Consider the following 46428-nt stretch of genomic DNA (forward strand, 5'->3'; position numbering starts at 1 on the left):
CCAGGCTTTTCCTCCCCGCCCCCAACACACCACCCGCCACCCCCACCCACCCCCCACCCCCCCCCCCCCCGCGCCCCCCCCCCCCCTCCCCCCCCCCCCCCCCCCCCCCCCCGAGCCAGCCGATGGTGGTGTACTCCAGGAGCAGCCTTTGCCCGCGTGCGCTGTCCTCCGGTTCCCTTCTCTGGCCACGGCGGCGGGCGACTCCCGCGTCCGGTCCGGGACGTCGACCCACGTCAGTCCGCTTCGGCCTGGCGTTCGATGTCCTCGATGCCGCTCGGGCTGCCGGCCCGGACCCAGCGCAGGTAGAGGCCGCCGCCGATCAGGACGGTTGCGACGAGGGAGAGCATCGGCCAGCCGCGCAGTAGGTTCACCACCAGGGTGAAGGCGACGGCCGCGGCGGCGAGGGCATTGATCGCGGCGACCAGCGGCTTGCGCTCGGTGCTGGCGAAGCGGGTCATGGCGAGCAGGCCGACGAGGAAGCTGACGAAGACGGAGACGGCGTAGAACAGCACCAGTTCCTGTTCCTGGCCCGCTGCGGCGAGGATGATCACGGCGGCGGCCGCGAGGTAGACGACGACAGACCAGTACGGGGTGTGGTGCTTGTTTGTCCTGCCGAGCACGTGCGGCAGGACGCCCGGGTTGGCGGCCGTTCCGGCCAGGGCCTTCAGCAGGCCCGGTCCGGCCTGGAAGGAGGAGCTGGCGGCGGCGAGCAGGAGCAGGGAGCTGGTCAGCTGGAAGGCGCTGTAGAGCCAGCCGGGGCCGGCGGCGGCGTGGGCGATGTCGGCGATCTGGGTGGAGTCGGTGCCGGGCAGGCCGATGTGCAGCTTCACGGCGAGGGCGCGTCAGGGCGAGGGTCAGCCCGCCGACAATGACGACCAGCAGGGCGAGGGTGCCGCGTCCGAAGCGGCGGCGGTGGGTGTCGTCGAGCTGGCCGAGCTGGGCGATCGCGGTGGACGGAGCTTCCACGCCGGTCGCCAGCGCCATCGCGACCGGGAAGGCCATCACGACGGCGAGCGCGGCCGAGCGTCCCGGGTCGGTGTGGGCGGCGGCGGTTCCGGTGGCGTGCGGGGCGGCGAAGCCCAGGACGAGCACCGCGACGGCCACCACGACGAACACCGCGGTCATCGCGGCGAACAGCAGGCGGCCGCCGTGCCCGAACCAGGTCAGGCCCGCCACGACCACCAGCAGCACCAGGGCCAACGGAATCCGCACCGGGGCCAGGGCCGGGAACAGGGCGATCACCGCGCTGGCGGCGGCGGCGATGGAGATGCCGATCGTCAGGACGAAGTCGACGACCAGGGCACCGATCGGCAGGAACGTCCACCGAGGCCCGAACGCGCGCCCGGCGGCGGCCGCCCCGCCGCCCTTCGGAAAACGCCGCACCAGCTGCCAGTAGTTGGCGGTGACGACGACGACCAGGCCGACGACCAGGGCCATGGTCGGCAGCAGGAGCGCGAGGTCACCATGCAGGGCGTGCAGCGCGGCCTCGATCGCGTAGGCGACGGAGGACACGGGGTCCGCGATGACGGCGAACGCGAACGCGAAGAAGAGCACCGATCGGCGGGGCCCGCCACCGGCTATGGCGGGTGCGGGCGCGGTGGAGGTGGAAGTTGGCACGGCTGCAAGCCCCTTCGCAGGAGGGTACGGCGGATCACTGTGCCGACCAGACTTCCCGGCTCCGCACCGTGCAGCTGTACATGGGGAACGTGCGCCCGCTGTTCTACACCGACCGCCTGGACGACGGCGTCATGTTCCCCACCGAGCGAGGCGAGATGATCTCGGAACGCGCGGTGAACCAGCGGTTCCAGTACTGGCGTGAGTTGGGCAAACTGCCCGCCCAGCTCGGCCCGCACTGCACAAGGCACACGTACGTAACCAGGCTCATCGAGGCCGGCTACGACGGCTAGTTCGTCACCGACCAGGTCGGTCACTCGCACGCCGTGACCACCGCGATCTACACCGCGCTCAGCAACGACTTTAAGAACCTCAAGGTCCGCGAAAGCCTCGACGCGGCGGAGGAAGCGGCCCTGGCCCGTGCCTTCGCGATGGCCGACGCCGAGGCGGACATGGACGACGACTTCAGCGACCAGACGACACAACCCCGCTCCGGCGGTTCGAGGAGGACCCGGTGAAAGCAGTACCGCACGGCGACGAACCGCAGGCCAGGAGCGCCCTCGAAGCCCTCCAGCCCCGCTACGAGTGGCGGCTGCGCGAGCTGATGGCGCTTCGCCGGAACTGGTACACCACCACCAAGCTCGCACCGGAACTGAGGAAGTACGGCTTCGACCTGGACCGCAGCAACATCTACCGGCTGGTGAAGGCCGACCGCCCGCCCAAGATGCCCGTCGAGCTCATCCTGGCGCTCTGCAAGATCCTCAAGTGCACGTTCGAGGACCTCGTCGTCGAGATCGAGCCCGACGCCGCCGCCGCGGAACCCGCCGCGCGAGGGCCCCGGCCTGTGGTCCCGGACATGCCGCTGCTGTCCGGCGACTTTTTCGACGCCGAAGGCTGACGGACCGCCATGACCAAGACCGTCACCTGCCTCCAGTGCGGCCGGGATAAGGCCATCAGGAGCAGGGGCCTGTGCCACGCCTGCCACCGGGCGGCCGGCCCCAACGAGACCTGCTCCCTTTGCGCCCGGCCCGGAACCGTAGCCGAGCGCCGCGCCGGCCAGCCGGTCTGCCACCGGTGCTGGCAGCGCGAGCGTCGTAAGCCGCAGCTCTGCCACACCTGCGGGACAGGCCAGGATCGCCGTCAGGAAGACCCCCGCTGGCGCCGTCATCTGCACCGGCTGCCACCGCAAGACCCTGCCCCAAGAGCCCTGCTGGGCCTGCGGCAAGCTGGTCATCCCAGCCGCCCGCACCCCTGAGGGCCCCTGGTGCACGCGCTGCCGCCAGCACCACCTCGCCGAGCCGTGCTCGGGCTGCGGCCTCACCAAGCCGGTCGGCCTGCGACAGGACGACGGCAGCGCCGTCTGCCGAGCCTGCTACCAGCGCGTTCACCCCCGCCTGCTGCACACTTGCGTGGACTGTGGCGACCCCAGCCCGGCCAGCCGCATCAGCGCGGACGGACCGCTGTGCGAAAAGTGCGACGACCGCCGGGCGCCGATCGTCCTGTGCCCGCAGTGCGGCCGGACCAGAAAGGTCGGCATCCTCCGTACCGGCGTCTGCCGCGCCTGCGCCCGCCAGGCCACGCCACGCCACGCCACGCCATCCTTGCGTCAACTGCGGGCGCCTCCAACTCGCCGTCTACCGCGACGAGGACGGGCGGCCGTGGTGCGACGGCTGCCGGCGCGCGGACCAGGCACAGCCCTGCACCGGATGCGGACGCCGCGCCGTGGTCACCGCCCGCGACGAGCGCGGCCCCTGGTGCGGACGCTGCTGGGATAGCGTGCGACCCGGGCCGCTCTGTGGCGACTGCGGCACTGGCCCTCGGCCCCCGTGACGACCGGGGACGGGACACCGCGCTGCGTGCCGTGTTACTCCGCCGCCGTCGTGCCCTGCGCACGCTGCGCAACGCCGGCCCGGGCAGAGCGCCGCTGGCCGGAAGCACCCGTCTACCTCGCCTGCGTCGACGCGGTCCGTCTCACCCACGAGCAGTGCCACCGCTGCGGACAGCTCGGTGGAGTGTTCGGCCGCGAGGACGGCGGGCCGCTGTGTCCCGAGTGCGCCGGCGTCACCTTCTCCTACCGCTGCCCGACCTGCGCAGGGATGGGCCGCCTCCTCCAGGGGCAGTGCCTGCCCTGCCGGGGCTGACTCGTCCTCGCCGAGGCGTTCACCGACGCGGACGGACGCAGGTGCGAACGGCTCGCCCCGCTGGCGGAACTGCTGGAGAGGTACGACAACCTCTACTCGATGATCCTCTACCTGCGCCGGCCCGGCGGCCAGCTCATCCGCGACATGGTCAACGGAAGGCTCCCATGCACCCACGAAGCCCGCGACGCACTGCGCCAGACCACCTCCGTCCAGCAGCTGAGGGGCCTGCTCGTCCTGGCCGAGGTCCTCGAACCACGAGACGAGCAACTCGCCCAACTGAAAAGAGACTTCGCCCACGGCCTTGAAGAGTGCGCCACCACGGCGGACCGGGTGCCCCTCGCGCGCCAGCACGTCAGCCGCAGCGGCTTCACCCGCTTCCAGCGTGAGCACCTGCGTCGTCAGCTGAACGCCGCCCGGCTCTTCCTCGGCCACCTCCGCAGCCGCGGGCGCACGCTCGACAGCATCACACAGCACCTCATCGACCGGTGGCTCATCGCCAACCCGACCCTCCAGCACTACGCCCGGCCATTCCTCCTCTGGGCCGCGACCTGCGGCCTCGCACCCGCGGACGTCGCCATCGCCACCTCCAGCAGGCACGGCGAACGCGCCATCATGAATGACACCGACCGCGTGCTCACCGCGCTCAGGCTGGAAACCGACGAGAGCCTGCCGCTCGCGGACCGCGTCGCCGGCTGCCTCGTCCTGCAGTACGGCCAGAGCACCGACCGCATCGTCAACATCACCCTCGCCCAGGTCCACATCCACCCCGATGAACCCGGGGTCCTGGGCCTCCAGCTCGGCCGCGAAACACTCTGGCTCCGCCCGCGCCTATCAGCCCTACTCCAGCAACTCGTCCACGAACGCCGCCCTCTGTCCGCACCCCTCAAAGACCAGGAGACCCCCTATCTCTTCCCCGGCCTTCGTCCCTCCCGTCCGCTCAGCTCGAACACGCTGCAACGACGCCTCCAGCGCCTCGGTGTCCCCAGCGCTGGCAAGGCACGCAACGGTGCCTGGCTGGCACTCGTCGGCGCGGTCCACTGGAAGATGCTCGCCGACCTCCTGGGCGCCGCAGACGGCACCGCCCACCACTGGCACAAATGGAATGGAGGGGACCGAGCAAGCTACGTAGCCAGCCGCCTCCGAGCAGCACAAGCCCCAACGGGCCCAGAGTGAGCTGTTCCCGGCACCGCCCCGGGAACCGGCGAAGGCGACATCACGGATGTGTTTCAGCTGCGGATGCCGGGCGGACCAGACGAGCGTCGTAGGCGGCGATGTCGAGTTGGGCCCGGTCGCGGGCACCGAGTTTCATGAGCAGGCGTCCGACGTGGGTCTTGGCGGTGGACAGGGTGACGTGCAGGCGGGCGGCGATCTCGGTGTTCGATAGGCCGAGGCCGACCAGGGTCAGGACTTCCCGCTCCCGTTCAGTTGTCTCCACCAGCGCGGCGGAGGCCGACTGGGGGCTCCGGGGCGGCGGGTGAACTCCTCGATGAGGCGGCGGGTGACGCCCGGGGCGAGGAGGGCGTCGCTGGCCGCGATGACACGGATCGCGGCCAGCAGGTCGGTCGGCCGGGTGTTCTTGAGCAGGAAGCCGCTCGCGCCTGCGTGAAGGGCGGCGAAGACGTACTCGTCGATGTCGAAGGTCTCAGGATCAGCACTCTGACACCCGAGGCCGTCGGGTCGGCGGTGATCCGCCGGGTCGCCTCGATGCCGTCCAGGCCCGGCATCCTGATGTCCATCAAGACGACGTCGGGCCTCTCGCGTCGGGCGAGTTCGACAGCCGCCTTACCCGACTCGGCCTCGCCCACGGTCAGCGGGCCGTCCTCACCGCGCATACCGCGATCACCCCGTGTCAGTGCCAGCGATCACGAAACCCATGAGTACCGCTCACTGACCCACGCTCCTAGCAGGGCAGGACCGGCTGCCCGTGGGCCTATCTTCCGCACGATCTGCCGCCAAAGAGCGCTACGTACTTCGTCGGTCATGGCACTGGAGTAATTCTCTGTTCTATGCACAACATCCTTGCCAGTGAGATACGTTCACATCATCCGGCGGCCGCAGGGTCGGCTCGCCCTGCCACGGTCCGAGAGGCTCCAGGGGGATGCATGGCGTATCTGGTGGAATTGCCAGTCGGTGCGGCGGAGGGCTCGCTCGACGTCGTGAAGATCGAGATTGACCAGGCCGAGGACGGCCTGGTCAAGGTCGCCCGGCCGGGCCAGGTCGTAGCGCGCGCCACGCGCTCGCTGAGCGACATGTTGTCGGGGATCCGGCCGGTTGCCCAGAACTTCGTCGACGGCTTCCGCGACATGGCCCATGCCCCCGACGAGATCAGCGTGGAGTTCGGACTGTCGCTGTCCGCCGAAGCCGATGTGGTGATCTCCAGCACCTCGGCGGAGGCCAACTTCAAGGTCTCACTAACCTGGCACCGGACCCCACCCTCTGAGGACCACGCGACACCGTCCGCTTCATGACACCGGCAACGTCGACAGCTCCCGCGGGCGGCGGTCCACGAGCGCTGGACGCGGCGCTCCTCCGGATCCACGACAGCCACGGCAATCCGATCGGCGCGGGCTTTCTGGTCGCAGACGGGCTCGCCGTCACCTGCGCGCACGTGGTCTCCGCCGCACTCGGCACACCCGCGGACATGGCGCCGGCCGCCGGCTCCACCGTCCGCGTGGACCTGCCGTTGCTGCGCAGCTCACCCACCATCGAGGCGACCGTCGAGAGCTGGTTCCCGCCGCAAGGGTCCGGCGCCGGGGATGTGGCGGTCCTGCGGCTCGGCACCGCGCTGCCGGGCGCCGCGCCCATCCGGCTGATCGACGCGCAGGAGGTGTGGGACCATTCCGCTCGGGCTTTCGGCTTCCCCGTCGGGCGCCCGGGCGGTGTCTGGCACCGCGGAGAGCTGCGGGGCCGACAGGCCGACGGCTGGGTGCAGACCGACCTGGTGGGCGAGGGCTACCGGGTCTCCGGCGGGTTCAGCGGCAGCCCCGTGTGGGACGACGACCTCGTTGGTGTGGTCGGCATGATCGCGGTGGCCGAGTCCGGCGATCCGCCGGTGAGCTACCTGATACCCACGGACGGCCTGGTGTCCGCCTGGCCACAGCTGCGCGATCTCGCACTGCCGCCCTCGCCGTTCCGCGGCCTGCTGGCGTTCCAGGAGGCCGACACGGCGATCTTCCACGGCAGGGCAGCCGAAAGCGAGAAGGTCGCCTCACTGGTGGCACGCGAGCGGTGGACCACCGTCGTCGGGCCCTCCGGCTCGGGCAAGTCCTCGCTCGCGCTGGCCGGCGTGGTGCCGCGCCGACGGGCGGCCGGAGACCTGGCAGTGGTCGTGCGGCCCGCATCCGGCAGCAGCCCGCTGGCCGCCTTCGCCGCGGCCCTGCTGCGACTGCTGGAACCGGATTTGTCCGGCACCGAGCGACTCGACAAGCTGAACACCCTGACCGGCGACCTGACCCGACCGGGGACGTTCGCGGACCTCACGGCGGAGCTGTTGGAGGTCCACGGGAGCACCCGACTCCTCGTCGTGGTCGACCAGTTGGAAGAGCTGCTGACGACCGCCGCGGCGGGTGGCGACGCGTTCGCCGACGTCCTGTTCAGCGACACGCTGCCGCCCGCCGTCCATGTGCTGACCACCCTCCGCGCCGATTTCCTGGAGTCGGCCCTCACACACCCCAGCCTCGGTCCCCTCCTCAACCGGAACCTCTACGCGCTCGGACCGATGGGCCCGGAACAGCTTCGCGAGGTCATCACCGCACCGGTGGACGCCATCCCGGGCGTGCGCTACCAGGCGGGCCTGGTCGAGCGGATCCTGCGGGACACCGACGCCGAGCCCGGCGTCCTTCCGCTGCTCGGCCTCAGCCTCGACCTGCTCTGGCGGCGGCAGAGCGGCGGCGAGCTGAGTCTGCTCGCGTACGAGGAACTCGGCGGCGTCGCGGGAGCGCTCGGCGACCACGCTGACCAGGTCTGGGAAGATCATGTGGGTCCGGAGGACGAGCCGGTGGCCCGTCGGCTGTTCACCCGGCTCATCCGGCTACCGGCGGGGACGGCGGCCGCGATCCGCAGGACCGCACTGCGTACCGAGCTCGACGAGGACGAGTGGCGGATCGCCCAGCGGCTCATCGCAACCCGGCTGCTGGTCGCCGGCAGCAGCGCCGAGGGTACCGAAACCGTGGAGCTGGCACACGACGCACTGATCAACAACTGGAACAGGCTCGCAACCTGGGTGTCAACCGACCGGAAGTTCCTCGTCTGGCGAGAGAGCCTGCGGCACGACCTGGAGCGCTGGCAGGCCGCGCAACGACCCCCGGAGTTGCTGCCGACCACTCTCGCGCTGGCCTCCGCAGAGGAATGGCTGGACGAGCGGGGCGCCGATCTGAGCGAGGCCGAGCGCGACTACCTGGCGCAGGGACGCGCGTACCACCGCTCGCGGAGACGATGGCGACGCATCCTCACCTCGGGGCTGGCGATCGTCATCACGGCGTCGCTGGTCTTCGGCGGGCTCTTCCTGAACGCCCAGCGGCAGAGCCGGGAACGGTCCGCGCTCGCCAACTCACGCGCCCTGACCCAGGCATCGCAGGACGAGGAGGGCTTCGACTCGGTCAAGTCGGTGATGCTGGCACTGGCGGCGTACCAGACCTCGCCGACCCGGGAAGCGCGCAATCAACTGCTGCGGCAGTACCTGACGTACTCCACCTCAGCCCGTAATCTGTCCGGTTTGCCGGGGACGGTCACGGAATTCCGGACCAGTGCGGACGGTAACGTGGTGATGGCCCGTTCCGGCCTCGGCCGGGCCATGCTCTGGGTGCACGCTGCCACCGGCCGGGTGCGCGCCGAGTCGGTTCCCGTGGACGACTACGTCTTGCGCCCCCTGGTCTCTGCGGACGGCAAACGCGCCGGGTTCGAGGCCGAGGACGGTACCGTCGCCTGGTTCGACGTCGACGTGAACGCCGATGGACCCATCGGTCCGATCCACCGAATACCCCGGGCGGCGGAGTTCGTGAAGGACAAGTCCAGCGGGCTCGGGGCCGCCATGTCGGCGGACGGAAAGATCATCGCCGTCCAGGTGGAGGACATCCTGGTGTGGTGGAACCTGGCCGACGGCTCCATCGCGGGCCGGTCCCCCGTTCCCGACAACATCGACGGCAGGCTGTGGATCGGCCCGGACGACCGGACCCTGCTGGTGGGGACCATGGTGGCGGGCGACAACGGCCATGGTCTGGTCAGCGTCGACATGGCCACGGGCAAAGCCCGGACCGTGGTGACGGCGGTCGACGAGTACGTCCTCTCCGGAGACCGGACAGCAGTCGCGGTCTGCCGCAAGCTGGGTGAGGACCAGAGCGTCCTGAGCCTCCAACGCATCTCCGACGGCGCCGAGCAGGGACAACCGTACAGGGGTGGCTTCTGCGGGACGATGGCGGCCGACACGACGGGGCATCGCGTCGTATTCCCGCACGACAGCGGTGCCGTGGATGTGGTGGACCTGGACCGGGGTGCGCTCGCCTCCCGGGTCCGGGGACTGCCCGACACCGAATCACACCAGGGAGACCTGGTGTCGGCCGACGGCCGACTGTTTCTCGTCGGGAATGACAAGTCGACCATCAGCTACACCGAACTGTCCACCGGACCGGGCACGGAGGACGTCAGCGTCACCGCCCTCACCAACGACGGCAGCCAGATCGTCAGTGTCCTGGACGACGGATCGGCTCTGCTCCTGACGTCCAGCTCCGCGAAGGCCGATCGGGTGCTTGCGCAGGCGCCGCGCGCGAAGCCGTACTGGGTCGACGCCGACGAGCGCATCCAATTCAGCAAGGATGGTCAGCTCTTCGCCGACCGCGAGGGCGTCAACCTGATCTCCGTCCGTGAGGTCTCCACCCTGCGGGAGAGGACTCTGATCACCACCCCCATGCCGCCGCCCGCAGGGTCCAAGCCCGGGGCCGTCCAGTCCTACTTCGACAGCAGCGGGCACGTGGTGACCGTCTCCGGCACCCTGGTGCAGCAGTGGGACGCCACGACCGGCCGTCAGGTCGCACAGTTCGACGCCGAGGTGCTCCACCCCCGGAACGACGTCAACGGTGTACCCGACATCCTCATCGGCAGGTACCCGGCGGACAACCAGGTCGCTGTGCTGCTCGGGGGCGATCCCGTCATCCGAGTGGTCGACGTCACCACCGGCCGGACCACCACCACCACCGTCCAGGTCCCCGACGACACCATCGCCTTCCAGTTCGACCCGAGCGGACGCTACTTCGCGCTGCTCCGGCACGGATCAGTGGTCGAGCTGTGGCGGCGCGATCCGCTACGCAAGGAGATCGGCCCGCTCCGCAGCCTCGCCGAGGACTCCAACACCCGATGGTGGTCCAGCTTCATCGACGGCGACGGGCACTATCTGATCGCGGCCAACAACACCATCCGGATCTATCAGGTCGGTAAGGACGCGTACGTCGACTCCTACGATTTCGGCCATCCGCGCCACCGCATCACGGATAGCCCGTACTCCTTCGCGGACGTCTCCGGAAACGGCAGGACCGTGATCTACATCGAGAGTGAGATCGGCGGCCCGCTCACCCTCGACCCGACGCTCTGGCAACGCGAGCTGTGTGACATCATCGGTCACCGCACGTTCACCCCGGAGGAGCGAGCGGGCCTGCCGGTGACCCTGCCTGCGAGGCCGATCTGCTAGCCATCCGAGCGCAGCAAGCCGGGCCTCGGTTCGGAGCTTCGAGATCATCCCATGGCGACTGGGGACCCAGGTAAAGACCTTCCAACCTGCGCACATCGGACACCCAGTCAACGTGCGACGCGCTGCTGACCAGCCTTGGTCACTCAACGTGTTCTCTCGAGCGCCATTCGACAGAATCGAGTATTGCTCGCCGCCAGCACCCCACGACCGCTCGGTGAGGAGGCGATCGATCAGCGTCCCTGACGCCGTCACCGGACGAGCGACACCGAGGACCGTTTTCGCGCATGGCGGTGGCGTTCGGGAGGCGGGCGGTGCTCCCGGCGTTATGGGCGTCGCTCCCGTCACGGAGCCTGTCCCGCGCGGAGCTCGTGTGGGGCGGAATCCGATCGATGTCCGGGTCGTCTAGGAGCCGGTGGTGGGATCACCGGCAGGTAATCGACGGGATTCTGCACCGGGTGCGGACCGGTGTGCAGTGGCGTGACCTTCCCGAGCGGTTCGGGCCGTGGAAGACGGTCTACGAGCGTCACCGGCTGTGGTCGGCCGATGGGACCTGGGAACGGCTGCTCCAGCAGGTGCAGGCGGAAGCGGACGCGGTCGGCGAGATCGACTGGGACGTCTCGGTCGACTCGACGATCGTGCGGGCCCACCAGCATGCGGCCGGTGCCCGCGCGGACCCGCCGCCGGCGGTGGCCTCAAAGGGGGCTGGGCCGCAAGAACACCAGGGCGAGACGCCGTAGCAGAGCCTCGTCGCCCGCCCGGCGCGGGCGGCAGCGGCAGGATCCTCGGCGTGGCCCGGATCCCAGGCGGAGGGTAGGAAGAGTCTCCAGTCGAGCGGGCAGGACGCCCGGTCGGTCACCGCGTGGACACTCACCCCGATCTGGCAGTTCGCGACCTTGCCGAGGGTGCCGGAGTATTGGCGGGCGACCCCGGGCGAGGCGCTGCCGTCCTTGGGGAAGCCGGTGTCGTCGATCACCCAGGCCCGCGGCGCCAGCGTCTGCACGGCCCGGAAGGCGATGCGGGCACGGACCTCGGCCAGAGGCCAGGTCGAGGTAGTGATGAACTGCTGCAGGCGCTGGTGGTCGATGGCCAGGCGCTCGGCCATCGGCTGCATTGACTTACGCCGCCCGTCCAGCAACAGGCCACGCAGGTAGGTAAGGCCCTTGTCCTGCTGATCCGAGCGTCGCAGCGGAGCGAACACCTCCGCTGCAAACGCCTCCAACTCATCACGTAACACTGACAGTTCGTCCGGAGTCACGCCGACAGCGAACCGCCGAACACCCGATCTGCCCAGACCCCGCGCAACACGTAACAAAGCACTACTAGTGCCGCATCAGACAACCCGTTGTTCGCCGCGGCCCAGGCACAACAGCTCCTGGCTCAACCGCATCGAGGCCCAGTTCGCCGCGCTGCGCTACTTCATCCTCGACGGCACCGACCACGCCAGCCACAAGGAGCAGGGCAGCATGATTCGCCGCTACATCATCTGGTGAAACCGCCACGCCGACGACCAGCGCCTACGCGCGGTCGTCGACCGGGCCAACACTGCCTGATCCGACGCTACACGCCGGTAGTGCCATCGACGCGTTCCCGGACCAGGTCGGCGTGGCCGTTGTGGCGGGCGTACTCCTCGATCATATGGACGTAGATCCAGCGAAGGCTGACATCCTGCTCCATGAAGCGTCCCGTATCGGTCAGAGCACGCTCGGCACAGTTCTCACGGGCGCGGGCGATCTCCGCGTGCCAGGTGGCGAGGGCGTCGCTCAGGGTGGCGCCCTCAGCCACATCGAAACCACCGTCGGGACCATCCGGGTCGGCCTGCGGGTCGTAGATAGGCGGAGCCTGTTCACCGGCGAACACGCGACGGAACCAATTCCGCTCAACCTCCGCCATGTGCTGGACCAGGCCGGTCAACGTGAAGCCGGACGGCGGCACGGACGCCGCGGCGGCCTGCTCATCGTCCAGCCCCTCGCACTTCAGGGCCAGTGTGGTGCGGTGAAAGTCAAGCCAGCTTTCAAGCGTCGTGCGCTCGTCGGCGTTCAGGGGCGGCATAGGGCGATCGATGGCACTCATCGGTTGATTATCGCCAGTATCCGGCCGTCGACAGGCGGGGCCTCACTACAGGGCGAACACCGCCTGATGCGGCACTAGGACTTGTCCGGCCGATCATGTGCGGAGCCAGATGATGAGGGCTGCGGCGGTGACCGTGCCGAGGTAGACGTAGCCGCGTTTGTCGTATCTGGTGGCCACCGCTCTGGCGTGCTTGAGCTTGTTGATGGCCCGTTCGACGGTGTTCCGTTTCTTGTACCGCTCCTCGTCGTCTTCGTCCAACTGCAGCACTGCGGCCGCGCCTCCCACCCGAGCCTGCTCGACGGGCAGGCGCTCGTAGCCCCCTCCGCGTTCGCACCTGCCGGCCAGGCCATCACCCGAAGTAGCGCAGCCAGAGGTAGAGGGCGGAGATGGCGATGGTGACGACGGTCACGGGGATGCCGTAGCGGGTGAACGTCCAGAAGCTGATCGACTGGCGGTTGCGTTCGGCGATGCCGAGGACGACGACGTTGGCGGAGGCGCCGATGGCGGTGGCATTGCCGCCGAGGTCGGCACCGAGGGCGAGGGCCCACCACAGGACGTGGCCGTGGGTGTCGCCGACGGAGTGGACGAGGTCGGCGGTGATGGGCGCCATGGTGGCGACGTAGGGGATGTTGTCGACGATCGCCGACAGCAGGCCGGAAGCCCAGAGCAACAGCATGGACGCGCCGAGCGGCGCGCCGCCGGTGGCGTCGGCCAGGAAGTGGGAGACCTCTCCGATGACGCCGGTCTGGATCAGCGCGCCCACCATGATGAACAGTCCGGCGAAGAACGCGAGCGTCGGCCACTCGACCTCCTCGAGGACGTCCTTGACCTCGACCTTGGATATCGCGACCAGCAGGCCGGCCCCGAGCAGGGCGACCACCGAGGGCGCGTAGTGGACGACGGGGTGCAGGACGAACCCCGCGATCACCAGGGCGAGCACCACGAGCCCCTGCGTGAGTAGGCGCGGCTGTCGGATCGCCTCGCGCTCGTTGAGCGCCATCACCTCGGCGGCGCGGTCCTCGTCGTAGACGAAGAACCGGCGGAACAGGAAGCGGCACATCAGGACCAGCACGCCGGTCAGCACGAGGGCGAGCGGGGCCAGGTGGACCAGGAAGTCGTTGAAGGACAGGCCCGCGCGGCTGGCGACGATGATGTTCGGCGGGTCGCCGACCAGCGTCGCGATGCCGCCGATGTTGGAGGCGAACACCTCGGCGATCAGGAACGGCGCGGCCGGCAGGCGCAGCCGGTCGCACACCAGCAGGGTCACCGGGGCGACCAGGAGGACCGTGGTGACGTTGTCCAGGAGGGCGGATGCCACGGCGGTGATCACGACGAGCATGGCCATGACGCGAAACGGCTTGGCGCGGGCGCGTTTGACCGACCAGATCGCCAGGTACTCGAACACGCCGGTGCGCCGCAGCACGCCGACGATCATCATCATGCCCGCGAGCAGGAAGATGACGTTCCAGTCGATCCCGGAGTCGGTGGAGAAGAACGCGGATTCGTCGTTGGTCGCCCTGATCGCGAGCATCGCGCCGGCGCCGCCGAGGGCGGCGGCGACCCGGTGGACCCACTCGGTGATGATCAGGACGTAGGCGGCGGCGAAGACCGCCAGCGACGCCCAGGCTTGCCAGTTGTTCACGTGTTTCCCAGGAGTCGGTGGAGCAGGTGCGAGGCGGTGATCACACCGAGCAGCCGCCCGCCGTCGCCGCCCCGCTGTCCGGCGGGTCGGTGTCCGGCGGGTCGGTGTCCGGCGGGTCGGTGTCCGGCGGGTCGGTGTCCGGCGGGTCGTTCGACCACCGCGACGAGCGGGCTGCGGGTGCCCGCCATGAGGGCGGCGATCTCGACGGCCGTGTCGTCCGCGTCCGCCACCGCCGGCGCGGGGGCGTCCTTGGGCAGGCAGGCGCGCACCTTGACGCCGACCAGTGCCTCGCAGAGCCGGTCCGCGTGTGCCTCGTCGATGACCGCCGCCAGTGCCGGGTCCTCCACCACATAGCCGGGCACGATCAGCCGTACCAGCTGGGAGGCCGGCAGCAGGGCGCGCGGCGCTCCCGCCCCGTCGACGACCAGGACTCCGGGCAGGCGGTGCTCGGCCAGCAGCCGCGCCGCGTCCAGCGCCTGGTCGTCCAGGGAGACGGTCGGGAAGGGCTCGGCGAGGTCACGTGCGCGCATCGGGGTGCTCCTTGGCCGGGGTGTCGGCGCTCGCCTGCGCCGGTATGGCGCCGAGGAATGCGGCGCCGGTGCTGGCGCTGTCGTCCCCATCCTGGGGGCTCTGCGGCCCGGCTGGTTCCTCGACGTCGAACAGCCGGGCCACCGGCACGTCCGAGCTGGAGTGCACGGCGATGGAGACCGCGATGCACACCGCGATCAGCGTGTAGGCCTGCCCGCCCTCGGGGATGCCGGCCTGCAGGACGAGCAGCCCGTAGACGACGGAGGCGAAGCCCTTGGGGCCGAACCAGGCCGCGACCAGTTGTTCGCGCCGGTCGATGCGGGAGCGGATCAGCGAGATCAGCAGCGAGGCCGGGCGGATCAGCAGGATGGCCAGTGCCACCCCGACGTAGCCGCCGATCGAGAGGCCGCCGAACAGTTTCGGGGTGAGCAGGGCGCCGAAGACCAGGAGCGCGGCGAACTTGCTCAGCTCTGACAGTGCCTCGCCCAGCGGCTCGAAGGCCCGCTGCGACTGCGGGGAGACCGAGGCCAGCACCGCACCTGCGGAGAACGCCGCGAGGTAGGGGTTGGCGTGAGTCAGGTGACAGGCGGCGTAGAGGATCACTCCGGTCGCCAGTGGCAGCAGCGGCTGCAGCTTCCCCTCCGCGCCCAGGATGGGAACCCGCACCAGGGCGTGGACCAGGAGCGGCAGCGAGACACCGAGGGCCAGGCCCGCGACCAGTTCGAGGCCGATCGTGGGAAGCGACGCCTCGAAGTTCGGGGAGGTCGGCCCGGCAGCGGCGATCAGCACCAGCACCACCGGCAGGGCCAGGCCGTCGTTGAGACCGGACTCGACGTTCAGCAGCTGGCGCAGCCTCGCGGGGACTTCATTGCGACCGACGATCGCGGAAGCGAACACGGCGTCGGTCGGTGCCAGTACCGCGCCGACCAGGAACGACGTCGTCCAGTCCAGCCCCACGAGGAAGTGGGTGACCAGCGCCATGCCGACGAACGCTAGCGGCATGCCCAGCCCGAGGGCCCGCGCCGGGTTGCGCCAGGCCGCTCGCAGCGAGGGGAAGGCCAGGTGCATGCCATCGCTGAACAGGACCGTGAACAACGCCAGGTCCGCTGTCGCCTCGACGATCGGGCTGTCCGGCGTGACGTGGATCAGACCGAGAAACCCGTCGCTGACCAGCGCACCCGCCGCCAGGAACAGCAACGACGTGGAGAGAACGGAACGGGCCGCCAGGCCCGACAGAAGGACCGCGACAAGCAACGCGGCACCGAAAACGGCAACGAGCACCACAGGAGTCACCCCCGGATCGACGAAGAGAACTGTCCCCTTGTTCGCCGACCAGGCTTCCCGGCACACCGCCCATGACTTTATCTGACTTTTACGCTTCTCTGATAGCGCTTTAACGGCCAGCCGACGGAAGTCATCCGTCGCATTCCCGTCTCGACGGCCCGGAACGGCCGGCGTCCCTTCGCGATCGACCGGGGCATTGCACCAGGGCGCTCAACCGTCCCCGGGCTCTCCGTCGTCCCGGTGCCGCAAGAGGAGCATGGCTGCGTCGTCGCACTGGGGATCAGGAACCCCGGCTGCCGTGCTGGAGGGCCGTGAGGACGGCCCGGCCGATCCGCAACAGGAGAGCTCGCAGGGCGCCCGCCACCACCGCGACCGCTCCGCCGGCAAGGAGAAGCATGGCCACGAACAGGCTGGTGCGTGCCACCATCCAGGCCCCGATGGCAACGCCCCGTAGGTAGGATCCGGTCAACGTTCCCCCACATCCGGAGCCCGGTGAGGCCGGGTCGACCACTCCGCTCGCGAACCTGGCTACCACGGCGAGCACCGTGAGGCCCGACGCGGCCAGAACCAGCTTCCGCAGTGCGGGATTGCGCTTCAGCAATTCGGCCATACCGCTCGGTTCCCTCGGGCGACACAGCGGACCGTTCCGATCCGCGCTCCACACAACCGCGGACCTTCCCGCACCGGTCTTCGCGCATCGCCGGCGGTGTGATCCATTCCCAGCCCGGCCACGCGCCCCGAGGGGCCGGCTCACGCCTGTTCCTCTTCCGCTTCGGCGGCGAGCCGTTCCGCGAGAGCCGCCGTTCGGGCTCCGAGGTCCCGCAGGGCGTCGAGAACGCCGAGCATGGCCTGGGCGTCGCCGTCGGTCACGCGCGCCCGCTGCATGCTGCGGATGAATTCCAACCGGTCGCAGTCGATCGCGCCGCCGGGCCCATCGCCGCCGGACTGTTCCTGCCCTGCAGGATCCGGACGCCGGGAAGGGTCCCCTGACACCTGGACATCCACCTCCGCTCGCCCCACCGGCCGCCGTGGGCGCCGATCCCGCTGTGCGCCGTCGGTCGGCGAGCGGACGTCGGCTTCACGGGCGGCCGGGGAAGGGGACTACGGACCCTCCCCGGCCGCCCGTCCGGACCTGCCCGGCATGGCGCGACCACCACGCCGCTCCTCCGGCGCGCGCAGGCTCCGGTCGCCGAGGAGCCGGCCGCCACGCGAACGCGAGGAGGCTTCGGCAACCGGTCGGAGTACCGGCACACCCTTTGCATTCTGCAAAGAAAACTTGTGGGGCGCCAGCCCCGTGAGGGTGACGTCGGGACAGCGGCGAGGCGGCCGGGCGGAGACGGGAAGATCGATTGAACGTGTGCGCGGGCGCGCCTTGGAGGTAAAAAGGACACATGTCCGACGACCTCACCGTTCCTGCCTCCCGCGACCGGCCCTCCAGCCCGGCCGAGGAGGACCTGGTCACCGCCGTGCTCACCGCCTCCCGGGTCCTGGTGGCCATCTCCGCGCGCTCCCTGGGCGAGGTCGCCGAGGCGCTCACGCTGCCCCAGTTCAGGATGCTCGTCGCACTGCACTCGCGGGGGCCGATGAGCATGTCGCGCCTGGCCGAACTTCTGGCTGTCAACCCGTCGACGGCGATGCGGATGATCGAGCGGCTCGTCGCCTCCGGAGTCGTCGCCCGGGAGGTCAGCCCCGAGGACCGGCGCGAGGTGCGCATCGCCCTGACCGACGCGGGGGCACGGACCGTCGTCGACGCCACCGACCGACGGCGCGAGGAGATCTCCCGGATCGTCGCCGCCATGCCCGCGAAGCAGCGCACCGGACTCGTCCAGGCGCTGCGCGCCTTCGCCGAGGCGGGCGGTGAGCCGTCGGCGCCCGACCGGAACCCGGCGGATCTGCTCGGCTGGTAACGGCTCACCGCGCGCCGCCGTCGCGTCCCAGCAGCAGCCCCAGGCCTTCCCTCGTGGCGGCGACCACGACGAGATCGCCGTCTCCGAGGATTCTCGTGCCCGGCGGGGACCAGAGCAGCTCCGAACCGCTGTGGTAGGGATCGGCCAGGTCCGGGGCCCGCTCGGGCGGGGGCGCCACGTCCACCGCCAGAACCTGCCACCCGCCGGGGCGGCAGGCGTCGCGGACCGTCCGGTCGGCCAGCTGGGGATTTCCGGCGACCTCGACCGCGGCGATCAGCACCACCTCGCGGCCGACGCCGAGTGCGCCGATCACCTGACGGCCCATCATGGCCGACGCGAAGGACGGGGCGGCGAGGAAGGAGACGCTGCGGCTGCGGGTCTCGGCCCCGGGGTAGGAGTCCCGCAGGGCCCGGTAGATGTCGCCGGCGAAATCCTCGTCGAAAAGCCGCAGCACCACCCGGAGGCCCGGATGGCACTCCCGGCCGCAGAGCGCCGCCTCCAGGTTCGTGCTGTCATCGCTCGTCAACGCCATCAGGGCCGACGCCCGGTCGACCTTCGCCGCCTCCAGGACGTCGTCCTGGGTGACATCACCCAGGACGACGGGCACGCCGTAGGAGCGGGCCCGGGCGATGCCGAGGGCGCCCGGATCGCTCTCCACGCACACCACCGATACATCCATCTCCCACAGCCGCTCCAGCACGCGGCTGCCGACCCTGCCCAGGCCCACCAGCACGATGTGACCCGACAGGCCGCGCGGTGGCCGGCGCAACGCGGTGGCCGCCCGGAACGTTCCCAGGGCTTCCAGCACCATGGCGATCAGCAGCGGCATCAGCAGCATGCCGGCCACCGAAGCCAGGATCTGCAGGACCTTGCGCCCCGGCCCCCCGCTGTCAGCGGGATCCGCGATGCCCAGCACGTCGAGCGTGGTCAGCCACGCGGCCGAGAGCGGAGGCTGGCTGGCCACCGCCCAGGTCAGGCCCGCGAACACACCGGTCAGCGCGGCGAGTCCGGCCAGAGCCAAGCGCAACCGCGCCGAGAACAGACTCGGCCACGCCACGGCGAACAGCCCCGGCAGCCCGCGTCGGCGCACCGGACCCGGCACCCGGCCGAGCAGCTCCAGGACGACGCGCCCCTCCCCCTCTCCTAGCGTGGCGGGATCCGGCAGCAGCCCACCCTCCGGTTCCCCCGACGCCGCCCCTCTGGCCATCGCCACCGTCGCCACCTCCCGCCCCTGGGCGCTCTCGCCCGAGGCGAGCACCGACAGGCGCAGCAGACCGCCGTCGACGGGCACGACATGGCTGCGCCCGGCCACGGCCGCCGCTACCAGCGCCGGCGTCGCCGTGCCCGACGCCGACAGGACGGTCGTGGACGCCTCCAACGCCGCGGGCGACAGCTCCGGGTGCCGGGCGGCGACCGCCCGGTCCAGCAGTTGCTCGACCCGTAGCCCGAGCCGACGGTTGTAGATCCGCAGCACCAGCCGCAGCCGGGGGTTGACCCGCCTCGCCCGGAGCCCGGCGGCGTGGATGTTGGCCTGGTCGTCCCCGGAGGTGAGCGCCAGGGCCGCGGCCGACGCCACACCGACGGCACGCAGGGTCCCCTCGTCCAACTGCGTCGCCTCGACCGCCTCTACGGCGACCCGCTCGTCGGCCGCCAGAGCGGCGATCCGCGGACCGTGGTCGTCCTGGAAGGACGGCACCACGACCGTGACGCGCTGCCCGTACAGCGTGGCCAACTCGACGGCCAGCCGGTGAGCCAAGGCGTCACCACTGCACACGACCATGTGACCGGCCCGCGGGTCGGCGCTGCCGGTACGGCCACCAGCGGTCTGCTGCCGGTTACGGGGCAACGGCACGCCGCCGTCCGGCCTGTCAGTGAGAGGTAACGACATCATGCCAGTCTTCCTCGCCGAGCAGTTGCCCCTTCCCCCGCGAAGGTCATCGTTGACGAATCGTCACCGCGCCCCGTAAGCGCGCCGCGTCGGGCGGATCCGCCGGACGAGGACCCGTCCGGTCCCGCGTCTCGACGGTATCCGGGCACCCTTCAGCCGCGCTGCGGTGGTATCGACACGGCATGGTTCGGCTCCGCCTCGCCGGGCCGGCGCGAGGGAGCGGAACCCGTGGGTACCAGCGGACGGGCGTCGGACACCGCTTCCGAGGTCGTGGAAAAGATGTCGAAGGCCCGGCCGATCCCGCACCCGGCGAGCAGGCGGCCCGCGGGAACGGTTCGCGGCGGCGGCACTACCCTGAGCTCGCCCCCGCGCGAGGACAGGTGCCTGCGGGCGGCGGCCAGGACAGCGAACATGCCCGCTTCGCAGGAGTTCAGCCCGCCGAGGTCCACCACCAGATGGCGTTCCCCCCTGCCAGATGAACCGCAGCAGACGCTCGCGGGCCGCGTTCAGCACCGGCAGGTCGAGATCGCCGGCCACGTGCACGATCGTCCAGCCGTGTCTTTCACCGTATGTGACATTCGCTGCGGTCACGAAGGACCTTTCGTCTCAGCCGCCCCGGCCGGCGCGGCAAGGCGTCCGGCCGGGAGCGCGGTCCCGGCCGACCGTTCCAGGGCGGCACCGAAGATGGGATTGGGGCGGGCACGCTGGGGAGTTGCGAATTCCCGGCCGCACGGCCGCCCTTGAGCGGCCCCGCACCCCGTGGCGGGGATTGCACGGACGGGGCTCGCCCAGTCCCGTCAGCACGGGCCGGGCCGGAGGCGGCCCAGGCCGAACAGCACGACGAGGCCTTTGCATTATGCAAAGCATGCTCGCCCGTGGCCAGGACGAACCTCACTCGAATGCCTTAACCCGCGAAACAGGCACGGGGCCTCCATGTGCGCCGACACTTCGACCACACCTGCTCCACCGAACGCACTCCGAGCTCGCTACAGGCGCCCCGCTCGGCCCCTTCCCAACGGGTGACCGATCGCCCGATCGACGGATTCTCGGCCCGTCGGCGCGGGGAGCGCCAGCCACCGCCCTACTCTCTTGCATAGTGCAAAGAACTGGGAACGGGCGGGAGGCTGCCGCCCATGACGACGGAGTCGCGAGCCGATGAGATCTCTGAAGTACCGCTGTTGGTACCGGCCGGCCCTGATGTGCCTCGTTCTCGCATTGTGCAGGTCGGCGGCGTGTTCGCCGCCCCCGGACGGGGTGACTCCCGGATCGAGTGCCGCACCGGGCCCGACGCGCGCGGCAGCCATGACCGACCGAAGCCCATCGGCGACGCAGCCGATCGGAGCACGTCTGCCCGGAATGCCCGAACCACTGGACCCGAACGACCTCTATGCCGCCGACCGTCCCGGCCGACTCTCCGAGACCGTCAAGGGCTTCCCGTCACGCGTCTACGTTCCGAACACCGAATCCGACACCGTCAGCGTGATCGATCCGGCCACGTACCGGGTCATCGACACCCTGCACGTCGGCCGCCAGCCCCAGCACGTCGTGCCGTCGTGGGATCTGAAGACGCTCTGGGTCAACAACGATCTCGGTAACACCCTCACTCCCATCGACCCCGCCACCGGACAGCCGGGCGAACCGGTCGACGTCCACGACCCCTACAACCTCTACTTCACCCCTGACGGGCAGCACGCCGTGGTCATGGCCTCCGCCGACCGCCAACTCGTCTTCCGGGATCCCCACACCATGGGAGTCGTCAAGTCGGTCCCCGCCGACTGCGCGGGCGTCAACCACGCCGACTTCTCCCCGGACGGCCGCTACTTCATCGTCTCCTGCGAGTTCTCCGGCGAACTCCTCAAGGTCGACACCGCCGCCATGACCGTCCTCGCGAAGCAGAAGCTCCCCCAGAACGGATCCATGCCGCAGGACGTCAAGATCTCCCCCGACGGTCGGAGTTGGTACGTCGCGGACATGGTCGCCGGCGGCGTGTGGGCCCTGGACGGCGACGCCTTCACCACGCCCACCCTGATCGCCACCGGCCGGGGCGCACACGGCCTGTACGTCAGCCGGGACTCCAGGAGCCTCTACGTCTCCAACCGCGAGGAAGGCTCCATCTCGGTCCTGGACTTCGCCACCGGCCAGGTCACCGCCACCTGGCACCTACCCGCCGGCGGAAGCCCCGACATGGGCGGAGTCTCCGCCGACGGCAAGGTCCTGTGGCTCAGCGGCCGCTACGACTCCGCCGTTTACGCCATCTCCACCGACGACGGCCACCTCATCTCCAAGATCACGGTCGGCGCAGGCCCCCACGGCCTGTGCGTCTACCCCCAGCCCGGCCGCTACTCCCTCGGACACACCGGCATCTTCCGCTGAACCAGCCGGCCCCGAGCGGGCCGTGGCCGCAGAGCGCGCCCGCCCGCCGACTGTGGCCTTGTCCTTCCCGTCGACTTCCGGAGAACAACCCGATGACCGTCACCGCCCGCATCACCGTCGAGGGCATGAGCTGCGGCTGCTGCGAGAAAGCCATCAGCACCGGCCTGTTGGCCCTATCCGGTGTCACCCAGGTCACCACCGACGCACGGACGGGCCTCGTCACCGTGACCTCCATGCAGCCGCTCGACGACACCGAACTCCGCAACGCCGTCGAAGGCGCGGGCTTCGCCCTCGTGAACCGTTGCGGGTGACCCACACCGCACCGTGCTCCAGCGAATGGACGGCGTTCTCGTTGTGGAGCGGTGTCCGATCCGGCACACGGCGGCGGCCTTGCCCAGTCACCTGCCGTAGTGTCATGACGGCCAGGCAGCCCCTGACACCACGGCAGCCCGCGAGCCGCTGCCTGTGCGGTCTTCCGGCGGTCGGCACGTCGCGCGACCACGCGGCCTGCGGCACATGCTGGTGACGCCACCGCCCCTCGAAAAAACGCCGTACGCGGCCAGAGGGTCACTCCGGCCGCCGGAACCGGCAACCCTGGCCCGCCCATTGACGCCATGACCTGGGCATATGACCGACGGACCGCTGCGGATGAGTCGCGACTTACCTCTTGAGAATTTCCTTTGCCTTGTGCAAACTTTGCTCAATGCAAAGGGCTCCGAGGTCGGGCCGGGACCGCCGGCCCCGGAAAGGGGGGAGCACGGTGGTCATAGACAGGGGTGTGGACCTCGCCGAGTTCACGTGCACCGGCTGCGGCACGCGGTGGAGCCTGCAGTTCGAACTGCGCAGGTGCCAGTCGCCGAGCGGAGCGGTCCTGGAGTACTACCGTCTCGACCGGGCGTGGGTGATGCCGCCCTACGTGCCGGACGGCGCCCGGCGCTGCCCGGGTTGCGGCCGGCCCGCCGTCGGACACCTGCTGGCACGGTCGTTCACGACGCCCCCTTCGGGAACCGCCGTCACCCTCACCCAACAGAGGGGCCGCCGAAGCGGACGAGAAGTCGTGATGGCACCCGGCCCCAGCGCCAGCCCTCTGCGGTCCCGAACCCGCCGCCCCCTGACCCTCTTCGTCCTCCGCATGGTCGATCGGTACAAGACCCGCCCACGCGAATGGCCCTTCCTCCCGCCGCGCCGTGAAACCGCAGAGCCCCTGGCGGCGCCGGCCGTCGTGGGATGCCCGAGCCGTACGCAGTCTCCCAGGCCCGTCGCCCGCCCCGATTCACGCTTGCATCGCCGTCCCGGCAGCACCCGCCCTGCGAGGCGCCGGTCGGGCGACCCTTGCGACCCCATGAACAGCCGGCCACGGGGCGCTGTCGGACTCGCTCCCGCCGCAGCCGTCCGAGTCGCCCAGCGCGCTCCGAGGACCTCCCGCTGTCCGGGCAGCACGAAGCGAGCGCCGCGGGCTTGCGATCCGGGCCGGCGCCCCCCGCTGCCTTCCGCCCTGGAACTGTCGGGCGCTGGCGCCACAGAGGCGCCTGCACACCGGTTTCCGGTTCACGGGACCTGCGGGACGCTCCTGCTCCTCGGGGCGGGCGTCATGCGTGCCGTTCCTCGCCTCGCAGGTGCGACTCCGGAGGCGATCACGTGGTGTACGGCCATCGCGGCAGGCATCACCTCGGCCGCGCTCGCGGTCTTCCTGGCCAGCTTCGTCCGCTACCACCGGGCACGCGGCCCCCGCTCATCCGGGCTCCGGCCGTGACCGCTTCGATCGCACCGCACCGACGCCATGGAAACCAAGCGGCGTCCGTCAGGAAGACAGCCGGGTTCCGGGCACCGTCAGCGCGACGGGTTCCCTCGGCCGGGGCGGCTGGAGTGGGGCAGGCAGAGGAGGTGGCGCCTGCGCACGGTCGCGCAGTGGCGGGCGTTCCCGCAGCACGGCCGTTCCACCTGCGCTCGCGAGGAGGGTGGATGGCGCCGTGAGGCCGTACCGGACGTCAGACCCGCAAGTGGCATGACGGCCAGGAGCAGCAGCGACACGACCGCGACCGCGGCGACGCCGTCCGGCGCGAAGCTCCGTGGACGGACTTGTGCCGCGCCTGCGGCTTCCCGGTGTTTGTCCGAAACCGGCGAAGGCGGCGCGGTCGGCTCCTTGGTCATCGACATGTTCCTGGTTCCAGGGATCGTGGGCGGTCGGTGAGCGGTTGTCCGGCGAGGCCGGGCGGCCTGCTACGTTGCAGCGTGCACCGGCTGCGGCTGGGCCGCGTCCGGCTGAGCGGCGGGCTGGTCGAGGTCGATGCCGCGGCGGCGGAGCTTGGCGGTGTAGACGGTGTCGCGGGACAGCCTGCGGCTGGCGAGTTCGGCCAGCACGATGGCGGCCATCAGCGGCAGGATGATCGTGTACTCGCTGGTGAGCTCGAAGAGGATCACCACCGCGGTGATCGGTGCCCGGGCCGCGCCGGCGAACACCGCGCCCATCCCGACCAGCCCGTACGCGCCGACGGGGCCCGCCAGACCCGGGAGCAGGGCGTGCGCGCTCTGGCCGAAGGCGGATCCGAGCATCGCGCCGATGAACAGGCTCGGGGCGAACACCCCGCCCGAGCCGCCGATGCCGATTGTCAACGACGTGGCGAACATCTTGCCGATCAGGAGGAGCAGCAGGAACCCGATCGCGTACCCGCCGCCGACCGCGTGTTCCAGGACGGGGTAGCCGACGCCGTACATCTGCGGGAGGAGGAGCAGGACCCCGCCGAGCAGCAGTCCGCCGACGGCGGGCCGCAGCCACTCCGGGCCGCGCCACAGCGCGTCGCACGCGTCCTCGATCCGGTAGAGGACCTTGCTGAACACCACGCCGACCGCGCCGCCGAGCAGACCGAGGGCGGCGAACAGGGCGTACTGGGCGAGGTGGTCGACGTGGAAGGCCGGCAGTCGCAGGAAGGGGGTGTCGCCGAGCACCGAGCGGCCGATCACGCTGGCGGTGACGGAGGCGAGCACGAGGGCGCCGAAGCTCTCGGCGGCGAAGTCGAGCAGGATGAGCTCCATCGCGAAGACCACGCCGGCCAGCGGGGCGTTGAACGTCGCCGCGATGCCGCCAGCCGCTCCGCACGCCACCAGCAGGCGCAGCCGCTCGGCCGGGACCCGCAGGGCCGATCCGATCGAGGAGCCGAGCGCGGAGCCGATCTGGACGATCGGCCCTTCCCGGCCCACCGAGCCGCCGCCGCCGATCGTCAGTGCGGAGGCCAGCGCCTTCACCACCGCGACCTGCGGGGCGATCCGCCCCTGCCTGCGGGCGACTGCGTACATCACCTCGGGCACCCCGTGCCCGCGTGCCTCGCGTGCGAAGCGGTACACCAGCGGCCCGTACACCAGCGCGGACAGGACCGGCGCCGCCAGGACGAAGTACCGCCCGAGCCACGGGACGTACGGGTTGGCGGCATGGCTGGCCGCCGCGTAGTCGGCGTGGCCCGACAGCACGCGGGTGAAGGTCATCACCAGCCACCGGAAGACGACCGCTCCGCCGCCCGCGCCCGCGCCCACCACCACCGCCAGCAGCAGCAGACCCCGACGCGAGGACCACATGGCCCGCAGCCGGCCCGACGACGACAATTTTATTGCACTATGCAAAGACCTCATGAGGGCGATTGTAGGGTCATCACCCCAGACCGCACAGAAGCGCCCAGTCGGCGGACAACCACCGTCGGAGCGGGCACGTCAGCGCCCGGAGCGGGAGGCGCACGAGCACCGAACGCAGCACACACACCGGCGCACCGGGGCGCATGCCCCATGGCGGTGCGGAACGGCCGTGACGTCGGCCCCGGGTCAGGCCCGCTGATGTCCCGCCGTGTTCGACGCATGCGGTATTCGCCCGGCACAAGACGGTAAGGGCCTTCGCTCGCCGGCGAAGTCGAACGCGGCCAGTTCGGCCGATGTCCGACGCTCATCGAGGCGGACGCCCATCACCGCGTACAGGAAGAGCAACAGCGCCTTGACGGCGGTGTGCCACAGGTCCGTCGGGTGGCCGACCAACCAGGACGTGCCGGTCTCCGATCCCATCAGTCGACGGTCAGCTTCCGATGGTGGCGAGACCGATGATGCCGATCACGTAGATGACCAGGACAGCGATGCTGTCGACGCCCATACGCAAGTACTGCCGTTTGGGGCGGAAGATCAGCCCGGCGACGTAGACGGCGGTCAGCACGGTGCCCAGCGCGGTGAGGTAGATGTCCGTGTGATGGGCGGCTGGCAGCACCGGGGTGCCGGACAGGACGGTGGCGAGCAGGAACAGCACCGGCAGGAAGGCGTTTCCGCCGAAGATGTCACTGATTGCCAGCTGGTAGTCGCCCAGGCGGGTCGAGGTCAGGCCGGTGCTGACTTCCGGCAGCGAGGTGGCGGCGGCGAGCACGGTGGCGCCGAACAGGATGCCGCTCAGTCCTTGCCGGGCGAAGAACTCCTCACCGCTGCGCTCGATGACCACGCCGGCGACCAGCGTGGCTGCGGCGGAGGCGGCGAAGACGACAGCCGCGCGCGTGGTGGTGACGCCTTTGTCGCTGGCGGCCTTTTCCTTCTTGCCGCGCGAGTGGCCGCGCGGCTCGGACTGGGCATCGGGAGCGTCTCCGCCCTCGCGCCAGGGCAGCCCCTTGTTGGCGCGGTTCAGCAGCAGCAAGCCGACCACCCACAACACGGCGATGGCGAGCGAGGCCGGGGCCAGCCGGGCAAAGGACAGGTCGGCGGACAGCTGGGTGCCCATCACGACCACCGCCAGCAGGACCACCACCAGCACGCCTTCGAGGACGAGCAGCAGGCTGGCCGCCAGCCGGGTCAGCGGTGCCCGCGGGCGCACCCCGGCGGCGTCCAACACCACCAGCACCACCGTCTGGAGGGCGATGCCGCCCAGGATGTTGCCGACCGCTACGTCCAGCTGGCCGGCCAACGCGGCACTCGCGGTGATGGCCAACTCCGGCAGGTTGGTGGCAATCGCCAGGAGGATCAACCCGCCCAGCGCGCTGCCCAGATGCAGCCGTTCGGCCAGCACATCGGTGGAGTCGGACAGCTTGATCCCCGCTGCCCAGATCACCGCCCCACTCGCGAGGAACAACACCAGCAGCAGCGGCGAGCCCAAAGATCCCATGCGGCTCGCGTACCCCGGTCCCTTGCACGGAAGCACCAGGCGGCCGGGTACCACCCGGTCAGCAGACCGTCCGGACTGAGCCCCGACCGGGCTGGACGGAGTGCGGGCGAGTCGCGGAAGCTCACACCGATCGGGTCTCGCCGGCACGATCCGCGTAGGCCTGGTCCACCTGGCCGCCCAGAGCTGCCAGGACGCGGGCGTACAGGTCGTGGACCGGTTCTGCCTCCGCGTCCGACAGGGCAGGGTCCAGTGCGGCACGCACCAGGTCCGCTGCTCGCAGTACATCGGCGGCGTGCTCGCCGTCCCGCAAGACCGTCGCCAGGTCGCGCAGCATCCGTAGGAGCGAGGCCAGGACGGTGGGTTCGCCGGCGGCGACCCGTCGCAGTTACCCACAGGCGAGGTCGAGGTAGTAGCGCATGTCCCGGTCAGGAACCACCGCCCGCACCACGCCTTGTGCATCGCAGTGCGCCGTCGCCCCCATCCGCACGGCCGACAGCTGCACGAGCAGGTCCGCCATGTGGCCAACCGCCGTGCAGGCGGTCACAGGGTCGTTGATGGCCGGCGACATCGCCTTCACTGCGATGTCCTCCAACTGCCGGAAACCGAACGCCACGTCCTGTTCGAGGGTCCTCTCGTACCCGAGCTCGAGAGTGGCCCAGACCCCGTCCGCGACGGATTCCGCGCGGAGTTCTGGCGCAGCGCCGGGGTCCCGTTCCCAGACGGTCGCGACGGGTGTCCCGTTGATCAGGAGGTCACCGCAGCGCACGCCCAGGCGGATCACCGCATCGTGCCTACGTGCCGCCTCCACCAGCCCCGCAGTGTCGATCAGCCGCACGAACCCGCTGTGGCGCGCACGGACCACGCTGCCCCGCGCCTCGTCGAAGTCGAGTTCGTCGGGCGAGCGTGGGCTCGGGGCCTCGCGGGCGGGGTAGAAGAGACGGATGGCTTGCCGGGTCTCTTTGTGGACGGCGAGCATCATGGAGTCCACCCGGATCTCCCGGACGATGTGGGTGAGGTACCCCAACACGGCGGCCAGCGAGGCGAGGCCCAGCAGGACGGCGAGGCACAGGGCGAGCGCCGGAACGTCCCGGCGCCGGTCGAGGAAAGACAGCATCGTTAGAGTGAAGACGAACGTCACGGTGAGCACCGTCAGCACCGTCTTGGTGGCTCGGTCGCGCCCGTACCGCCGCAGCAGCCTGGGCGAGAACTGCTGCGAGGCCAGCTGCAGCGTCACCACCGTCAGACTGAACGTCAGGGTGGTCACCGTCACCGAAGTCGTCGCGACCGCCTGAAGGGCCGTGGCAGCCGAGTCCGCGTCCCCCGGCCACAGGAAGTGAGCGGCCCCCCGTGGCGCAGGCCGCACCCACGACAACACCAGGGCGGTTCCGAACGCAATCGCTCCACCGATCACCGGCCACAGCCACAACGGCGATCGTGACCGCTCAGCACGGTCCTCCCACAGCAGACGTCGCAGTGCCACCTCTCCGTCATACCGGATCACCCTGGCGATCTGGCTGGTCCAGCGGCGACTCGCTGACACCGTCAGCCTTCGGCGCGGTACCCGTACAACTCCTGGCTCCGGCCCGAAGCCACAGCGCAACCGTGCCAGCAACGACGGCCAGACGCCGGGGAAGCACGACTACAACCGGGAGCAACGCCCGGCTGCCAAGAGCCTCCTGCGCCCACCAGGTCACGGACCAGCCTCGGCACGACGACTGTACGCCTAGCCAGGTAACGGCGCGTCGCGGGTTCTCCTAGGTGACCTTCCGCTCAACGGCGGTTAGCTACGTCGCTCCCACGGGTACGCGTCGGTGCCCGAAGCGGCACGGTGGCACTCCGTGACCATGAAGGAGGAGCCATGCCCCATCGCAAAGTCCTGCAGACCATGAGGCGCTCCGGGTGAGCCATGAGGGGGTCGATTGGCGAGCGAAGACGCCGCTTGTCAGGCGGCCTGATCGTCGTGGGGCTTGCACGCCGAGGGCAGCGAGCCTTGACCTTCGGACTCCACGTGCGCAAGTGCCGGCCGAGCAGCCACGGACCGACGCTTCCCTCCTGCCTCCGCCCGTTCGCGCGGAGCGCTGCCGGCCGAAGGACCGAGCACCGCGTACTACTCCTGCGCCCATTCGCCCCTGGCCCCCGCCGGGTACCAGCAACGCCACACTTACCGCGCCGTGCGGCTCTTCAGTCGCAATCGGGTCTCTTGCGGGCCCCAGCCCTGCTCGCGCAGGAATACGACATGAGACAGCGACAGTACGCGCAACCTGTTCAGGCATTCATCCACGCCCTGCTCCTCTAGGGTGCCGGGCCTTCCCCCGGGAAGCGCCCGGTCCACGACCGGGCGACGCGGACTCCTGATCCGACCGACACGATTGCGACATGATCGGAGTGACATGAGCCAGACCGTGGTGATCACCGGGGCCAGTGCCGGCATCGGCCGGGCCACCGCACAGCTGTACGGGCGACGCGGGGACAACGTGGTCCTTCTCGCTCGTGGCCGCGCCGGCCTGGAGGCGGCGGCCCGTGACGTCGAACGGGCCGGGGGCACGGCGCTGGTCGTGCCCACGGACGTGGCCGACCAGGAGGCTGTCTCCTCAGCCGCCGACCTGGCGGAGGAGCGGTTCGGCGCGATCGACGTGTGGATCAACGTCGCCTTCACCTCCGTGTTCGCGCCCTTCGACGAGATCCGGCCGGAGGAGTTCCGGCGGGTCACCGAGGTGGCGTACCTGGGCTTCGTGTACGGCACGATGGCCGCGCTGGAGCGGATGAAGCCGCGCGACCGGGGCACGATCGTCCAGGTCGGCTCGGCGCTGGGGGCCCGCGCGATTCCCCTGCAGTCCGCGTACTGCGGCGCCAAGCACGCCGTCAACGGGTTCACCGAGTCCCTGCGCTGCGAGCTGCTGCACACGGGCAGCAAGGTGCGCGTCACCGTTGTCCAAATGCCGGCCGCCAACACCCCGCAGTTCTCCTGGGTGCTCTCCCGGCTGCCGCGCCATCCCCAGCCGGTGCCGCCCATCTACCAGCCCGAGGTGTGTGCCCGGGCGGTGGCCTTCGCGGCGGACCACCCGGGGCGCAAGCAGTACTGGGTGGGTGGGAGCACGGCCGCCACCATCCTGGCGCAGAAGGCGGCCGCGCCGCTGCTCGACCGCTACCTCGCCCGGACGGGCTATGACTCCCAGCAGACCGGTGACCGCGTCGGACCGGACCGGCCGAACAACCTGTGGGAGCCGGTCGACGGTGACGGCGGCACCGATCACGGGGCGCACGGCGTCTTCGACGAGCAGGGTCACTCCCGGAGCCTCCAGCTCTGGGCCTCCCAGCACGCCAGGGCCCTGTGTGTCCTGACCGGCGCGACGGTCGGTGCGGGCGCCGCGCTGGCCGTGTCCCGGCGGCTTCGGTGACGTTCACCGCCACCCGGTTGTGGCTCCCGGCCGCCCGGGCTCTCTACGGCACGCTCCTGGTATACCGGCCCAGCACCCTGACGTACCTTGTGACCGGCCATCGACCCGACGCGCGGGCCCGCGCAGTGGCCCGAGTGCTCGGCATGCGCCACCTTGCCCAGGCGGCGGTCACCGTCCGCCTCGGCCCGCGCGCGGCACGGCTGGGCGCCGTCATCGACCTCGCCCACGCCCTGTCGATGATCGCCCTTGCCGCCGCGGACCCGAATCGGCGCCGCATCGGCTTCTCCGATGCCACTGTCGCGACTTTGTTCTGCGTCGCCTCGACGGTGCAGGCTCGAACCGCGTGGCAAAGACTATCGGCATCCACGCGCAGCCCAGCTGCCCCCCGACCGCAATCCAGGGTGACCCGGTGGTGCAGTGACTGGAGAGGCACCAAGCGGTGAAGGCGGCTGGCAGGCTCGGCACCGCCCTGTGGCGAGGGTTGGCCTGCGGCGCTTTGCTGGCCGTGGTCGGACTGACGGGGCACGCGCTGGGCTGGGTGCTGCTCACCACCACGCTGGGTCCGACCGCCTACCTGCTGCTGCGCCCGGGGGCGAAGTCGGACGGCCGGATCCGGGACGCGGCGCTTGGCCATGGCGGGGCGGCCCTGTGCGGTCTGGGCTGCCTGGCGGCGTTCGGTCTATGGCACCATCCGTCGGTCGCGGAGAACGGCATCGACTCCTTCGCGCAGATCGGCGCGCAAGCCCTGGGTGTGGCGCTGACCGTGCTGGCGCTCTCGCTGTTCCGGATCAGCCACCCACCCGCCGCGGCGACCACTCTTCTGATCACCTCCGGCATCTCGCGACCAGGCCCTCCGTTGTACGGCATGCTCACCGGGCTGGGGTTCGTCATCGTGGTCGCCGCGGTGATCGACGCACTGCTGAGCGGCGATGGCAATGACACGGAGAAGAAGTGATTTCGCACATCAATGGCTTCCCGCCCTGGCCACATCGAGTTGACCCGGGGCGAAAACCCGCCGGGCCTCTCGGGCGTCCCCAAGCTCGACGGTCTGCCGCTCCCGCTCACCATAAGGACAGCTGGGCCCAGGAAGGTCCAACTCACTGCCACGAGAGTTGACTGGTGTCGCACCTGCCCTCGACGTCGCCCGCCGGGGCGACCGTCTCCTCGGCCTCGACGACCCAATGACCGTCAGCGGCCGCTCGGCCAGCCGCAGCAAGCCCCTCACTCCGGCATCGACGGCTACGGAATCACCCACCCGAGGGCCGCATGGGGGGAGGGCGGTTGAACCCTGCTCAGTCCGGGCAAGCGTCACGGGTCCGTCCCCATGCGAGGTTGTACAGTCCGTCCGGTCGCGCGGGTCCCCGGCGGTTGGGAGTCCTTGCCGTGTTCGCTCCGTTCGTCTGCTGGGGCAGCCCGATCGTGGCGGACGTTCGTCGCCTCCTCGGTGACGTGAGGGCCCGAGGCCGCCGGCACGGCATGGGCTGGTCGAGAGTCCCCGAGCAGACGCGCGCGGGTGCTTTGTGGCGGTGAGGAGGATCAGCGGTCCGCGGTGGATGGTGGCGCTCTGGTGGCTGCTGGGGCTGGTCACGCTCGCCCTGGCAGCGGTCTGGGTGGCGGTTCGGATCGCGCCGGTCCAGTCGGTGTCGGCGGCGGGGCAGACAGTGCAGGTGGGTGCGGCGCCGTTGACCTGGAGCTGGTCCGGGCCGGGACGGCTGGAGCTGTTCGGGCAGACGCTCGCGACGCTGCCGCATTTCGACGGGCCGATCCGTCCACGGCTCAGGCTCTCGCACATCACCCCCAATGCCGAGGTCGCTCAGCTGCTGCAGTCGGGGAACCACGGCGCGCTGACTGTGGTGGGCGATCGGTTGGCCGAAGGGTGGATCCGCTACGGGCTGTGGGAGACCCTGATCGCGGCGGGCCTGGTCGTGCTGGTGCTCGTGGCAGTGACCGGGGCCCGACGGATGCGGGGACGCACGGTGGCGGCCGTCGTGACGGCCGGAGTGGCAACCGTGGTCGCCGCCAACACGCTCGGCTTCTACTTGCTGGCGGCAGGTACACCGGACAGGCTCCGCACCGTGCGCTTGCTGTCGGAGCTGGTCGGATCTGCACCCCTGACGCCGGTGCCGCAGCCGGTCGAGCCCACGTTGAGTGCTGTGCGCGCGGTGGTACTGGGGGACTCCACCGCCGCCGGCGCCGGGAACCGGCCACTGCCGGACGCCGACCCGTTGGACCGGGCCTGTGGGCGCAGCGCCGACTCCTTCGCCCTCCAGTTGGCTGCCGTCAACCGATGGAAGGTGTTGAACCTCGCATGCTCCGGCGCGACCGTCCAGGCCGGCGTGCTCGGAGTGCAGATCACTGGCACGCAGGCGGTGGCGCCGCAGCTGTCCGAGGCCCAGCGGGCCACCACCTCCATCGCGGTGATCGTCAGCATCGGCGCGAATGACATCCACTGGGCGGACCTGACCAGACTGTGTGCCGCCGCTTCCGACTGCGGCGACCGGGCCACCACCGCGTTCTTTCAGGCGCAGCTGGCCCGGTTCGCGGCGGATTACCGGGATCTGCTCACCCAGCTCGCGGCCCTGCCGGGCCACCCACGGGTGATCGTCAACGAGTACTACGATCCGTTCGGCACCGACACCGGCTGCCTGGCTGGGCAGGGCTTGACTACGGCGAAGACCAGGTCGCTGAGGGCCAGGCTGGAGGACCTGAACACGGTTCTGCGCGAGGGGGCTGCAACCGCGGGCTTCGCGGTCGTGCGCGCGGACTTCGCCGGTCACGAACTCTGCAGCAGCCAGCCGTTCGTCCAGGGGGCGGCCGATCAGGCGCCGTTGCACCCCAACGCCGCCGGCGAGGTCGCGATCGCTCTGGCCGACCAGCGGGCCCTCGCCGGTCCGAGTGGGTGAACCCTGTGCGATGCGGAGAATCCCCGGCTCCGATGGGGCACTGATCCGGGCCTCGGAGCCGCAGCCAAGCAGAGAGGAGGTCGTGTGTGGAGTCGACGGCACGGTTCGGCCTCACGGTGGCGGTGGTTGCGCTCGCCGTCAGCGCGGCTGTGCTCTCCAGCCGGTTCAGTGCCCGGGTCCGGATCCCCGCACCGGCCTTCTTCCTAATGGCCGCCGCCGTCGCCTCCGACCTCGTCCCGGGGCTGGCGCGGCTGCCAATCGGCACCGTCCAGCAAACGGTCTCCCTCGCCCTGGTCGTGCTGCTCTTCCACGGCGGCATGGACATCGGCTGGCGCCGCCTGCGCCCGAACGCGGCAGCGGTCACCTGGCTCGGAGTCGCCGGCACGATCGGCACGACCGTACTGCTCGCCGTCGCCGCCCGGCTGACCGGTCTGACCTCGACCGCCGCCCTGCTGCTCGCCACCGCCCTCGCCCCGACCGACCCCGCTGTGGTGTTCTCGGTCCTGGGCCGACGCGAGATGACCGGCCGCACCGGGCTGCTCCTCCAGGGCGAAGCTGGCGCCAACGACCCGGTCTCCATCGCCCTCATGGTCGGACTCCTGGCAGCCGGAGACCCGTTCAGCGCGGGCGGCACCGTCTTGGTGGAATTCACCGAACAGATGACCGTAGGAGCGGCCGTGGGCGTCGCCGGCGGGCTGGGCCTGTCCTGGTTCGTGCGCCGGGTCCCGCTTCCGAGCGAGGGCCTCTACCCCCTACGGGCCCTGGCCGGGGCGTTCGCCCTGTACGGGCTGGCAACAGCCGCCCACGGCTCGGGCTTCCTCGCGGTGTTCATCGCCGGCGTCCTGCTCGGCGACGTCCACGCTCCCTACAAGGGCGAGATCCTGCACTTCCACGCCGCCCTGGCCAGCCTCGCGGAGATCACCGCGTTCACCCTGCTCGGCCTCACCATCCCCGTACGCACCCTGGCCACACAAGGGGCCTGGGAGGTCGGCCTGGTACTGGCGGTGCTCCTCGTGCTCGTGGTGCGGCCCCTGGTGATCCTGGCACTTGCCTGGCCACTGCGCCTGCGAATGGGTGAGCGGGTCTTCCTGGCATTCACCGGCCTCAAGGGCGCGGTGCCGGTGCTGCTGGGCAGCTTCATCCTGACCTCCGGCCGGGCCCAGGCACAGCGACTCTACGACGCGGTGTTCATCGCGGTGGCGTTCTCCGTTGTTGTACAGGGCTCGCTCGTGCCCGCTCTCGCGCGCTGGTGCCGGGTGCCGATGCGGCTCGGGGACTTGGAGCCATGGGCGCTGGGGATCCGGCTGTCAGACCGGCCTGAGAGCGCGCGGCGCGTCACGGTCGAGCCGGGCTCGCCGGCGGACGGGACGGCGGTCGCCGACCTGGGCCTGCCCGAGGGAGCGTGGCTCAGCCTCGTCATCCGCAGGCGAGGGCTGGTCGCGGTGAACGACGCCACCGTGCTACGTGCCGGTGACGAGGTCCTCCTACTGGTGGAAAGCGCGGACGCGCAGGACGCGCTCGGACTGTTTCGGTCAGCGTGACGACCACCGGGCCGCGTTGCACGTGGCCGACCTGAACTCGCACGAGAACGCATCTGATCGACGGGGATCCGCGGTCGACAGCGCTGCGTGTCATGCTCGTGCTGCGGTGCCGCCCAGGGCACCGCAGCACGCGCTGGTAGTTCCCCCTTTCCGTGAGTTGTCCCGTGACCGCTATGCCTGGCAGTAAGACCACCACACCCGCGTCCGGCCTACCGCCTTCATCGCCGGCGGTCGCGTAGCCGGCGCGGCCGGCCACTCAACGTCGGGCGCCGCTGGCTCCCATCGCGGCCTTGGCAAGCGCGAGGACGAGGCACACGCTGCCGACCGCGACGTTGCTGGCGATGACCGCCGTCGTGTCGACCGGTCCGGACACGACCCATGGCGCGATGATCGTCCACACACCGATGCCGAGTGCGCCCCAGCTCATCGCGTGCGTCCGCTCGTAGGCCGAACCGAGGCCCGCCGTCAGCAGAGCGAAGGCGATGCCCACGATGAGGTTGTTCACGGCGATCGTGCGGAGCGTGTCGAACCCGACGATCCAAGCCGACGCGGCCAGGTACAGCCCGGACAGCACGCACAGCCCTTCGACCGCCTGGGCGCCCGGCCTCGAGACGACGGCCTCCGAGTGCGCACGCAGGGCGACGATGTCCGGGTGGTCTTCGATCCGGCGTGATGTGGGCGCAGTCATGGTGAACTCCTCTCATTGGCTGGAACCCTAATAAGGTCCTACCCGGACAAGCCAGCACGATACGTTTGCATAGGGCAAAAATCGGAAGAATTCGCCGCGTTCTCGACATGAGCGCACACTTGTCCGACAGGCCTGTGCGGCCGAGCGCCGCTGTGAAAGGCAACGATCAGGCGCAGGCTCGATGGTGACGCCCATGTGAAGGTGCCTGTGAGAGTGCGGACGGCATCGACGGGTACCTGCCCACCGCCCGCACCGTGCGAGGGGAGAACAGCACCGAACCGATCGCCGAGCAGACCATGGCACCGCTGCTCGACTGCGCGCTGCGCGGGGTCGAGGACTTCGCCGACGACATCCTCGGCGCGAGCGCCGAGCGTGACCTCCTTCAGGCCCGCGCCCGCACTACGACCGGGAGCTTCGAGACCCGCAGGCAGGCGCTGCACGACTACCTCGGCCCGGTCCTCGCCGCCGGCTCGCCGCTGCCCACCCCCATCCGCAAGGGCGCCGTGTGCCTGTCGAGCGCCTATCTGCAGGCCGTCAGCGGCGCCACGGTCATGCAGATCAGGGCCTACGCCGCCGAGCACGGCCTGGCGCGCCTCGCGGTCGAGCGTCCGGGCCCGTGCCCGCTCGCCGCCGAGGTGACCGGACGCGTCGACGGCCGGCCCTGGCGGACGTCGATCGGCTTCCACGAGGCGCCCGTGCTGCGGCGCCACCTCGGCACCGCCTGCTTCATTGTCATCGCCTACCTCACCGGCATGCGTCCGGGCGAGAAAGGGGCGGAGTTGCATCCGATGCAGCACTCTGCAGGGTTCAGGAAACCGCGAATCCGCAGGTGACAGACGTCCGCTCCGCCATCTTCTCGCGCCCCGCAGACGGTCTACCAGCGGCTCTTGCATCCAGCGGAAGTTGTCTCAACAACGTTGTACCTAACGCAACGGAGGCTGGAGTGGCGAAGGCTGCCGATTTGGCGGGTGCGGCTCACCTGATGCTCGTGGACGGGATCTCCTACCTGGACCCCGAGCCCGCGGTGTTCGAGGCGATGCTGGAGGGGTGGACCAAGCAGCAGCGGGCCCGCTTCCTGAACTGGGACGGGACCATCAAGCCGCGGTTGTCGCTGGTCCGCCGGTTCGCCGAGTTCTCCAACCAGTACCCGTGGCAGTGGCAGCCAGCCGAGTTCGAGGCGTTCATCGACCATCTCCGGGCGAAGACGCCGACGTTCACGGTGTCGAGCGGCCGCAACTACCAGAACCACCTGCGGTTGTTCTGCGAGTTCATCACCGATCTGCGGTACGGCTGGATGTCCGTCTGCCAGGAGCGGTTCGGGCAGGTGCCAGTCCAGATCCTCCATGAGTGGAACACCGTCACCCACGTCAGCGAGTACGAGGGCGACCCGAGCCGCCGACCGCTGACCTACGACGAGATCCAGGATCTGTTCGACGCCGCCGACGGACGAGTCGAGGAGATCCGAAAGCGCGGACGCAAGGGCGTGTTGACCGCGATGCGCGACTCCGCCCTGATCAAGACCTACTACGCCTATGGCATGCGGCGCCGGGAGAACGTCGGCCTCGACTTGGCCGACCTCCGGCGAAATCCGAAGGCCCCGCAGTACAGGCGCCACGGGGCGGTGTTCGTGCGCTGGGGCAAGGCCTCCAAGAGCAGCCCACCCAAGCGCCGCACCATCTTCACCGTCCCCGAGATGGACTGGATCGTCGACGACCTCGACCACTACCTGACCGAGGTCAGGCCCCGGTTCAACGCGGGGAGCACCCCGCAATCTGGGTCACCGAACGCTGCGGGCGCCTGTCTCGCCGCTCGGCGAACGAAGCCTTCGGAGCCGCCAAGGAGGCCGCCGGCCTGCCCGAAGAGCTCGAACTGCACTGCCTAAGGCATTCCTATATCACCCATTTGACAGAATTTGACTACCCGGCGCGGTTCATCCAAGACCAGACCGGCCACGGCTACGCGAGCACAACAGCCCTCTACACCGGCGTCTCGGACGAGTACCGAAACCGGCTGCTGCACAAGAAGTTGGGCCAGCGATACCCCGGAATCTGGGAGGACCCGAAGTGATCAAGAAGATGGGCTACCGCTGGAACCTTCGCAAGCTCATGGCCGACCGGGACATGTTCCAGACCAGCGACCTGGTGCCGCTGCTGGCCGAACGAGGCGTCAGCCTCTCACGCGAGCAGGTCTTCCGCCTGGTCACCCAGCCGCCGCAGCGGCTGTCGATGGACACCCTCGCAGCTCTGTGCGACATCCTCGCCTGCCAGCCCAACGACCTCATCGAGATCCAGGTCGTCAATCAGGAGGTACGCAAGACCGCCGGCGGTGAGACGCCCAGCCCGCTGCCGGCCGCGCGCCGGACCGCGATCCGACGGCCGGAGGGCCTGTGACCGCCCCCTCGCCGACCGCCCCGTCGGTCATCGCCCGGCTCGCCGCGCAGGCGGCACGAATGGAAGCCGCCACGAACGCCGCTGTCGGCGAGATCACCAAAGCCCTGCCGGTGCTCGGCACCGCCGACGCGGAGGCGGCCCTGGAAGCGGCGGTGCCGATCCCCGTACGCGGGGCGGCACGGTTCCTGGAAGAACTGGCCGATCACATGGCCGCCCACCCCGACGCACTGACCTCGGGCAGTTCCCTCTGCCCGCCCGTCCTGCTGCGGCTGGCCCAGGTGCTGCACGAAGCCGGCCATCCGGTCGTTCGCCCAGGATGCGCGCACTGCGGAATGATCCGCTCTGACCTGCGACAACTCTGTCCCGAAGGACGACTCTGCGGATCCTGCGCCGCCCGAAGCCGAAACCGCGAAACCTGCGCGCGCTGCCACCGCGACGGCCAGCGAGCCGTCGCCCGGCGCCCCGAGGGCCCGATCTGCAACCGCTGCTACCGCACGGACCCCGCCACGTTCGAGGAGTGCGCCGACTGCGGTGAGCTCCGACACCCCGTGGTGCGACGCGAGGACGGCCGCGGCCTGTGCATCAAGTGCTGGAAACGCCCGATGCACACCTGCGTGAGTTGCGGCAAGAACGCAGCCGCCGCCGTCGTCGACGAGAAAGGCGCGCTCTACCACCTCTGCTACAACCGTCACCGCCGACCACGGCGTCCGTGCGGGCGGTGCGGACAGCTCAAGCGCATCGCCCGCAACGCGCGAGACGGGCAGCCGGACCTCTGCGACGGCTGCTACCAGGGACCCGAGGCGACCTGCTCGATCTGCACCCGTGTCCGCCCTGCGTCAGCCGTGACCAGGAGGGCCGGCCGGTCTGCGGCACCTGTTACCGGCACACCCGCACCGGGGAAACATGCGCCCGTTGCGGCCAGACCAAGCCGGTCAACGCCCGATGGCCCATCGGACCGGTCTGCAGGGTTTGTTACACCGCCGTGCTCCGGTCACCGGTCGAGTGCCCCCGCTGCGGCACGGTCCAGCCGCTGATTGCGCAGGGCGATGACGGCACCGGGGTCTGTGGCCCCTGCGTCGGCTTCGCCGTCGACTACACCTGCCGCCAATGCGGCCGGGCCGGCAACCCCCACAGCCGCGGCAGATGCGCTCACTGCGTCCTCGCCGAGCGGGTCAACGCCCTGCTCGCCGGGCCCGACGGCACCGTCGCTCCGCAGCTGGAACCGCTCGCGGCCGCGCTGGTGGAAGCTCCTTCACCGTTCCGCGCCATCCAGTGGGTCAAGGAGAGCCCGAACACCAAGCTCCTGGCTCAACTGGCGGCCGAGGAGTGCGAACTCACGCACGAGTTGCTGGACGAGCTGCCGCCCAGCCGAAACCAGCGCTATATTCGCCAACTCCTTGTCCACACAGACATCTTGGATGCGCGAAACGAAGACATCGAACGCATCCCCGGGTGGCTGGAGCACGAACTCGCGGGTAGGCCGGCCGCGCATGCCAACCTCGTCCGCCCGTTCCTGCACTGGTTCCTGCTCCGACGCGCCCGCCAACGGGCAGCCACCCGCCACCATCCCGCCTCCGCCGACCGCGACCTGCGACGCCGCATCAGCGTCGCTCTGGACTTCCTGGCCTGGACGGACCAGCGCGGGCTGGCCCTGGCCAACCTCGCCCAGGAGCACGTCGACGACTGGATCGCCGGCGCCACCAGCCAACGGCGCTACCTGGTCCACTACTTCCTGAAATGGACCACGAGCCGCCAGCTGACCCGCGAGCTCACCGTTCCCTCCATCCCACGGCAGGAGCCCCAGGACCTGCTCGACGAGGACGAGCGGTGGCCACTGCTCCAGCGGTGCCTGACCGACGAGGCCCTGCCCGCGGATGTCCGGGCAGCCGGCGCAATCACCCTGCTGTTCGGCCCGTCGACCGAACGCCTCTGTCACCTGACACCCGAGCACCTCAAGGTCGGTGACAAGCACACCCATTTGGTCCTGGGTCGTCACCCCGTGCTGCTGCCTCCGCGTCTCGCCAAGCTCCTGCGACGTCTCGCTGAACAGCCCGAGCTACGGCCACAGCTCTCGCGATCCCACCCAGGCCCTCGGTGGCTCTTTCCCGGTATGGTCCCCGGCAAGCCGATCTCGACGCACGGCATGACCCAGAAGCTGGGCCGGCACGGCATCGCGGTTCGCACGGCCCGCAACGCGGCACTGGCGGCCCTCGCCGCTGATCTTCCCAGCCCGATCCTCGCCGACGTGACCGGGATGCACCGCCACACCGCACGTCGCTGGGTTGCCTATGCCCGGCGCGACTGGCCGAATACCTTGCCGTTCGCGTTGATGAAGAGGGAGAGAATAGACGGTAGTTTCAGCGGCATTCCTGGGCCTGGGCAACCCCTGCTGGAGGTCGCGTTGGCGGTGGCCTGGGCGATGACTGCCCGGCGGACGTCGCACTACTGCGGGCGGGTGCGGGCCAGCAGCGCCAGCTGGCACAATGCAGCCTCGCCGGACGCGACGGCTTCCAGCTTCCAGGTCCTGGAGGAGAAGGTCGCTCAGGACCGTTCATGATCGCGGCTACGGTCAGGCTCCATGGCTCTGGCACACGTCTGATCCGTTACCGAGAGTGATAGAGCGCGCGTCGATATCGACGCGACAGCCGCGGCCCCGAGCTGGCTCGCACCGGAGCGAGATACACCACCGATTGGCACGGGTCGATCGGCAGGGATGTCACTGCTGCGGCGATTCGCGCTGTCACCTTGCTGGACCTTCCCTCTTCCTTCTCCTTGCGCCATTGGTGCCCGGTCAGCCGCCGCGAGAAGTAGGCACAGCTGGTTGCCAGGCAGCAGAGGCAGACCGAGATGCTCATGCTGTCTTCAGCAGTCGCGGGGTCAGCGCCTGAGAAGCGGAAGGCGCCGTTCTCCAACGCCGTCACGAGAGCGCTGGGGTCGTTCGCAGACCCGATGGCAGACATGACAGCAAGACCAGTCCTCGCAAGGCAGCCGGTGCCCTCGCGCCCCCGTGTGACCAAGGCTTCGACGACACTCAAGCTCTTCCTCTTGGTTACCTCGTACACGACATCCGGCACAGCCACTTCATCAGGTGCGGACCGCCGCACGTCGATGCATTCGCGGGCCGATCTGATGAGATCGCGCGGCAGCCCGCCGCTAAGCGAATGGCAATAAAGGACTAGCGGGTCGGGAAATTGGAGTACGCGGTGCTTGAGTAGGTTTCTCGACTCGTCGATGCTGAAGCGCCGCACCGGCGTGATCAGATCGAAGGCCGAGTCGAACGCGTCCCGCAGCGGGACGCCCCGCAAGGCGAAACTCTGTAGGGCGTCCTCGGAGACCGAGACAAGGAAATGGGTGCCGGGGTTACGAAGGAGATCTTTGATCTCATTGATGAACGACAGAGCTTGTGCTGGGTCATCCATCTTGTCTAGCTCGTCAAGCGCCAAAATGATCTCAAGGTCGGACTCCTTGCAGATTTGCGCGGCAAACGACTTGAAAGAGGCAACCCGCTCCGGACGGCTCTTTTCTTTCTCTGCCAGCTCAAGCTGTTCCTGATCCTCGACCTGAATGAAGCTCGCCTTAAGGATATTCTTTGCGGTGCGCTGCTGTTTCGTGGAGAACTCCAGCGAGTCCAGGGCGGTACGGGCCAGGGTGACCACTTTCGGTTCCCTGGAGCGCGACTGAGGAATCAGCATAGATGTGAACGTCGGGATTGCGACGAGCACGCCGACGAAACCGAGCGTCAGGGCGAAGATATCTGAGTCGGATAGCCTCCAGTACGGAGAGAGGCGATTCAGCAGAAAAATGCCAGCACTGCCGTAGAGAAGAATAAGGCTAACAACGGCCCGATTGAACATCGTTCGCCGAAACGGCCGGCCGGTCAGGGTGATGGGCTCGGCGTTGTTGACCCGCAAAACCTCCCGAGCAAGTTCGGCATGGAGTAGACGGACAAAATCCTCAGCCTGGTACCAGACCGGAACCGGCAAGTAGACGCCAAGGTAGTTACGTGGATCACGGACGGTGATGCTCTGCATCACCGTGGTCTTCCCTACTCCGCGCGGACCGCTGAGACCAATGGCCGAGGTTCGGTGCTCATCGATAAATTTCCACACCTGTTCCACTGAGTCGGAAGGTACACCGCTGGTGGAGTCGAGCTCGACCAGTCTCGGTGCCGTGCTGGTTCGCAGGCGTGGGATCTGCCAAGTGGCGTCCTCATGATCGGCGTTTACGATAGCAGAAAGGATAGAGGCGGACTCTGTTTCGAGCCGCACCTTCAGGTCAGTCTCAGCTGCCGCGAACTCCTGCTTGGAACGGTATGACTTTTCCCTCCCTCGAAGTGTTAGCCAGCTGGTCAAAACGGTATTGACCGCGCCCACCACCAGCAGAAGCACAGCACTCCTAGAGAATCCGTGCAGGACAAAAACTGTCACGACTGGCGGGAGGAAGAGCAGCGACAGCAAGAGCAGGATCTTCCTAAACCTATACTCCCGATTCCCAAGATTTGACCCTGCTAGTGATCTTTCCCATTGAATGAGAGGCTCTTTTACTGCAGCGAGAAGATCTGAGCGCTTGGCTTCTATTTGCTGCGAAACTTCCCTCGATTCGAGCAGCGCAGTCTGCAGCTCGCTGTCCTTCTGAGCCTTTTCGAATGCCTCGTCGAGAAGGCTCTTTATCCTGGGGTCAGGATTTTCGATTTCTTGAGCTAGTGGCATCGCGTCGACCATTGGTCCTCCCGAGACGACCGGGCAGTACCGATTGCCGTTGCTTCCAACCTATGGGAATGGCGGTCCGATCGCCATCGCGGAACTTCACCCGCAATCGACGTACCCGTTCAGCCGTGCTGGCCTCGCATGGCAGGGCTGGCTCCGAGCGGTCAACAGCAAGCGCCTGGGCCGCCACACAGGCAGTGGCGCGACGTGGTTCTGGTGGAACGCCGCAGTCCTGCCGTCTCCGGATCATGCTCCCCGGGCGGTGACGGTGGCAACGACGATGCCGTCGAAGGACAGCAGGCCGAGGAGAGAGTCAGCTGCGTTTCTGTTGGGCGTCGATCCGTGTGATCGCCGCCTCGGGTGACGAGTGCGAACTCGCATGCAAGCAGCCGCGCACACCTCGTCCGCCCGTTCCTGCACTGGCTCCTGCTTCGACGCACCCACCCAGGGGCCGCCACCCGCCACCGCCCGAGCTCGTCATCGCCCACCATCCAAGCCGAACATGTCCTCTGGACATTCCGGGACGGCAGCACCCTTCGGCTTCACTTTCCCACCGGAGAGGCCCACTCGCCGCTCGCAGGGTCCAGCCGCGCCGGATCCGAGAGAGGGAATAGTGCACGGTCGGAATAACCCCCTACCGCCAGTAGTCCTCGGTCTGCGCTCGGGCGGCTGCCCCGACCCCCTACCCGGCAGCACCCGGACCGGCCGGGCGCCACCTGATTCGAGGCCACGAGTTCAAGGGCGCCACTGACCCGGACGGCAACTACCTCTCCGGCGGCGCCGAACGCGCCGTCCCCTGGGTCGCGATCGCCCCGGTCGTCCGTGCCATCCGCGTCCTGGAACGGATGGTCCCCGACCGTGCGCTGCTCTTCGACCGCCATGCCCACGACCCCGCCGAGACCGGCACCGTCAAGCTCGGCGCCATGGCGTTGTGCATCGACGGCTTCATCGCCTGGGCCAACGCCGAGCAGGCCCGGCACCACCTCGACGGCGCCCGTATCCCGCCCGACCCCCACGGCCGGGTCATCAGCGCCCGCTTCCGCCGCACCCTCGCCTGGCACATCGCCCGCCGCCCCGGCGGCCTAGTCGCTCTCGCCATCCAGTACGGACACTTGCTCACCCTCGTCTCCGCTGGCTACGCCTCCCGCAGCCGCGACGGCATCCACGACCTGCTCGACATCGAAACCGCCCGCGCCGTCGCCGACACCGCCGCCCGCCTCCACGACGACCTCGCCGCCGGCACCGGCATCTCCGGCCCCGCCGCCCGCCACGCCATCACCACCGCCGCCCATGCCCCCCGCTTCGAAGGCACCACGCTGACCCCCACGGCCGCCCGGCGTCTACTCGCCCTCCCCCACGCCACGCTCCACGACAACCCCCACGCCCTCGTGCTCTGCCACTACAAACCCGCCCAGGCCCTGTGCCACCGCGACCACCGGGCCCAAGCCCCCCTCCTCGACCACTGCCAGCCCACCTGCACCAACATCGCCCGCACCGACCACCACGCCACCCAACTACGCCGACGTGCCGAACTTCTCGACCGCCAGGCCGACCACGCACCCGCCCCCGTCGCCGAGCGCCTACGCGCCAACGCGCGACGGCTGAACGCCCACGCCGACCACCACGACCGCACCCGCACCATCCACCAGGACCCGGCGTGAGCCCCGCACCCGACGAACGCGCTCGCATCCGCGCCGCCATGGAGCGCATCCTCGCCGGCACCGCCGAGCACTCCACCGGCGCGCTGACCATCGTCGCCCTCGCCCAGGAAGCCGACGTCCCCCGCAACGCCCTCACCCAACGCCACCCGGACCTGAAGAACGAGTTCTACACCCGGATCGCCGACCGCGGAGCCGTCCCGGACACCGAAGCCCGCCTGCGTGCCACCGTCGCCAAGCTCAAGACCACGATCGCGAACAAGAACGAGGAGATCACCCAGCTCCGCACCGACCGCACCGCCCTCATCCGAGCCGTCCATCAGCTGACCCTGGAGAACCAGCAACTCCGCGAACCACCACGGAGTCAGACCGTCATCCCCTTTCCCGGCACACCCCGCCCCCGGACCTGAACGGCAGCCACGGTGACGGCCCGGCAGGACTGGGGCAGGGGTAGGGCCGCGAAGTCTGAGACGTCGGCTGCGGCGCGAGGATCAGTTCCAGCAGCTCGTGCACGGGGTGCCTTCGGGCGGACGGTCAGGCGGGGCCGCGGTGCGGTGTTCGGTCGGCTGGAGCCGTCGAAGGTCTCCGGTCCTGGGGCCGGTGCCGCGCGCGGGCGCCCGCCGGGGTGGGTCACAGGTCCAAGTCGTGGTCTTCGGCCCAGTCCGGGAGTTGGGGCTTCCAGGCGGTCATGGTGAAGTGGCTGGTGCCGTCGTTGTCGATCGTGAGCCAGGAGGTGTGGACCTGCTGCGCCAGGTGGGTGAAGCGGGGGGCGGTGGTGGCCAGGGCCAGGAAGCCGGTGAGGACGGTTCGGGTGGGGTGGCGGGTGGTTTTGCCCGCGCCCAGCCAGTGGCCGGTGATCAGCTCGCCGCGCGTGGTGGTGATCAGCAGGCGGCCGGTGGCGGTGGTGTCGGTGCCCGACACGTGGGTCAGCTGGTAGGTGAGGTGGAAGCGCGCCCGGGCGCCGGCGATCCGGCCGGTGCCCTGGCTGACGACCTCGCTGCGCGGGTAACCCTCTTCGGGCGGGAGCACGGTGGTGGCGGTGACCCTGCCGCGCCCGGTGATGAGGAGGAGACGCGAGTTGTCCATGGTGTCGTGTGTCCTTTCGTTGTCCTGGTCTTGCGCCGTGGCCGCTTTCCGCGGCCGCGGGGTGGGGGCGTCGCCGACGTGGTGTCCGTGCCGTGCGGCGGTCCGTGCCGGTGGCGGGTGGGCGCCCGTCGCCGTGGCGGCGCCAGGCGGCGGTGGGGCGGAGCGGCAGGTGCTCCGGCTCCGGCGCAGGAACCCCGCCAGGAGGTCCCGGACGATCTCGGCGTAGTGCGGGGCATGGACGGGGTGGACGGCGCGCAGGGCGGCGGCGAGGCGGGTGCGCGGCGGCACACCGGCCGGCTGTCGAACGGTCATGGACGGGTCCCGCGTTTGGGGGTGAGAGCGGAAGCGAGGCGGGTGTGGTGCGGCGCGGTCGTCGAGGGTGCCGTTTCCGCGGGCGGGTTCCCGGGCCGGGGCCGGCCCGGGAACACCGAAGCCCCTCCTGTGGGTGGCCTGCGGCGCCCCCGGGCACCTTTCACCGGCCCGGGCAGGCCGCTGAAAGGCGTCGGGGGCGCCGGGGCGGTCAGGCGGTACCGGGCTACTGCTGGTCGGCGGCCAGGCGCTGGAGGAGGTAGTGGGCGAGGGCGGCGGGGGTGGGCTGGGCCCACATGACGCTGGGCGGGATGCGCAGACCGGTGTCGGTTTCCAGTCGGGTGCGCAGGCCGGTGGACATCAGGGAGTCCAGGCCGATGGCGTTGAACGCGGTGGTGGGGGTGAGAGCGTCGGTGTCGCGGTGCAGGACGGTGGCGGCGTGCTCGATGACGGCCTGCTGGAGCAGGGCGTGGCGGTGGGTGTCGGTGGTGGCCTCGGCGAGGG

Annotated in this window: 41 protein-coding genes and 7 pseudogenes; 26 read left to right on the forward strand and 22 right to left on the reverse strand. The window is 69.9% G+C overall.

Translation table 11 applies throughout. The features are described from left to right. Window positions 1-233: 233 nt before the first annotated feature. Complete coding sequence (locus tag ACZ4WV_RS31255; protein WP_465752011.1) at window positions 234-830, reverse strand: hypothetical protein; 597 nt, start codon at window positions 828-830, stop codon at window positions 234-236. Window positions 831-916: 86 nt separating this feature from the next. Between ACZ4WV_RS31255 and ACZ4WV_RS31260 the strand changes: the two genes are divergently transcribed. From ACZ4WV_RS31260 to ACZ4WV_RS31285, 6 genes are all read left to right on the forward strand, one after another. After that, window positions 917-1396: a hypothetical protein gene (locus ACZ4WV_RS31260; protein WP_465752012.1), complete on the forward strand. Its 480-nt coding sequence runs from the start codon at window positions 917-919 to the stop codon at window positions 1394-1396. Window positions 1397-1685: 289 nt separating this feature from the next. Beyond that, complete coding sequence (locus tag ACZ4WV_RS31265) at window positions 1686-1907, forward strand: tyrosine-type recombinase/integrase (protein WP_465752013.1); 222 nt, start codon at window positions 1686-1688, stop codon at window positions 1905-1907. Between the two features lie 33 nt (window positions 1908-1940). Then, a complete protein-coding gene (locus ACZ4WV_RS31270) occupies window positions 1941-2132 on the forward strand; it encodes a hypothetical protein (RefSeq protein WP_465752014.1) in 192 nt (63 codons plus the stop codon). After that, window positions 2129-2512, forward strand: a complete 384-nt coding sequence (locus ACZ4WV_RS31275; RefSeq protein WP_465752015.1) for a helix-turn-helix domain-containing protein — start codon at window positions 2129-2131, stop codon at window positions 2510-2512. The genes ACZ4WV_RS31270 and ACZ4WV_RS31275 overlap by 4 nt, the downstream gene beginning before the upstream one ends. Window positions 2513-3470: 958 nt before the next feature. Continuing rightward, entirely contained in the window at window positions 3471-3755 is a 285-nt protein-coding gene (locus tag ACZ4WV_RS31280) for a hypothetical protein (protein ID WP_465752016.1), read from the forward strand. Between the two features lie 99 nt (window positions 3756-3854). Next, a complete protein-coding gene (locus ACZ4WV_RS31285; protein WP_465752017.1) occupies window positions 3855-4928 on the forward strand; it encodes a hypothetical protein in 1074 nt (357 codons plus the stop codon). A gap of 40 nt (window positions 4929-4968) precedes the next feature. Here ACZ4WV_RS31285 and ACZ4WV_RS31290 read toward each other — a convergent pair. Beyond that, window positions 4969-5587 (reverse strand): annotated as a pseudogene (locus ACZ4WV_RS31290) (response regulator). A 72-nt stretch (window positions 5588-5659) separates the two neighbouring features. On the opposite strand from ACZ4WV_RS31290, the pseudogene ACZ4WV_RS31295 reads away from it, so the two are divergent. From ACZ4WV_RS31295 to ACZ4WV_RS31310, 4 genes and pseudogenes are all read left to right on the forward strand, one after another. Next, window positions 5660-5729 (forward strand): annotated as a pseudogene (locus ACZ4WV_RS31295) (transposase); the annotation flags it as partial. 128 nt (window positions 5730-5857) lie between these two features. Continuing rightward, complete coding sequence (locus ACZ4WV_RS31300) at window positions 5858-6223, forward strand: CU044_2847 family protein (protein WP_465752018.1); 366 nt, start codon at window positions 5858-5860, stop codon at window positions 6221-6223. After that, a complete protein-coding gene (locus ACZ4WV_RS31305) occupies window positions 6220-10434 on the forward strand; it encodes an nSTAND1 domain-containing NTPase (protein WP_465752019.1) in 4215 nt (1404 codons plus the stop codon). Before ACZ4WV_RS31300 ends, ACZ4WV_RS31305 begins: the two co-directional genes overlap by 4 nt. A gap of 389 nt (window positions 10435-10823) precedes the next feature. Then, window positions 10824-11102: pseudogene (locus ACZ4WV_RS31310) on the forward strand (transposase); the annotation flags it as partial. Window positions 11103-11170: 68 nt separating this feature from the next. On the opposite strand, the pseudogene ACZ4WV_RS31315 reads toward ACZ4WV_RS31310, so the two are convergent. Next, window positions 11171-11689 (reverse strand): annotated as a pseudogene (locus ACZ4WV_RS31315) (IS701 family transposase); the annotation flags it as partial. A gap of 109 nt (window positions 11690-11798) precedes the next feature. Between ACZ4WV_RS31315 and ACZ4WV_RS31320 the strand changes: the two are divergent. Beyond that, window positions 11799-11924 (forward strand): annotated as a pseudogene (locus ACZ4WV_RS31320) (transposase); the annotation flags it as partial. A 67-nt stretch (window positions 11925-11991) separates the two neighbouring features. Here ACZ4WV_RS31320 and ACZ4WV_RS31325 read toward each other — a convergent pair. The 7 genes and pseudogenes from ACZ4WV_RS31325 to ACZ4WV_RS31355 all read right to left on the reverse strand — a co-directional run bounded on the left by ACZ4WV_RS31325 (window position 11992) and on the right by ACZ4WV_RS31355 (window position 16963). Beyond that, complete coding sequence (locus tag ACZ4WV_RS31325) at window positions 11992-12504, reverse strand: DinB family protein (RefSeq protein ID WP_465752020.1); 513 nt, start codon at window positions 12502-12504, stop codon at window positions 11992-11994. A 93-nt stretch (window positions 12505-12597) separates the two neighbouring features. Further along, a pseudogene (locus ACZ4WV_RS31330) lies at window positions 12598-12738 on the reverse strand (IS5/IS1182 family transposase); the annotation flags it as partial. Between the two features lie 115 nt (window positions 12739-12853). After that, the gene (locus ACZ4WV_RS31335) at window positions 12854-14146 is read right to left on the reverse strand and encodes an ArsB/NhaD family transporter (protein WP_465752021.1); all 1293 of its coding nucleotides are present in this window, start codon (window positions 14144-14146) and stop codon (window positions 12854-12856) included. After that, on the reverse strand, window positions 14143-14676 hold the full coding sequence (locus tag ACZ4WV_RS31340; protein ID WP_465752022.1) for a CBS domain-containing protein: 534 nt from the start codon (window positions 14674-14676) through the stop codon (window positions 14143-14145). Before ACZ4WV_RS31340 ends, ACZ4WV_RS31335 begins: the two co-directional genes overlap by 4 nt. Further along, window positions 14663-15958 (reverse strand): cation:proton antiporter, encoded by a 1296-nt coding sequence (locus tag ACZ4WV_RS31345; protein ID WP_465752023.1) that lies wholly within the window; start codon window positions 15956-15958, stop codon window positions 14663-14665. The genes ACZ4WV_RS31340 and ACZ4WV_RS31345 overlap by 14 nt, the downstream gene beginning before the upstream one ends. A 280-nt stretch (window positions 15959-16238) precedes the next feature. Then, on the reverse strand, window positions 16239-16568 hold the full coding sequence (locus ACZ4WV_RS31350) for a hypothetical protein (RefSeq protein ID WP_465752024.1): 330 nt from the start codon (window positions 16566-16568) through the stop codon (window positions 16239-16241). 140 nt (window positions 16569-16708) lie between these two features. Continuing rightward, window positions 16709-16963 (reverse strand): hypothetical protein, encoded by a 255-nt coding sequence (locus tag ACZ4WV_RS31355; RefSeq protein ID WP_465752025.1) that lies wholly within the window; start codon window positions 16961-16963, stop codon window positions 16709-16711. A 386-nt stretch (window positions 16964-17349) separates the two neighbouring features. On the opposite strand from ACZ4WV_RS31355, the gene ACZ4WV_RS31360 reads away from it, so the two are divergent. After that, window positions 17350-17865: a MarR family winged helix-turn-helix transcriptional regulator gene (locus ACZ4WV_RS31360; RefSeq protein WP_465752026.1), complete on the forward strand. Its 516-nt coding sequence runs from the start codon at window positions 17350-17352 to the stop codon at window positions 17863-17865. Window positions 17866-17869: 4 nt separating this feature from the next. Here the strand turns inward: ACZ4WV_RS31360 and ACZ4WV_RS31365 are convergent, their stop codons facing one another. Together ACZ4WV_RS31365 and ACZ4WV_RS31370 are read right to left on the reverse strand one after the other, a co-directional pair. Beyond that, a complete protein-coding gene (locus ACZ4WV_RS31365) occupies window positions 17870-19756 on the reverse strand; it encodes a potassium channel family protein (protein ID WP_465752027.1) in 1887 nt (628 codons plus the stop codon). Window positions 19757-19905: 149 nt separating this feature from the next. Beyond that, complete coding sequence (locus ACZ4WV_RS31370; protein WP_465752051.1) at window positions 19906-20208, reverse strand: STAS domain-containing protein; 303 nt, start codon at window positions 20206-20208, stop codon at window positions 19906-19908. Window positions 20209-20950: 742 nt separating this feature from the next. Here ACZ4WV_RS31370 and ACZ4WV_RS31375 point away from each other — a divergent pair. Further along, on the forward strand, window positions 20951-22126 hold the full coding sequence (locus ACZ4WV_RS31375) for a YVTN family beta-propeller repeat protein (protein ID WP_465752052.1): 1176 nt from the start codon (window positions 20951-20953) through the stop codon (window positions 22124-22126). A 92-nt stretch (window positions 22127-22218) separates the two neighbouring features. Next, window positions 22219-22437, forward strand: coding sequence for a heavy-metal-associated domain-containing protein (locus ACZ4WV_RS31380; protein WP_465752028.1), 219 nt, complete (start codon window positions 22219-22221; stop codon window positions 22435-22437). Here the strand turns inward: ACZ4WV_RS31380 and ACZ4WV_RS31385 are convergent. From ACZ4WV_RS31385 to ACZ4WV_RS31410, 6 genes and pseudogenes are all read right to left on the reverse strand, one after another. Then, window positions 22346-22543: a DUF3105 domain-containing protein gene (locus tag ACZ4WV_RS31385; protein WP_465752029.1), complete on the reverse strand. Its 198-nt coding sequence runs from the start codon at window positions 22541-22543 to the stop codon at window positions 22346-22348. The two genes, ACZ4WV_RS31380 and ACZ4WV_RS31385, sit on opposite strands and share 92 nt — an antisense overlap. 1851 nt (window positions 22544-24394) lie before the next feature. After that, window positions 24395-25672, reverse strand: a pseudogene (locus ACZ4WV_RS31390) (chloride channel protein); the annotation flags it as partial. A 264-nt stretch (window positions 25673-25936) separates the two neighbouring features. Continuing rightward, entirely contained in the window at window positions 25937-26170 is a 234-nt protein-coding gene (locus ACZ4WV_RS31395; RefSeq protein WP_465752030.1) for a hypothetical protein, read from the reverse strand. Window positions 26171-26180: 10 nt separating this feature from the next. Further along, window positions 26181-27245 carry a sodium:calcium antiporter gene (locus tag ACZ4WV_RS31400; RefSeq protein ID WP_465752031.1) on the reverse strand — a complete coding sequence of 355 codons (1065 nt, stop codon included), beginning with the start codon at window positions 27243-27245 and terminating at the stop codon, window positions 26181-26183. A 121-nt stretch (window positions 27246-27366) separates the two neighbouring features. Further along, window positions 27367-27579, reverse strand: a complete 213-nt coding sequence (locus ACZ4WV_RS31405; protein ID WP_465752032.1) for a hypothetical protein — start codon at window positions 27577-27579, stop codon at window positions 27367-27369. Window positions 27580-27630: 51 nt separating this feature from the next. Beyond that, entirely contained in the window at window positions 27631-28725 is a 1095-nt protein-coding gene (locus tag ACZ4WV_RS31410) for a DUF2254 domain-containing protein (protein WP_465752033.1), read from the reverse strand. A gap of 910 nt (window positions 28726-29635) precedes the next feature. Between ACZ4WV_RS31410 and ACZ4WV_RS31415 the strand changes: the two genes are divergently transcribed. The 4 genes from ACZ4WV_RS31415 (at window position 29636) to ACZ4WV_RS31430 (ending at window position 35087) form a co-directional block, all read left to right on the forward strand. Continuing rightward, window positions 29636-30643, forward strand: coding sequence for an SDR family oxidoreductase (locus ACZ4WV_RS31415; RefSeq protein ID WP_465752034.1), 1008 nt, complete (start codon window positions 29636-29638; stop codon window positions 30641-30643). A 439-nt stretch (window positions 30644-31082) separates the two neighbouring features. Next, complete coding sequence (locus tag ACZ4WV_RS31420) at window positions 31083-31598, forward strand: HPP family protein (protein ID WP_465752035.1); 516 nt, start codon at window positions 31083-31085, stop codon at window positions 31596-31598. A 598-nt stretch (window positions 31599-32196) separates the two neighbouring features. Then, window positions 32197-33546 (forward strand): SGNH/GDSL hydrolase family protein, encoded by a 1350-nt coding sequence (locus ACZ4WV_RS31425; protein ID WP_465752036.1) that lies wholly within the window; start codon window positions 32197-32199, stop codon window positions 33544-33546. Between the two features lie 86 nt (window positions 33547-33632). Continuing rightward, the gene (locus ACZ4WV_RS31430; RefSeq protein WP_465752037.1) at window positions 33633-35087 is read left to right on the forward strand and encodes a cation:proton antiporter domain-containing protein; all 1455 of its coding nucleotides are present in this window, start codon (window positions 33633-33635) and stop codon (window positions 35085-35087) included. 256 nt (window positions 35088-35343) lie between these two features. Here ACZ4WV_RS31430 and ACZ4WV_RS31435 read toward each other — a convergent pair whose 3' ends face one another. Beyond that, the gene (locus tag ACZ4WV_RS31435) at window positions 35344-35775 is read right to left on the reverse strand and encodes an SPW repeat protein (protein ID WP_465752038.1); all 432 of its coding nucleotides are present in this window, start codon (window positions 35773-35775) and stop codon (window positions 35344-35346) included. A 254-nt stretch (window positions 35776-36029) separates the two neighbouring features. Here ACZ4WV_RS31435 and ACZ4WV_RS31440 point away from each other — a divergent pair, with 254 nt between their 5' ends. The 6 genes from ACZ4WV_RS31440 to ACZ4WV_RS31465 all read left to right on the forward strand — a co-directional run bounded on the left by ACZ4WV_RS31440 (window position 36030) and on the right by ACZ4WV_RS31465 (window position 40722). Beyond that, window positions 36030-36608 (forward strand): hypothetical protein, encoded by a 579-nt coding sequence (locus tag ACZ4WV_RS31440; protein WP_465752039.1) that lies wholly within the window; start codon window positions 36030-36032, stop codon window positions 36606-36608. A 110-nt stretch (window positions 36609-36718) separates the two neighbouring features. Then, window positions 36719-37657, forward strand: a complete 939-nt coding sequence (locus ACZ4WV_RS31445; RefSeq protein WP_465752040.1) for a tyrosine-type recombinase/integrase — start codon at window positions 36719-36721, stop codon at window positions 37655-37657. Then, window positions 37573-37842, forward strand: coding sequence for a tyrosine-type recombinase/integrase (locus tag ACZ4WV_RS31450; protein ID WP_465752053.1), 270 nt, complete (start codon window positions 37573-37575; stop codon window positions 37840-37842). The genes ACZ4WV_RS31445 and ACZ4WV_RS31450 overlap by 85 nt, the downstream gene beginning before the upstream one ends. Further along, a complete protein-coding gene (locus ACZ4WV_RS31455; protein ID WP_465752041.1) occupies window positions 37839-38165 on the forward strand; it encodes a helix-turn-helix domain-containing protein in 327 nt (108 codons plus the stop codon). The genes ACZ4WV_RS31450 and ACZ4WV_RS31455 overlap by 4 nt, the downstream gene beginning before the upstream one ends. Further along, window positions 38162-39199: a hypothetical protein gene (locus tag ACZ4WV_RS31460; RefSeq protein WP_465752042.1), complete on the forward strand. Its 1038-nt coding sequence runs from the start codon at window positions 38162-38164 to the stop codon at window positions 39197-39199. The genes ACZ4WV_RS31455 and ACZ4WV_RS31460 overlap by 4 nt, the downstream gene beginning before the upstream one ends. Beyond that, a complete protein-coding gene (locus ACZ4WV_RS31465) occupies window positions 39148-40722 on the forward strand; it encodes a hypothetical protein (protein WP_465752043.1) in 1575 nt (524 codons plus the stop codon). Before ACZ4WV_RS31460 ends, ACZ4WV_RS31465 begins: the two co-directional genes overlap by 52 nt. Before the next feature lie 46 nt (window positions 40723-40768). On the opposite strand, the gene ACZ4WV_RS31470 is transcribed toward ACZ4WV_RS31465, so the two are convergent. After that, the gene (locus ACZ4WV_RS31470) at window positions 40769-42886 is read right to left on the reverse strand and encodes a hypothetical protein (protein WP_465752044.1); all 2118 of its coding nucleotides are present in this window, start codon (window positions 42884-42886) and stop codon (window positions 40769-40771) included. An 830-nt stretch (window positions 42887-43716) separates the two neighbouring features. Here ACZ4WV_RS31470 and ACZ4WV_RS31475 point away from each other — a divergent pair. Next, window positions 43717-44532 carry a hypothetical protein gene (locus ACZ4WV_RS31475; RefSeq protein ID WP_465752045.1) on the forward strand — a complete coding sequence of 272 codons (816 nt, stop codon included), beginning with the start codon at window positions 43717-43719 and terminating at the stop codon, window positions 44530-44532. Next, on the forward strand, window positions 44529-44939 hold the full coding sequence (locus ACZ4WV_RS31480) for a hypothetical protein (RefSeq protein WP_465752046.1): 411 nt from the start codon (window positions 44529-44531) through the stop codon (window positions 44937-44939). The genes ACZ4WV_RS31475 and ACZ4WV_RS31480 overlap by 4 nt, the downstream gene beginning before the upstream one ends. A gap of 220 nt (window positions 44940-45159) precedes the next feature. Here ACZ4WV_RS31480 and ACZ4WV_RS31485 read toward each other — a convergent pair whose 3' ends face one another. Then, entirely contained in the window at window positions 45160-45927 is a 768-nt protein-coding gene (locus ACZ4WV_RS31485) for a hypothetical protein (RefSeq protein WP_465752047.1), read from the reverse strand. A gap of 223 nt (window positions 45928-46150) precedes the next feature. Continuing rightward, a partial coding sequence (locus ACZ4WV_RS31490) for an acyl carrier protein (protein WP_465752048.1) occupies window positions 46151-46428 on the reverse strand: 278 nt, incomplete at its 5' end.

Source organism: Kitasatospora sp. NPDC029312 (assembly GCF_055569215.1).

Coding starts and splice junctions, on each gene's coding strand:
- ACZ4WV_RS31475 (WP_465752045.1), top strand. CDS start 43,717: ATGGTCCCCGACCGTGCGCTGCTCTTCGACCGCCATGCCCACGACCCC.
- ACZ4WV_RS31360 (WP_465752026.1), top strand. CDS start 17,350: ATGTCCGACGACCTCACCGTTCCTGCCTCCCGCGACCGGCCCTCCAGC.
- ACZ4WV_RS31400 (WP_465752031.1), bottom strand. CDS start 27,245: ATGGGATCTTTGGGCTCGCCGCTGCTGCTGGTGTTGTTCCTCGCGAGT.
- ACZ4WV_RS31435 (WP_465752038.1), bottom strand. CDS start 35,775: ATGACTGCGCCCACATCACGCCGGATCGAAGACCACCCGGACATCGTC.
- ACZ4WV_RS31380 (WP_465752028.1), top strand. CDS start 22,219: ATGACCGTCACCGCCCGCATCACCGTCGAGGGCATGAGCTGCGGCTGC.
- ACZ4WV_RS31375 (WP_465752052.1), top strand. CDS start 20,951: ATGTGCCTCGTTCTCGCATTGTGCAGGTCGGCGGCGTGTTCGCCGCCC.
- ACZ4WV_RS31485 (WP_465752047.1), bottom strand. CDS start 45,927: ATGACCGTTCGACAGCCGGCCGGTGTGCCGCCGCGCACCCGCCTCGCC.
- ACZ4WV_RS31415 (WP_465752034.1), top strand. CDS start 29,636: ATGAGCCAGACCGTGGTGATCACCGGGGCCAGTGCCGGCATCGGCCGG.
- ACZ4WV_RS31405 (WP_465752032.1), bottom strand. CDS start 27,579: ATGCTGCGCGACCTGGCGACGGTCTTGCGGGACGGCGAGCACGCCGCC.
- ACZ4WV_RS31385 (WP_465752029.1), bottom strand. CDS start 22,543: ATGACACTACGGCAGGTGACTGGGCAAGGCCGCCGCCGTGTGCCGGAT.
- ACZ4WV_RS31300 (WP_465752018.1), top strand. CDS start 5,858: ATGGCGTATCTGGTGGAATTGCCAGTCGGTGCGGCGGAGGGCTCGCTC.
- ACZ4WV_RS31350 (WP_465752024.1), bottom strand. CDS start 16,568: ATGGCCGAATTGCTGAAGCGCAATCCCGCACTGCGGAAGCTGGTTCTG.
- ACZ4WV_RS31425 (WP_465752036.1), top strand. CDS start 32,197: ATGGTGGCGCTCTGGTGGCTGCTGGGGCTGGTCACGCTCGCCCTGGCA.
- ACZ4WV_RS31325 (WP_465752020.1), bottom strand. CDS start 12,504: ATGAGTGCCATCGATCGCCCTATGCCGCCCCTGAACGCCGACGAGCGC.
- ACZ4WV_RS31305 (WP_465752019.1), top strand. CDS start 6,220: ATGACACCGGCAACGTCGACAGCTCCCGCGGGCGGCGGTCCACGAGCG.
- ACZ4WV_RS31470 (WP_465752044.1), bottom strand. CDS start 42,886: ATGGTCGACGCGATGCCACTAGCTCAAGAAATCGAAAATCCTGACCCC.
- ACZ4WV_RS31365 (WP_465752027.1), bottom strand. CDS start 19,756: ATGATGTCGTTACCTCTCACTGACAGGCCGGACGGCGGCGTGCCGTTG.
- ACZ4WV_RS31285 (WP_465752017.1), top strand. CDS start 3,855: ATGATCCTCTACCTGCGCCGGCCCGGCGGCCAGCTCATCCGCGACATG.
- ACZ4WV_RS31340 (WP_465752022.1), bottom strand. CDS start 14,676: ATGCGCGCACGTGACCTCGCCGAGCCCTTCCCGACCGTCTCCCTGGAC.
- ACZ4WV_RS31395 (WP_465752030.1), bottom strand. CDS start 26,170: ATGGGATCGGAGACCGGCACGTCCTGGTTGGTCGGCCACCCGACGGAC.